Origin of the sequence: Corynebacterium sp. UMB10119B (assembly GCF_030228125.1) — a bacterium.
In the GTDB taxonomy this organism is placed as follows: domain Bacteria; phylum Actinomycetota; class Actinomycetes; order Mycobacteriales; family Mycobacteriaceae; genus Corynebacterium; species Corynebacterium pseudogenitalium.
On record NZ_JASPBG010000001.1, the window covers coordinates 56,947 to 114,617 of the forward strand.

Sequence of the window (57,671 nt, forward strand, 5' to 3'; positions counted from 1 at the left end):
CTTCTCAGTTCGGCGTATTTGCAGCAGAAAGGGGTGACGTTTTTGGGCTCCGCAAATGGTTCACGGTAACTATCGCGCTTGGCGTTGTCTTCCTCGGACTCGTGGCTTTCGAGTGGGGAGAAATGATCGTGCACGGCGTGACCATTCAGGCGAGTGTCTTCGGGTCAGTGTTCTTCATCATCACTGGCTTCCACATGGCGCACGTGACCGCCGGCATCATTGCCTTCGTGGTTGTGCTGCTCCGCGTATCTAAGTCGAAGTTCACTCCGGCACAAGCTACTGCAGCAATGGTGACCTCTTACTACTGGCACTTTGTTGACGTAATTTGGGTCGGCGTCTTCATTACTCTGTATATCGTTCAATAGGTATCTGATACGTAGAGTCGCCGTCGAAATGACGGAAGGCCATTTATCTGTATTAGACACTGACGCTCAAAGGGAACAAGATGGAAAAATCACCTAAGAAAAAGCGCAGTCGGCGCAAGGCGCAGCGCACCTTTGCTGGTGCAGCAGCCTTGACGCTCGGCCTCACGGGTGCGGGTTTCCTCGCATCGGCGCTTGCCCCGAACGCGCAGGTCGCTACTGCGCAAAAAGATGACCAGGCAATGATTCAAGAAGGCAAGGACATTTACGACGTCGCTTGCATCACTTGCCATGGCGCAAACCTCCAGGGTGTTGAAGGCCGCGGCCCGTCCCTGATCGGCACCGGCGAAGGTGCTGTGTACTTCCAGGTCAACTCCGGACGTATGCCGATGATGTCGAATGACGCTCAGGCTGAACGCAAGCGTCCTCGTTACACCGAGTCCCAAGCACTGGCACTGGCTGCCTATGTTGCTGCCAACGGTGGGGGACCGGAGCTGGTGTACAACCCAGACGGATCACTCGCGAAGGAAGAGCTTCGCGGTAAGAACTACGATGGCCAGATTCAGGCTGGCGACGTCGCACGTGGCGGCGAGCTCTTCCGCTTGAACTGCGCGTCTTGCCACAACTTCACCGGCCGCGGTGGCGCACTATCTTCTGGTAAGTATGCGCCGGAGTTGGACCCTGCGAATGAGCAGGAGATCTACCAGGCGATGCTGACTGGCCCGCAGAACATGCCAAAGTTCTCGGATCGCCAGCTCAGCGCCGACGAGAAGCGCGACATCATTGCGTTTATTAAGTCCTCGAAGGAAACCCCAAGCCCTGGCGGTTACGCCCTTGGTGGCCTTGGCCCAGTTTCTGAAGGTATGGCTATGTGGATGATCGGCGTAACGCTCGTTGCTGCCGCAGCTATCTGGATTGGATCGCGCTCATGAGTGAAGTAAACAAGAACTACACATCCCAAGATTTGGACCGCATGAATAATGCGGAGCTCGCTGCTCTGGGCACGGAACTCGACGACGTCACCGTTGCGTACCGCAAGGAGCGGTTCCCAGTTGATGGCGACCCACGCGAGAAGTCTTCCGAACTCGGAATCAACATTTGGTTGATTATTTCGGTGCTCTGCGGAATCGCGTTCCTCGGTGTCTACCTCTTCTGGCCATGGGAGCCACGCTTCCACGGCGATGAAGGACTTTGGGTTTACACGCTTTACACGCCACTGCTCGGCCTTACTTCTGGTGTCGGTTTTGCCGCCCTGGGTATCGCGATTGTCCAGTACGTGAAGAAGTTCATCCCTGAGGAGATCTCCGTACAGCGTCGTCACGACGGCCGTTCTTCCGAATTGGACCGTCGCACGACGACCGCTCTGCTGAATGATGCCTGGGAGACTTCCACCCTTGGTCGTCGCAAGGCAATGAAGGGTCTGCTTGGCACCGCTGGTGTTCTCGCCGGCCTCATGGTCGTTGCACCCCTCGGTGGTATGATCAAAAACCCATGGAAGAAGCGCCACGACCTTAACTACTTAGGTGATGGCACGCTTTGGACACACGGGTGGACCATGCAGGAGAAGGGCGTCAAGGTTTACCTCGGTCGCGACACTGGCGCGATCGCCGAGCTGCACGAAGGCGTAGCTGGCTCGCACTACTCCACGGCAGGTGTTTCCCGCCTGGTGCGTATGCGTCCAGAAGACCTCGCTGCTGCTTCCATGGAGACGGTATTCCCGCTCTACCCGGAGGATGTCAACGATGGTGACATTTACGACCCAGAGCGCGACGTATACGAACACCACATGCACTCGCTGCATGGCCCTCGTAACGCAGTTATGCTGATCCGCCTTCGCTCTGAGGACGCACGCCGCGTCGTTGAGCGTGAAGGTCAGGAAGATTTCCACTACGGGGATTACTACGCATACTCCAAGATTTGTACGCACATTGGTTGCCCGACCTCGCTTTACGAAGCGCAGACGAACCGCATCCTTTGTCCGTGCCACCAGTCGCAGTTCGACGCACTGCAGTACGGCAAACCGATCTTCGGACCGGCTGCCCGTGCTCTGCCTCAGCTTCCTGTGACTGTTGACGAAGACGGTTACCTCATCGCCAACGGAAACTTCATCGAGCCCGTCGGCCCGGCATTCTGGGAGCGTAAATCCTAATGAGTACTAAACTTGCACAAGCCGCGGACAACGTTGATTCGCGGTACACGGTAGCCGGTTTCCTCCGGCCACAGTTGAATAAGGTCTTCCCGAGCCACTGGTCTTTCATGCTCGGTGAGATGGCGCTGTACAGCTTCATTATCTTGCTGCTGACAGGTATTTACCTCGCGCTGTTCTTTGACCCTTCCATTACGAAGGTGATCTACGACGGCGGGTACCTACCGCTCAACGGCGTGGAAATGTCACGCGCGTACGCCACGGCTCTGAATATTTCATTCGAGGTCCGCGGTGGCCTGTTCGTTCGTCAGATGCACCACTGGGCTGCGCTGATGTTCATGATGGCGATGTTCGCCCACATGATGCGTATCTTCTTCACCGGTGCGTTCCGCCGCCCACGTGAGGCTAACTGGGTCATCGGCGTTACCCTGATTCTCATCGGCATGGCCGAAGGCTTCATGGGTTACTCCCTGCCAGACGACCTGCTCTCTGGTGTTGGCCTCCGTATTATGTCTGCCATTATTGTTGGTATCCCGATCATCGGTACCTGGATGCACTGGGCAATCTTCGGCGGCGACTTCCCGTCTGACCTGATGCTGGACCGCTTCTACATCCTGCACGTTCTGATCCTCCCGGGCGTGATCCTGGCTCTGATCGCAGCGCACCTGCTGCTCGTCTGGTTCCAGAAGCATACCCAGTTCCCAGGCCCCGGCCGTACCGAGAACAACGTTGTTGGCATCCGCATTATGCCGGTCTTCGCAGTCAAGGCGATCGGCTTCATGATGGTTGTCTTCGGTGTCCTCGCTGCTATGGCTGGTCTGACCACCATCAACGGCATTTGGAACATCGGCCCATACAACCCGTCGCAGGTCTCCGCCGGTTCGCAGCCTGACGTTTACATGCTGTGGACTGACGGCGCAGCTCGTGTCATGCCAGCGTGGGAGCTCTACCTCGGCCCATATACCATTCCGGGTGCTTTCTGGGTTGCCCTCATGTGTGGCGTCATGGTCGTCCTGCTGATCAGCTACCCGTTCATCGAAGCGAAGGTGACCGGTGACACGGCGCACCACAACCTGCTGCAGCGCCCACGTGACGTTCCAGTGCGTACCGGCCTCGGTGTGATGGCACTCGTGTTTTTCCTGTTGCTGACGATTTCCGGTGGCAACGACCACGTTGCTCACTTCTTCCAGATCTCGCTGAACGCGATGACCTGGTTCGGTCGCATCGGTCTCATTGTCTTGCCGCCGTTCGCATACTGGCTGACCTACCGTATCTGTGTTGGTCTGCAGCGTTCCGACCGTGAGGTTCTGGAGCACGGTATCGAAACGGGCATCATCAAGAAGCTGCCTAACGGTGCGTTTGTGGAGATCCACCAGCCGCTTGGCCCAGTCGACGAGCATGGACACCCAGTGCCGCTCGATTACGCTGGTGCTCCGGTTCCGAAGCGCCTCAACCAGCTCGGCTTCGCTGACTCCGAGACCATCGGTAAATTCAAGCCTGCTGAGCTTGGCGTTTCCGAGCGCGTCCGGGACGCGCAGCGCGAGAACCACCATGAGGAGATCGAGACGTTGCGCAAGCTCGAGGAAACCAAACACCTCGATGACCGCAATGCTTCTGAATAGGCTCTAACACACTAGCGGTCGCTCAAGGCGCCCTGGTTGGTTGTACGAGAGTACAGCTGGCCAGGGCGTTTTTGTATGTCTGGTCAGATCACTTTTGGAACTCAGCACCTTTATCTCGCCCGTGCTATGACACGAGCCCACTTCTGACTTCGTTCTGTTACGGCACTTGGTATAGATGCGGAGCAATGGCTCACCGCTTCACGTCTGAAGGCGGAGGAATTTGAAGCCATTTCGAAGCGTTATGGAAGCGTTACACAATGTTAGTGAGCAATGTCACATAAGAGTGATTTAGTGCATTCTTACCAAATCGGCACTCTGTGTACAGGTGAGGAAGGTTCGCAAAAGCGCAGGTAGAAGGTCGTTCGTCAGGTTCGGTACATTGAGGCGCTCTGCTTGTAGTTCTCAGGAAAATTCGCGCGGAATGAGGGGAGGGAAAAATAACGGAACGATAACGGCCGTGTCGTTGGACAAAGATGTTTCCGTTTCGTAACCTAATCGAGACATTGCAGCAACAGCCGTTGAAAGCAAACAGTAAGTACATATAGCGCCTAATTCCCTGAGCCTTAGTGGCTTCGGGAAGCCGGGGACCCAAGCAGGATTTTCTCTCTGGGGTGAATGCGAACGAGAGCGGAGTTTTCCGTGGAAGTCGTAAGGCTGGTTCTCTAGCCCAACCCGTCAGCTAACTCGGTCGGCAAAAGAGAAGATATGGAGTTTTACAATTATGGCTAAGCACCGTCGTCAGGCACACAGCACTGCACGTAACGTCGCGGTAGTGACCGCAGCAGCTGCAGGTGCCTCGCTGCTCTCGCCAATCTCTGCAGAGGCGGCTGAGGTTCGCGTCCCGAACTCGCCGGTAGCTGTTCAGGTTCCAGGTATTGAGAACGTGCCTGGCATCGCTGCGATTCCTGGCATCGAGGCTTGGATCCCATCCCTGGCAGGTCAGAAGTCCAATGCTGATGTCCCTACGGCAATTGCACAGGTTCGTGCGGTTCCTGGCGTCAACAACGTACCTTCGTTTGGCGCATGGCTGGCAAACGTCGAGGCTCAGTTCAAGGCGCCAGCCGCGAAGGCATACTCCGCAAACGTTGCTGCGCCGGCAGTTGCTCCAGCGCCGCAGGTCTCCGCAGGTCAGCGTCTGGTCGATATTGCACGTACAAAGATTGGTGCTGCATACGTATACGGCGCTGCAGGCCCGAACGTGTTCGACTGCTCCGGTTTCACCTCCTGGGTATATGCGCAGGCTGGTAAGTCCATCCCTCGTACCTCGCAGGCGCAGGCGGCTGCGGGTACTCCGGTTCCGCTTGATCAGCTTCAGCCTGGTGACATCGTGGCTTACTACGGTGGCGCTTCCCACGTTGGTATCTACACCGGTAACGGCACTATCATTGATGCACTGAACACCAGCGCTCCGGTCGCTGAGCGTCCACTGCACATGATGCCAGTGCACTCCGCTGTGCGCTTCTAAGCTCGGTATTTATCGGCCGATCCAAACGATTGTGGTGGGGGTCGGCAGAAGAATTACAAGATTGTAACTTTAAGCCCCTCTCGCTATATTGGTGATAGTTTTTCTTGCCAGCGAAGGGGCTTTAAGTGGCTAAACACTCTTTACATGCGCGTCATGTTGCAAATGGGCGTTCCTGGGGGAAGCGCGTGGCGCTGGGTGCATCGCTCTCTGTCGTTGTGAGCAGTAGCGTTGTTGCTCCGTCCGCAGTGGCGGATGACGTCGAAGAACTGATTCATCAGGTTGATGAGCTTTCGCATGAGGTCACCGCAAAGGTAGAAGAGCTCAAGGGCGTCGAGGATGATATTGCCGCGAAGTCGGAGGAACTTGAGCGCTTGCAGTCTGACGCGGCGGATGCGCGTACCCAAGTTCAAGCTGCGAAAATCGCTCGTGATGATCTCCAAAGGGAAGTAGACCGCCTCGCTGCTTCCCGGTACCGCAACGTCCAGGCCGATGTGATCCTTACAACGCTGGACTCTGGTAGTCCCCAGACTGCTATTGACCGTGCTGCGTACCTGGATTCGCTGTCCCGCAAACAGCAAAGCGTGCTCCGCGAGTACGAAGGCGCTGCCCAGGACGCGGCAACGAAGGCGAATGCTGCAAACGTAGCCCTTGCGGAAGCGCAGTATCTCCGAAATGACCTTGATTCAAAGCGTTCGAAGCTCGAGCGTGAGCGCGAGGCGCTGCAGGGACAGATTGAGGAGATTGAGGCGCGCGTCGATAATTTGTCGCCGGAGGCGCGTTCGTTGTGGGAGGGACGTCTGCACCCCGTTGATGCTGGCTCGTTGCCTCCGGTGGGGGATGGGGTTGTCGGTGCCGCGCTCGCGCAGGTTGGCAAGCCTTATGGCTGGGGCGCGACGGGGCCGTCGGCGTTCGACTGCTCTGGGCTCATGGTGTGGGCTTACGGGCAGAACGGTAAGGCGATCCCGCGTACCTCGCAGGCTCAGCTTGCTGGTGGCATGCCGGTGAGCATGGGGGACCTGCAGCCAGGTGACATTGTCGGTTATTACCCGGGAGTGACGCACGTTGGCATGTATATCGGCGACGGCATGGTTGTGCATGCCTCTGACTACGGTATTCCGGTCCAGGTTGTCCCGTTGAATTCGATGCCGGTCCAGGGCGCTGTCCGTTATTAGGCACCATGACTGTTTTATTGGTGACGAATGATTTCCCACCGACTGTCGGTGGGATTCAGTCGTACTTGCGGGATTATGTGCAGGAGGTCGTTCACCGTCGCGGGGCGCAGAGCATCATTGTGTTTGCCTCGATGCAGGATAAGGTGGCTGCTCTCGCATGGGATGCGGAACAGCCGTACACGATTATTCGTTGGCCCTTTCCGGTGATGTTGCCTACTCCTGCTGTCCGGAGGATGATGCGGCGAATTATCAGGGAACAGCACGTCGATACGGTGTGGTTTGGTGCTGCAGCTCCTCTTGGAGTGATGGGGGGTGCTGCGAAGCGTGCGGGTGCTTCGCGGGTTGTGGCAACGACGCATGGCCATGAGGTCGGGTGGTCAATGTTTCGCATTGGTCGTCGACTGCTGCGAACGATTGGCGGTAGTGCCGATGTAATCACGTACATTTCGGAGTACACACTGGGGCGATTCAAGGAAGCATTTGGTCCGAATCCTCAGTTCGTTGCGCTTCCCTCAGGCGTATCGACGTCCCGCTACGCGCCCGCAACGCAGCAGGAGAAGTTGGAGACCAGAGCTTCGTTCCGAATCGGCGCGGAGTCTCCGCTGATTGTGTGTGCGTCGCGTCTGGTGAAACGCAAAGGGCAAGACCGGTTGATCCGCGTCCTGCCGAGGGTGCGCGAGCAGGTGCCGGGTGCACAATTGGTGATTGTTGGGGAGGGTCCGTATGCCCGTCGGCTTCACGCGATGGCGGAGGGCGTCGACGGTGTCAGGTTCACCGGGCGGGTCAGCGACATTGACCTGTGTCGAATCGTTGCGGCTGCAGACGTGTTCGCGATGCCGGTTCGTACCCGCGGCGGAGGCCTCGACGTTGAAGGCCTCGGGATTGTGTTTCTCGAGGCCCAGGCGTGTGAGGTACCGGTGGTCGCTGGTGATTCGGGCGGTGCGCCGGAAACGGTGGCGGACCACAGCGGAGTGGTCGTCGATAAGAATGATGATGCACTTGTCGCGGCGTTGGTGCGTCTGCTGCGTGATCCCCTGCTGCGGGAATCGATGGGGAAGGCGGGGCGACGCCATGTGCAGCGGGAGTTTTCGTGGCAGGTGTTGGGGGAGCGGTGTGAGAAATTATTATTTTCTCAGGCTCTCGGCGACTAGCATGGTCATGTATGTCTACTGAATCCAAGCTGACTGTCGGTTTTGATATCGGCGGGACGAATACTCGCGCAGCAGTGGTCGATGACTCTGGGCGCATCGTTGCATCGATATCTACTGGTACTCCGCAGACTGGTGATGAGCTTATCGACGTCATCGTCGATATGGTGCGGCAGCTGCAGCGGGAGTACGTGGTTGATGCTGTCGGCTTGGCTATCGCCGGTTTTCTTGACCCGGACTGCGAGATCGTGCGGTTCGCCCCGCATTTGCCGTGGCGCAACGACCAACCGGTTCGGGCGCAGCTTGAGGAGGCTCTGGGCCTACCAGTCCGCCTTGAGCACGACGCGAACGCGGCAGCCTGGGGTGAATACCGATTTGGCGCAGCAAAGGATGCGGATATCTGGGTGTTCTTTGCCGTCGGTACCGGTATCGGCGCAACGCTGATGATTGATGGCAAGATTTACCGCGGATCGTTCGGCACTGCCCCCGAGTTCGGGCACTTGACTGTTGTGCCAGATGGGCGCGTGTGTTCCTGCGGTAAGCAGGGCTGCTTGGAGCGGTACGCCTCGGGCACGTCGTTGGTGGACTGTGCTTTGGAGGTCGCAGCGCACGGCGGTTTTAAGAAGTGCGGTTTGTACCGGAAAGTCGTCGATAAGCGGGCGACGGGCCATGACGTGATGGAGGCTGCACGCGAGGGCGATGAGCTTGGCGTGAAGGCGCTTGCGAGTTTTGCGGAGTGGCTGGGCCGTGGTTTGTCGATAGTGGCTGACGTTATGGATCCGGGCCTGGTGGTCCTTGGCGGTGGCGTGAGCGCCGACGCAGATCTCTTTATGGAAGATGCCAAGGATTCGTTGCGTCGTAACATGGTTGGCTCCGGGTACCGCCCTGTTCCGGAGATTCTATGCGCAGAGCTGGGCCCGCAGGCAGGTATGATCGGTGTCGCAGACTTGGCTCGTGAGGATCTAGCAGGGAGACACCGTGCATAACAAGTGGTATTCGGCGTTTAAAGCGTTGCTAGGTCCAGCGCTGCTCGTGTGGAATCGTCCCACGATTGAAGGCGCGGAGCATGTGCCGGACGAAGGCGGCGTCATTCTTGTCTCGAACCACCAAGCGGTGATGGATTCGTTCTATCTGCCGCTGATGCTGCGTCGGCAAATCACGTTTCCGGCGAAGAGCGAGTACTTTACGCAACCTGGCTTGAGGGGCAGGTTCAAGCGGTTTTTCTTTACCGCTGTTGGTCAGATCCCTGTGCATCGCGGTGATTCGAATGCGGGCGCGAACCTGCAGCAGGCTGCGCGCGAGGTGATTGTTGATCGCAACGACGTGTTCGGTATCTACCCGGAAGGCACGCGTTCACCGGATGGTCGCATCTACAAGGGGCGCACCGGTATGGCTCGTGTCGCGATGGACACGGGAGCGCCGGTGATCTTGGTGGCCATGATTGGCACCCGCGAGGCGAACCCGATCGGGTCGGTACTTCCGCGCCCGGCGAAGGTCCGCATCAAGCTCAGCGAACCTATTGACCCGCACGCTTGGGCGACGGAGCACGGATTTGATCCGCACTCGCGGGAGGTGATGCGTCCGTTTACGGACTTCGTGATGCATAAGATGTCTGCGTTGTCCGGATACCCGTACGTGGATGTGTATGCTTCGGACGTCAAAAAGCATCTGGAAGAGACGGGGCGCTATCCTGAGGGCGCCGAGCCCGAAGAGGATTAAGTAAGGACGTTTGATGGACCGGGACCTCGTTACTCGTATTGTGCTCGTGTGCTGCGCGGTGGGAGCGTATCTCGTCACGAGTGAACTTGAGATAGCCAGGAATGTGATTTCGCCGCTACTCGTACTGTTCGTTGCAGCGGTGATGTTTTGGCCACGCAAACCTGAGGGCCCGGAGGGTGAGGCGAACTAGTGCGTTACTTTTACGACACAGAGTTCATCGAAGACGGCTCGACCATTGAGCTAGTCTCCATCGGCATCGTCGCGGAGGACGGTCGTGAATACTACGCGGTGTCCAATGAGTTTGATGCCGCGCGTGCGAATCAGTGGGTGCGCGACAATGTCTTGGATAAACTGCCCGGTGCTGGTCACCCCGCATGGAAGTCGCGGGAGCAGATCCGTAGTGAGGTCTACGAGTTCTTGACGACGCCCCGCTCCGCCCCGGAGCTTTGGGCATGGGTGGGGGCGTACGATCACGTTGTGCTGGCGCAGCTGTGGGGTGACATGACCGGGTTGCCGAAGAACCTTCCGCGCTTTACTCGTGAGCTGAAGCAGTACTGGGAAATGGCGGGGCGACCGAGATTGCCACAGGTGCCGCGCGGGAACCACGATGCATTGGTAGATGCGCGCCATAACTTGAAGAAGTACCGCGTATGCGCGGAGTATTTGCCGCTTGACCGGCTTGGCCGCGCGTCTAGATCGTGAGACGCGCATTTCATACTTTGAGTCTGTGCAGGTATTCGCGCCGCAAAGTTGTGGTATTCGTCGCTGCTTCGTGCTAAACATTAAGTGTGAGTTGGACAGTAGATATCCCCAAAGAAGTTCTCCCCGATTTGCCACCGCTTCCAGGAGACCTCAATGCACAGTTCCAGGACGCGTTGTCGCGTGACGCAAAGCAGCAGCCGAGCTGGGACCGTCATGAGGCTGAGTATGTGCGGAAGATTCTCGAATCTGTACCGCCGGTAGTTCTTGCCCCAGAGGTTGAAGAGCTCAAGCAGAAAATGGCGAAGGTCGCTAACGGTGAAGCGTTTTTGCTTCAGGGGGGTGACTGCGCGGAGACATTTGAGTCCAACACAGAGCCTCATATCCGCGCTAACGTGCGTACACTCCTGCAGATGGCGGCAGTGTTGACGTACGGCGCGTCGATGCCCGTAGTGAAGCTCGGGCGTATCGCCGGGCAGTACGCAAAGCCACGTTCATCAGATCTCGACGGTAACGGCTTGCCGAATTACCGCGGTGACATCGTCAATGGCGTCGAACCGACTCCGGAGGCGCGTCGCCATGATCCCGCTCGCATGGTCCGCGCGTACGCAAATGCGTCTGCGGCTATGAACCTGGTTCGTGCACTTACTGCGTCCGGTACCGCGGACCTGCACAACATCAACACTTGGAACCGCGAGTTTGTGACCAACTCTCCGGCGGGTGCACGCTACGAGGCGCTCGGCCGTGAGATTTCGCGCTCGCTTGCCTTCATGGATGCTTGTGGCGTGAGCGACGAACACCTCCGGACCTCGGAGATTTACGCCTCCCACGAAGCTCTGCTTGTGGACTACGAGCGCGCTATGCTGCGCCTCGCCGAAGACGATCAGGGGGAGACGCGGCTGTATGACCTGTCCGCGCATCAGCTGTGGATCGGCGAGCGCACCCGAGATCTCGATGACTTCCATGTGAACTTCGCCGCGATGATCGATAACCCGATCGGCATCAAGTTGGGGCCGACGACCACTCCGGAAGAAGCCGTGGCGTACGCGGATAAGCTCGACCCGAATTTCGAGCCTGGCCGTTTGACGATGGTGATCCGGATGGGGCACGACAAGATTCGCGAAGTGTTGCCAGGCATCGTCAATGCCGTCGAGGCATCTCGTCATAAGGTGATTTGGCAAAGCGACCCGATGCACGGCAACACGTTTACGGCGTCAAATGGTTACAAGACCAGGCACTTTGACAAGATTCTGGATGAGGTCCAGGGCTTCTTCGAGGTGCACCGTCAGTTGGGCACGCACCCGGGTGGCATCCACATTGAGCTGACCGGCGAGGCGGTCACCGAGTGCCTCGGCGGTGCGCAGGACATCACTGACGTTGACCTGCCAGGCCGCTACGAATCTGCCTGCGACCCGCGCTTGAACACTGAGCAGGCACTCGAGTTGGCCTTCCTCGTAGCGGAGATGTTGCGCTACTAAGATTGCGCGCGGTGGTGGCGCCTTAGGGCATCGGTAGGAGGATCTGCGGAATCTCGCCGTACATGCCGGACCCGAGCCACCAGCCGCCCACCGCAACCAAGCCTGTGCAGATTGCGCTGAACACTAGGAAAACTGCCAGGCCGATTCCCGAGCGGTTGCTCACCGGCTTGCGAGGTCGCGCCGGGGAAAGCGGGGCTTGCGGTGGAGCCGGGGCTGGTACCTGTGGTGGTGGCGGTGCAGGCGCCGGGGGCTGGACTGTCGGCGCATCCACACGTGTTCTCGGGGAATCATCTGTTGAATTCGGCCGGAGGCGAAACTGCGTGGGGTGAGCTGCGGCACGATTCGCTGCGGAATGCCTTGGTACTGGTACCGCGTAGGGTGGTAGCTCAAGCGCGTCCGCTACGTCGTTGAGCGCAGCGAGGAACTCCGATGCGTCATGGAAGCGGTCGTGGGGGTCGGTCGCGGTGGCGGTGGCCACGAGTTCGTCGAAAAGCTTTGGTACGCCTCCGATCCGAGAGCTGGGCGCGGGCACCACATCATGTAGCCGTGCGAAGGCGTGCGCGATGGGGGTATCGCCGTTGAAGGGCTGCTGGCCGGTGAGTAGCTCAAAGAGCACGATGCCTGCGGAATAGACGTCGGAGGCCTGCGTGATCGGTGAACCGTCCACTTGCTCGGGGGAGAGGTAGGCGACCGTACCTACGATCTGGTCGGTGGAATGCGTGATGTCTGAGACTGCGCGCACAAGGCCGAAGTCCGCAAGCTTGACACTGTGATCGCTGTTAATCAGGATATTGTCCGGTTTGATATCGCGGTGCACCATTCCTTTTTGGTGCGCGACCGCGAGGCCAGTGAGCACAGCCCGCATTACCTCGGCGGCGGCGTGCGGTGGCATGGGACCGCGCTCGGCGAGCAGCTCACGCAGTGTTCCACCGGTGATGAGCTCCATGATTAAAAATACTTGGTTCGTGGGTTCGCCTTGGGCAGCGAAGTCGTACACGTTGACTAGGTTGGGGTGGGAAAGCTGGGCCATCGCCCGAGCTTCTCGACGAAACCTCTCACGAAACACGCTGTCATGCACGTAGGACTCGTGCATCACCTTGGCGGCAACTTCACGGCCTAAACGCGTATCGACGCAGCGGTATACCGTCGCCATGCCACCGCGTGCGATGGGGCGATCGATGATGTACCGGTTGTCCAGCGTGTCTCCAACTGCGAGCTGTGCCATGCGCTCCAGTATGGCCCAAACGTGCTCTCGACGCGTAAACTGTCGGTCGTGAGTGCTCAACAGACTATTGATTCTTTGCTCGAACACGATGAACTGCTGACCTTTCCCGAAGTTGCGGAAACACTCGGCGTTCCAGTCACAAAAATCCACGACTATGTTCACGCCGACAAGCTCCTCGTTTACCGCAAGGACGGCGTGAATTACATTCCTGCGCTCCTGCTGGCGGACGGCGAGATGTCAAAGTTCATCAGCGGGGCGATCACCGTGCTTGCGGACGGCGGCTTTTCCCCCGAAGAGTCGCTCCAGTACCTATTTACCCCCGATGAATCACTGAGCGGCCGTCCAATCGACGCGCTGCACGGCCATGGTGCCCGCGAAGTTATTCGCCGAGCACAGGCGATGGCGTTTTAGCCTGCTTGAACGGCCACACCGCAAGCACTGCTGCAAAGGCCACGAACGGTGCCGCGACGAGGAACCAGGCATCGTAAAAGCGGTGGTTACCGCCGCCTGTAAACGCCAGCACGATGATTACGCTCGCGCCCACGGCGGCCTGTTGCACCCACCGCGGTGCCCGGAAAGTTCCCACGAGTGCCAAAATCGATGCGTAGTACCAGGGGAGCGTGACCGCATTCGTGATGAACGCGGCGACGTACGCGGCGGTCGTGCCCTGGACAGCGCGCACGTCATTCGCTGCACCTGGTTTCGGGCGGAACCACCACCACACAACGGCTAACGCCACCAACATCAGGATGGAAGCGGCCGCGCGCACGACAACGAGCAGGCTGTTGTAGTAGAAGTGGTCGTCGAAAAGCTGGAACCCGGGAGTGAGTATCTCGGTGACCAGCGTGGGCCCTGCCAACGGGTTGATCACCTTCGAGTTGCCGGAGATCTCAGCCAGCCAGCCCCACGACGCGCCAGACGCCGCGGTGACAACATAAAGCACCCCGCCCGTCAGCACGATTGACCAAGCCGTGGCGAGGATGAACACGCCGCACTTCTTAAGCACAGATGCTGATGCACCCGCGAAATGGGCAACCATCAGCCACACGATGAAAGGCATCGCCACGGCAGCCGTGGCCTTGAGCGAGACCGCAACAGCCACCACAGCGATGGCGCCACTAAAAGTGGCGAAGGTTGCTGGGCGGCGTAGTGCCCACACGATGCCGACGCTGACGAGCCCCACCATCACGGCCTCGTTGTGCATGCCGCCAACCATATGCAGCAGCATCAAGGGGTTCGTCGCTCCAATCCAGAGCGCAAATGCACTGTCGCCGCCGAGCTGCTGCGCAATTTTCGGGACCGTGATGATAATCAGCGCGAAACCCGCCAGCGCTAGGAGCCGATATGCAACAATGCCGGCGCCTACACTATCGCCAGTTACCAGTGTGATCAGCTTGCCTAACCCCAGGTGCAGCGGACCGTACGGGGTGGTGGTGTTGCGCCAGTCGTGCGAGACTTCCCACAGCAGCGGGCCGGGGTTGACGGCCGCACCTTCTGAGTATGGGTCGAAGCCGTCGCGAAGCATGGCGCCTTGCATCAGATAGGAGTACACGTCGCGCGAGAGCATCGGTGCGCTCAGCGCGAGTGGTGCGGTCCACAGCCAGGTGGTGCGCCGTACCGTATCGAAGGTGGGACGCGTACGCCACAGCCACAGCCAGGCAAGCAACAACAAAACGATGCCGACGCTCATCGTGATGTCCATGAGCGCACGCCCGTGCCCGTACGTCAAATTGTCGACGCCCAACATACGCATCACGCCGCCACGGTTGCGGGTGGCGCCGGCCCCAAAGGAACCAAGGGCCACCAAGATACTTGCCAGCAGCCCTAGTCGTGTCGGCGAAAGAGACTTCATTGCTACATACGCCTAGCCGTGGCTTTGATAGCTAAGTCACGCATGAACTGCGCAACTGCATCATCAATCCCTGCGTCCGAAAGGTGCTGCAGGCCTGATTCAGTGAGGCGGTCGATGCGCGCCTCTACTGCCTCGACGGCGCCACTTTCTTGAATAAGCCCTGCGAGTTCGGAAAGCTCCTCTGGTGATGCTGCGACACCAATCCCGTCGCGAAGGCGTTGCGCTGCGGCAGGATCGGACGCATCCAAGTTTGCCAGCGCAGTGGCGAACAAGACGGTGCGCTTGCCCTCACGGATATCGTCGCCAGCCGGCTTGCCGGTCACCTCAGGTTCACCGAAGACCCCAAGGATGTCATCGCGGAGCTGGTACGCAATGCCAATATCACGTCCGTAACCACGGAACGCGGCGATCGTTGCATCCGGTGCGCCGGCAATCGCGGCGCCAAGGTGGAGCGGCCGTTCAATCGTGTACGCAGCGGTCTTGTACCGATTCACCTTGTCTGCGAGCTCAACAGATTCGCTGCCCTTAGCCTCTAACATGATGTCCAGCAGCTGGCCGCCGATCACCTCAGTGCGCATCCCCACCCACGGCTTCGCCGCGCGGTCGAGGGCATCATTCGTGAGCCCCGAGTATCGCCACATGTCTTCTGCCCACACCAGCGCAAGATCACCAATCAAAATGGCCGAGTGCTCGCCGAAGGACGCGGCGTCACCACGATAGCCTTCGTTGCGGTGCGTTGCCTCAACTGCGCGGTGCACTGTTGGGTTGCCGCGCCGGGTGTCGGAGGCGTCGATAATGTCGTCGTGGATGAGCGCACACGCCTGAATGAACTCGAGCGAGCTCACTGCGCGCAGCACTGCGTCGGGGTTCTCCTGGCTGTGGTCGAGCCCTCCTGCGCCGATGAAGCCAGCCCAGCCGTAGAGTGGCCGTATCCGCTTGCCTCCACCGAGGACAAACTTGCGCAGGTAAGACACTGCGTCTTCCACCGGGGCACCAATTTCCGCGACTACCGATTCCTGGCCGTCGAAGAACACGCGAAGTTGCTCCTCAACAAGCACGGGGATGGCCTCGAGCGTTGGCCCTTGTGAGGATACTTCAGACACGTTGTGCTCCATTCCAGAATCTGTCGTAGACGTATGCACCTAGAGACTACCGAGTTACCACGACAAACCTACAACATTGGTGAGGCGCTGAGTGGCAGCGATCGCCCGAGAATCGCAAATGGCCGCGGATCAGCAGGGTAGAGGTAGTTACGTGCGACGTCGGAGAACCCAAATTTGCGGTAGAGCTTGAACGCACCGTTGTCCTCGTGCTCGACCTCAGGGGTAGACAGTAGAGCAAATTTTGCCGGTGCAAGGCGCAGGAGCTCCCGGAGCAACCTCGCGCCGATACCTCTCCCTTGATAGGTAGGGAGCACATGGATTTCAGCGACCTCAAAGTAGCTTTGGAGTAACTCCTTTTCGCTTTTCGACGGCCCCCCTTGCATGGCAAGCGCCCGCCTGAGCTGCTGATCCCACCATCGTTCACGCTGTCCCAACATTCCGTATGCAATGCCGATGATCGTGTCGTCAGCAACTGCCGCGACTGCAGTGAAGCCTGGGGAGAGAGCCTCTTGGCGCCAGGAGGAGATGCGTTGTGCCCGAACATTGACCGGGTAGTCCATGGCCTCTATATAGAGGTCGACGAGTGCGGGCGTTGCAAGAAGGTACTCGGCCGATGTGAGTCGGCGGATTTCGGTCTTCATGCCTTTATCGAACCACGAGTCCGGGAAGTTTCGCCATATTCGAACAAATGAGCGAAGTTCTGGGGGATTTGTCGGACCCATTTTCTATATTCATCTCAAATGCGAAAGGGAAATGAAGGAGAAATCAACATGAACAGCGTTATCTCTGCGACAACGAACGAAGTTTACGGTGCTCGCGTCCGTCAATCGAAGCGTGACCAGTTTCTTGAAACCGCCGATGGCTGCCTCACGTATGCCTATGAGCGATTTGAGGAGGGGGCGTACGACGAGGCTATGGAATATGCCTACCGTGCAGCGCTGCGGACTGCGGGTGCGGTGTGTTCCGATAGTCCGGTAATTCAGAAGCGAAAGCGGCTGCCAAGGAGCGCGTGGAAGAAGCTTGCACTCACGGGGAAGGGTGGTGAGCGGTGGGCGAATGTGTTTGAGTCGTTCTCGCGGGAACGCGGCCGCGTTGCCTCAGGGATTGAGCATATGCCGCCAGCTGACAGGGTTGCGCAGTTACTTGAGCAGGCGGAACAGTTCTACCTCGAGGCACTTCCTGCCGGAAATGGTGTTGCGGCTTAGCCTGGGCAATCTTGCCCTCGTCTCCCGGGGAACAAAGGCGCTAGGATGGCCGTTGTATGGATAGCAACGTCCGCTTTGGAGCTTGGGAGTAGAGCAGTGTCACTTTCTGAACAGGAGCAGCAAGCACTCCGCGCAATTGAGCAGTCACTCATGGCAGATGACCCTTCATTTGTGCAAAGCGTCGGCCGAAACGCCGACTATGCGGCTCCTTCGTCCACAGGCCGGATTACGATGCGCAGCGTTGCGTTAATGGTGCTTGGAGTGGTGTTGTTGCTCGGCGGTGTTGCGCTTGCCTCGCTTTCCATTTGGACAGTAATCATTAGCGTTATCGGGTTCGGCGTCATGATGGCTGGTGGAATCATGGCGTTGCGCACCCCAGCGCATGGCCCATCTGTATCGCAGTTGCGGAATGTTTCCCGGAACCAGCAGAAGTCTCCTCGAGTGAGCTCGATGGAGCAGAACTTTAAGCGCCGGTTCGAGGATCGGCCTTAATGTAAAGAAGGACCACGCCCCCTTTACTGGGGGCGTTTTTTATTGCCTGGGCGAAACGCCCCACTTTCACCCACAGTCTCCACTTTTGCCCACACATGTATGCGGAGATGGACTTTTGTGGGTATTTCTTTGCGTATCTAGTCGACTAGTGGGGTGATTGTGGCTATTGTGAAGCGCGAAAGGGGGAGGGAGCCCCACCGTTTTCTTGCTCGTTGACCTGCGGTTATGTTGAAGTCGGTAATCTTTTTTGTGTGTGGTGTGGCATTTGTGGGGCACAGTGGGTTAAAGTGGGGCGTAGCGGAAGGCGCGGTGGTGTGCTGACTACACACCTTTGTCGCACGAAGCAGAGAAAACTACATACATCACGTGTCTGACGGCGTAGAGGAAGGTGGGTCGCCCGATGTTTCTGGGAACCTACACTCCCAAGCTTGATGACAAAGGACGCTTGACGCTGCCTGCGAAGTTCCGAGAGGACCTCGCGGACGGGCTGATGGTGACCAAGGGGCAAGATCACTCTTTGGCGGTCTACCCCCGTGCGGAGTTCGCAGCGCGAGCCAAAAAGGCAGCTGCAGCATCCCGCACGAACCCGAAGGCTCGTGCGTTCATTCGTAATCTGGCTGCCAGTGCGGATGAGCAAACGCTTGACGGTTCTGGTCGTATCACGTTGTCGGCGTCGCACCGGGAATACGCAAACCTTTCAAAGGAGTGCGTGGTTATCGGTTCTGTAGATTTTCTCGAGATCTGGGATGCACAATCCTGGGCTCAATATCAAGAAGAGACTGAAGCTGCCTTCTCGGCGGCGGATGACGACGACATACTCTCCGGTCTGCTGTAAGGCTGACTACCTGACAGTGGACATCGACTACTGACGGAGAGCGTGTACGGACTCTATCCCGGGCGTGAAGCGTTCTGGTGTACTTCCCCGACATCAGAGCAGCCGCCCGGGGTAGGGCTCTATACGCTCCCCAAACATGGGTGTAGGTAATTTTCAGAACAACGCAGTGAAGGGAGTGTGCCCGACAATGGTAGAAGCCGCGATGGACTTTGATCCGGTGGCAAACCGTGGCCACGTTCCCGTGATGCGTAACCGGATGGTGGAATTGCTCGCACCAGCAGTTGAGCAATTCGGCGATCGCGCAGTGATTGTCGACGGCACCCTCGGCGCAGGCGGCCACACTGAGTACTTTCTTTCTACATTTCCAAACGCGTACGTTATTGGAATCGACCGAGACCCAAACGCGTTAGCTGCGGCAACGCAGCGACTGGCTCCATTCGGCGACCGTTTTGTTCCGGTGCAAGCCCGTTTTGACGCAATTGGCGAAGTTGCGGCTTCTGACGAGCGGGTGCCTTTCGGCATCGTCCGCGAAAATGGAGTTGCCGGGGCGCTGTTTGACCTTGGCGTTTCTTCGATGCAGCTCGATCAGGAAGAACGCGGTTTCGCGTACAAGATTGATGCCCCGCTAGATATGCGGATGGATACGACGCAATCGCTCACTGCAGCTGACGTGCTGAATACCTACTCGCACGGTGACTTGGCACGCATTTTGAAGACGTACGGAGACGAGCGTTTTGCGGGAAAGATTGCTCGGGCGATTGTTCAGCAGCGTGAACAGGAGCCATTCACAACGAGTGCGCGTCTGGTGGAGCTGCTGTACGACACGATTCCGGCAGCCACACGTAGATCGGGCGGGCACCCGGCAAAGCGAACGTTCCAGGCGCTGCGAGTCGAAGTGAACCGCGAGCTCGAAGCGGTCGAGCAGGTCCTTCCCGTCATTACTGACCTCCTAGGAGTTGGTGGCCGTGTGGTTTTCATGAGCTATCAATCGTTGGAAGACAAAATCGTCAAGGCGGCGTTTCGGGAACTCACGGAGTCGAAAACCCCACCGGGGCTCCCGATGGACTTACCCGGTACGCAGCCGCTGTTTCGATCCATCACAAATGGGTCGGAGAAGGCGTCGAAAACTGAAATTGAACATAACCCTAGAGCGGCGTCCGTACGGGTACGTGGTGTCGAGAAACTAGCACAAGGCAACTAAGGAACTGATCAATCATGGCAGCACGAGAGTACAGCGGATCGAACATGACGCTGACGCGCGGTGATCAGGCACGCCCGCAGACGCGGCGCTCCGGCCAGCAGCGTAGCGCGAACACTCGACTGCTCAACCCGGGTATTCGACCACACGTCCCACACCCGCGTACTCACGGGCGGTTGGGGTCGAAGCAGATTGTGTCCTACCGTGGCAGGAGGATTGCGCAGCCGGCTGTCGCTAAGAAACAGTTGTCGCTGACGTTCACAGTGACGGTGGTACTGCTGGTATTCGGGGTTGTTGCTGCGATGGGGCTCAGCGCTTTGTCGACGACGCAAACGTTTACCATTCAGCGCCTTCAGGCGCAGGAACGAGAGCTGACCAACCGTGTCGAATCGCTGACCCGCGACCTTGAGGACCGCAAATCATCCGCAGAGATTGCACAACGTGCAGGTGACGCAGGCCTGTTGGTTCCATCGGCTCCAGGGATCGTTGCGGTGCATGAAGATGGCAGTGTGCATGAGCAGCGTCCGTTCGACCCGAACGCAACTGTCGGTGTGGTGGACGTGAATGAGTCTCACGCACGATCTGGGCGCGCGTCGAGTGACCAGCAAGCAACTCGCGAAATCGGTGATTCTTTGACGCAGCTTCCTGGCAATAACGTGCTTGGCAGCACTTCTCGTTTGGACAACGTGGCGCCGTATGCGCCGAATGTCCCACCTACGCTCTAAGCTCTAAGGGCACGAATCGTTTCTTACCCGTTGAATGCAATTGAGTGAGGTGAATATAGGGCAGTGGTCGAATCGCACCCGGACCGGAGAAAACGAACTGCTCGGCCACGTGCCCTGCAAGCACCTCAAGCGCCTAAGACACGGCGAAGTGTGTTGCACCAGCGGTCCCAATGGGCAGTAATTCTGTTTCTTGTAGTCAGCGTATTTTTGGTCGGCAGGCTGTTTCTTGTGCAGGTGGTGTGGGGCCCACAGCTGCGCGAGCAGGCGCAATCGCAGCGCGCCAGGATTTACACTGACCCCGCGCGGCGCGGTGAGATCGTGGACCGCGAAGGTAACCACCTGGCGTACACGATGCAGGCGCGGTCGTTGACTGTGTCGCCGGTGACGCTTCGTAAGGAATTGCGTGAGCAGGTCATGCTCAATGAAAACATTCCGAATCTCGACGATGACGCGACGCGAGCCATGGTTGGCGCGAGAGTCGAGGATATTCTGCGCACGATGGCCAACGAGATTCCCGTCATGATTGGCGAGGCAATGGGCGAAGAGGACGTCGATAGGCGACGAGACAATGACGATATGCGCAGTGTGGGCAAGGTTGACGCACGCGACATCCTCGAGAAGCTGCACGCGGATTCGAACTACGAGGTACTTGTCCGGAACGTGGACCCTGATGTGGCGTCGAACATTGCTGCTGAGTTCCACGGCGTGGCCTCGGACCACCAGGACATCCGGCAGTACCCGAACGGGGCGATTGCTGAAAACATCCTCGGCAAGGTGTCGATGGACGGGCAGGGACAGTTTGGGCTTGAAGCATCGAGTGATGCGGTGCTCACCGGGATCAACGGGCGCAAGACAGAGGACGTGTCGAACGACGGGCAGTCCATCCCCGGTACGCTGCGCGACGTTGTACCCGCGGTGGATGGCGCGAAGATCACCTTGACGATCGACCTGGACCTGCAGTCGTTTGTGCAGCAGACTCTGGAGAACGCGAAACGGAACTCGTTGGCAAAGGACGCCGAGGCAGTAGTGCTCGATGCCCGCAGTGGTGAAGTGCTAGCAATGGCGAATACCTCCACTATTGACCCGAACGGGGACATCGAACGGCAGCTGCGCGAAGGGAAGGACTTCAGCAACAACGCGATCTCGCACCCGTTTGAGCCGGGTTCCGTGGCGAAGATTATCGCAGCGACTGCGGCAATTGAGGAGAAGGTGACTACTCCGGAAGAAGTACACCAAGTGCCGGGCTCTATCGACATGGCTGGTATTACTGTGCGCGACGCGTGGGAGCATGGCGTGATGCCGTACACCACAGCGGGCATCTTCGGGAAGTCCTCGAATGTGGGCACCTTGCAGATTGCGCAGAAGCTGGGCGAGGAGCGCTATTGGGATTACCTGCAGCGCTTCGGAATCGGAAACACAACCGGCATTGAGCTGCCCAACGAGTCCGCCGGTCTGTTGCCAGTGCTAGAGCAGTGGTCCGGAGGAACGTTTGCGAACCTACCAATTGGGCAGGGAATGAGCTGGACAGCGCTTCAGATGGCCAGCGTCTACCAAACGCTTGCCAACGGTGGCGAGCGGATTACGCCTCGCATTATCCGCAGCATTGAAAGTGCAGAGGGCACACCGCTGGAACAGCCCGAACCTGAGCGGCATCGTGTGGTGTCGGAGGCGACGGCACGCACAGTCGTGGACATGTTCCGTTCCACGTTCCAAAACGACCCGGCAGGGATCAACAACGGTACCGCCCAGAACAGCCAACTTCCTGGCTATCAGCTTTCGGGCAAGACTGGTACCGCGCAAAAGGTGAATCCTGAGACTGGCGCCTACTCGCAAAACCAGTTCTGGATTACGTTTGCTGGCATCGCGCCTGCGAACGATCCGCGATTTGTCGTGGCCGTCATGCTTGATGAGCCGCAGCGAGGTACACGAGAAGGCGGAGCCGGTGGACAGTCGGCAGGTCCGGTGTTTACTGAAATCGCCAGCTGGTTGATCAATAGGGAGAACTTGCCACCTAGCCCAGAAGCGGACCAGTACGTTTTGCAAGCCCAGTAGGGAAGTTTCACAATGAATGACATGACGCAGACAACACCGAACGCGCCTACCCTGGAGGCGCTCGCAGCGCTGTCTGGTGGGACGCTCCACAACGCCCCAGATCAGCCGCTGCACATTGAAGAGATTGCACTCGATTCGTCGAAGATTGCCCCAGGCGGACTGTTCGCAGCTTTGCCCGGCACCCGCGTGCATGGTGCAACGTTTGCAAAGCAGTGCCCAGCGGGCGCCATCTTTACTGACAATGCAGGCGCGAAGATCCTCGAGGGCCAAGGGGAAACGCGGCCGGTGCTGGTCGTCGAAGACGTTCGCGAAGTTCTCGGCGATGTGTCAGCCGAGGTGTATGGTCACCCATCCGAGCACATGACGCTGCTCGGGGTTACCGGCACGTCTGGCAAGACTACCGTGACGTACATGCTGGAGAAGGGGCTTGAGGCAGCAGGAGCGAAGGTAGGTCTGATTGGCACCACCGGCACGAAGATTCTCGGCGAGTACGTTCCAACGTCCCTGACTACCCCGGAAGCCCCGACGCTGCAGGCTCTGTTCCGCCGCATGCTGCAGGCTGGAGTGACGCACGTAGTGATGGAGGTTTCTTCCCACGCGCTCATGCTTGGCAGGGTGAGTGGCACGTCTTTCGATGTCGCTGGGTTTACAAACCTGAGCCAGGATCACCTGGATTTCCATAAAACAATGGAGGAGTACTTTGAGGCGAAGGCGCTCTTCTTTGACCCGACGTCGCGCAGTGCCGCGAAACGCGCGGTAGTTTGCGTCGATGACGAGTGGGGCGAGCGCATGGCTGACCGGGCACAGCACCCGGTTCGCGTTGGCACCCACGGGCAGGCTGGGGTCGACGTGAGCGCGAAGCAGCTGTCCGCAGACAAGACTGGCGCGCAAGAGATTTCCTTATCGACGCCCACTTCGACCCACACGTTGACGCTGCAAATGCCGGGCGCGTTCAACGTGGCTAACGCTGCCTTGGCAACCGCTATGGCGTACACCGCCGACGTTGATGTAGATGCATTCATGAAGGGCCTATCAAAAGCGCAGGTCCCTGGACGTATGGAACGCATCGACTGCGGGCAACCGTTTGTTGCAGTCGTGGACTACGCGCATAAGCCTGCGGCCATCGCGGCCGTGCTGGATACGCTCCGAAAGCAAGTGGCTGGACGCGTCGGCATTGCTGTTGGCGCCGGCGGGGACAGGGATGCGTCGAAACGCGTCATTATGGGCCGCGAATCTGCGCAGCGTGCTGACTTCGTAGTGGTGACTGATGATAACCCGCGTACAGAGGACCCAGCATCGATCCGCGCGGAGGTGCTGCGTGGTGCATTGGAACTCGCGGATGCTCCCCACCACCCGGAGGTGCGTGAAATCGGCGACCGCGCTGCGGCGATTGACGCTTTGGTGCAGTGGGCACAGCCGGGAGATGCGGTCATTGTCGTTGGCAAGGGGCATGAAGTCGGCCAGATTGTTGGCACTACGACGCACCACTTCGATGATCGGGAAGAGATGCGTCGCGCCCTAGAAACTTTCGCGAGGTAACAGTAGATAATGATTGCATGTTCGTTGGGTGAGATCGCCGAGATCGTCGGGGGAACGCTGTCGAAGGAGGCGGACCCCGAGGCGAAAGTATCGGGTGGCGTCGAGTTTGATTCGCGAAAGGTGTCTGAGGGCGACCTTTTCCTTGCGCTGAAAGGCGCGAGGGTTGATGGACACGACTTCATCGGCACGGCATTGGAGCAGGGTGCGGTAGCCGCGCTCACCACGCGCGACGTGGGTGCTCCTGCGGTGATCGTTCCGTGCGCCGAGCTTCGGCCAGATGACAACTCTGACTTGGCTGCGAGTGACCCAACGGGCAGTGCACTCGGTGTTGTCGCGGGCTTTTCGAAGCTCGCAGCGCACGTGGCTCGCCGCCTAGTTCGCGAACACGGACTCACAATTGTCGGCGTGACAGGATCGGCGGGGAAGACCTCGACGAAAGACCTGATCGCTGCGGTGCTTCGCCACAAAGGCGAGACCGTGGCTCCTCCGGGATCCTTTAATAACGAGATCGGTCACCCGTACACGGTGCTGCGCTGCACACAGGAGACGGCGTTTTTGGTGGCGGAGATGTCCGCGAGGGGCATTGGGCACATCGCGCATCTTGCAAAGATTGCCCCGCCATCAATCGGCGTGGTGCTCAACGTTGGCTCCGCACACCTTGGGGAGTTTGGCTCGCGCGAGGCGATTGCTCAGGCGAAGGGCGAGTTAGTCGAATCACTCCCTGATGCGGATCACGGTGGAATCGCCATCTTGAACGCCGATGACCCATTTGTTGCAGGTATGCGCCCCCGCACAACTGCGAAGGTGTGGATGTTTTCGGCTGAGGGATCGCCCGAAGCAGACTTTTTTGCTACGGACATCTCATTGGACGAGGTTGCCCGAGCATCGTTTGTGATGCACACGCCAGACGGGCAACAGCACCGAGTTCGCTTGGGCGTGCACGGCGCCCACCAGGTTGGCAACGCGCTTGCTGCGGCGGCAGTCGGTTTCGGCGCGGGCATGCAGCCTGAAGCGATCGCGGCAGCGCTGAGCCAGGCACGGACCGTATCCGTGAACCGCATGGATGTGCGCACCCGCGAGGATGGCGTGACTGTCATTAACGACGCGTACAACGCAAACCCTGAATCGATGCGTGCCGGTATCGCAGCGCTTGCGTCGACGGCTGCCGCACACCCGGGGGCGCGATCGATTGCGGTGCTCGGTGAGATGGGCGAGCTCGGCGAGGAGTCCGCGTCAGCCCACGCCGAGCTGGCCGCAGAACTGGTAAAGCACAACATCACGGACCTTGTAGCAGTGGGGCAAAGTGACGCGATGGAATCGCTGGCGCAAGCGGCACAGCAGCAGGGCATCGCCACACAGTCTGTTGCCGATAGTGCCGAGGCAAGCAACGCTGTTGAAGCTACGATTGCCACTGCCACACCTCCGCCAGCAGTGGTGCTGGTCAAAGCGTCGAACGCCCAAAAGTTGTGGGTGGTGGCTGAACAACTCATGCGCACCCGTACGCTTGACAGTCAAAGTAAGTCAACCAATGAGAATGAAGCAAGGTAGCAGTCTCACATGATTCAAGTAATTGTCGCAGGAGTTATTAGCTTCCTCGTTTCCATTTTTGTCACACCTTTGTTGATTCGGTATTTCCACCGCCGCGAGATCGGCCAGGAAATTCGGGAGGACGGGCCGCAGTCGCACGCGCGGAAGCGCGGCACCCCAACGATGGGTGGCATCGCTATTTTGCTCGCGATCACACTGGGCTATTTGGCTAGCTCGATTGTCGCGCTGGCCACTAACCACGCGGCGTTTACCGCGAGCGGCGTCATCGTGTTGGGCTTGACATTGGCGCTTGGCTTGGTCGGGCTTGCCGACGACGGCATTAAACTCTTCATGAAGCGCAATCTCGGTTTGAACAAGACCGCGAAGCTTGTGTCCCAGTTTGCAATTGCGATTGTTTTCGGCCTGCTGATCACGCGATTTCCTGACGAGAACGGCTTGACGCCAGGCTCGACCCTGCTGAGTTTTGTGCGCGATATCGAAACGATTGACATCGCGGTCGGCGGTGGAATCCTTGGCGCAATTCTGTTCCTGATCTTTATCTACATTCTGCTGGCTGCTTGGTCGAACGCGGTGAACCTCACCGACGGGCTCGACGGACTGGCCGCTGGTACGACTGCTCTGGTGATGGGCGCGTACACCATGATCACGTTCTGGCAGTTCCGGAACTCTTGCGAGGCAGCGCTGGCAGCGGGCTGCTACAACGTCCGCGACCCGCTTGACTTGGCGGTGCTTGCGGCTGCAGGCTTCGGTGCCTGCGTTGGATTCCTGTGGTGGAACGCGTCCCCGGCCAAGATTTTCATGGGTGATACTGGTTCGCTGGCGCTCGGTGGCCTCGTAGCGGGCCTGTCAGTGGCATCCAAGACCGAGCTTCTGATGATCATCATTGGCGCACTCTTCGTGCTCGAGGCAGCCTCGGTGGTCATCCAGGTGGCATCGTTTAAGTCCACCGGCAAGCGCGTGTTCCGGATGGCGCCGTTCCACCACCACTTTGAGCAAGGCGGCTGGGCGGAGACAACCGTGGTTGTGCGGTTCTGGCTCATCGCTGCGATGGCGGTCGCGCTCGGCACCGCAATTTTCTACGGTGAATGGCTCACACAGAACGGAGTGACGCTGTCATGATCGATACGAGTGTGATCCCCGCAGAGATTTCCCGCGGCGTGCTGCTGGCTGGTGCGGGCGTTTCGGGCCGAGGGGTGCTCGGCATGCTCCAGCAGGTCGGCGTTCCATGCATCGTCGCGGACGACAGCGAGGAAAACCGCGAGTTCGCTGAGCGCACGTGGGGAGTGCGGGCCGTCGATACGCAGCTGGCACACGAGTACTTCGGTGAGGTCGGGGTAGTAGTGACGTCTCCAGGGTGGAGGCCCGACACGCCGCTGCTTGTCGACGCCGCCTCGGCCCAACTCGATGTCATCGGTGATGTCGAGCTGTGCTACCGGTTGGATCGCGCGGGCGTGTTCGGGCCACCGCGCGAGTGGCTCGTTGTGACAGGCACGAACGGTAAAACCACCACCACTGGCATGCTCGCAGCCATGATGCAGGAGGCATCTGCCCGCACTGGTAAGCGTGCGCTGGCGTGCGGCAACATCGGTACCGCCGTGGCTGACGCGGTGGTGGATCCCCAGCGTGTCGATGTGCTCGTGGCCGAGCTGTCCAGTTTCCAGTTGCATTGGTCGAGCCAGCTCGTTCCCAACGCGGCAGTTCTACTCAACCTTGCGGACGACCACATTGACTGGCACGGCTCATTCGAGGCGTATGCGGCTGCGAAGGCGAAGGTGCTCAAAGCCCCGAACGCCGTGGTCGGCACCGATGACGAGCACGTGCAAGCGATCGTGGCACAGAATGACCGCAAGCAATTCTTCGGTTTTACGCTCGGCCAGCCCGAAGAGGGCCAGGTCGGTGTTATCGACGGCAAGCTCGTTGCGCGCCGCGACGGCTCGGTCCTTCAACTGGCAGATACGAATGGCATTGAACCCGCGGGTGCTGCAGGCGTGCTGGACGCAGGCGCCGCCGCTGCCGTGGCGTTGCTGTGTGGTGCGACATCCTCTGAGATTCGTGAAGCACTCGCAGGCTTCCACGTTGCGGGGCATCGCGGAGCCGTGGTCCACGAGGCGAACGGCGTTCGGTGGATCGACAACTCGAAGGCGACGAACCCGCACGCGGCTGATTCGGCGTTGACCGGGGCGGGCACCGTCGTGTGGGTTGCAGGTGGTCAGCTGAAGGGCGCTGCGATTGATGAGGTCGTCGAAAAACATGTGGGGCACATGCGTGCCGTAGCGCTGCTTGGGGTCGACCGCATGGAAATTTACGACGCCGTCAAGCGGCTGGCACCTGACCTGCCTATCTTTGCGACTGACTCGACTGACCCCGAGGTGGCAATGGACGCCGTGGTTCGCTTTGCTGGAGAGCATGCGCAGCCTGGCGATAGCGTTGTGCTGGCACCGGCTGCCGCGAGCCTGGACATGTATCCGGGTATGTCTGCGCGCGGCGACGCGTTTCGTGCGGCCGCCAGGCGACACTTTTCACTACAGTAACTTGAGACACAGCAGTGTTCGAAGCGAAGGGTAATGAGGTGCCATGAAGCGAAATCGTCGACAGCAACCGCCGGCGCGTGCGCCAAAGACTGGCACCCGCGACGTGCCTCAAAGCGCACTGGGCCGGGCACATACGTCGTTCATTGCGGCGCTTGAGCAGCGGCCCCTCATTGACTACACCGTGATTCGGACCGTGGTGCTGGTGCTGGCTGCGTTGGGCGTCGTGATGGTGATGAGCTCGTCGATGGCGTCATCGTTCGCTGCTTCGAGCAGTGTGTGGTCGACTGCGCTTCGGCAATCCCTGATGGTGCTGGCGGGCCTTGTCTTGTTTTGGGTTTCGCTGATGATCCCGCCCGAGCGCATCCGGAAGCTGGCCACGCCACTATTCCTCTTCGCGGTGTTCCTGCTGGTACTGGTGCTGCTAATCGGCACCGGGCGTGAGGAAGTCGGTTCGCAATCGTGGCTGATGTTCGGCTCGTTGACGATGCAGCCTTCTGAGTTCGCCCGTGTGGCTATTGCAATTTGGGGTGCTGCGGTGCTGTCGAAGAAGCAGCCGCCAGCATCGGCGCCTGCGTGGCAGTCGCCGACCGCACAGTTCTTGCTTGGAGCGGGCGTGTGCATCCTCCTGATTGCGAAGCAGGGTGACGCCGGCATGACCATGTCGTTTGCCGCCATCGTGATCTTTGTGCTGTGGTTCGCAGGCTTCCCGCTCAAGGCCATCGGCATCCTCTGCGGGCTCATCGGTGCTGCAGCGGTCATGTTGTTCCTGCTTGGCGGCTTCCGCTCGCAACGCTTCCACGTCTACTTCGAGGCGCTGTTCGGAAACTTCAGCGATACTCGCGGTGCTGCGTTCCAGACGCACCAAGGATTCCTTTCTCTTGCCGACGGCTCCCTCTTCGGCGTCGGCCTCGGACAGTCCCGCGCGAAGTGGTTCTACCTCCCAGAGGCTCGAAACGACTTCATCTTCGCCGTCATCGGCGAAGAGCTCGGTATGTGGGGCGGCATTATGGTGATCGCCCTGTTTGCTGCCCTTGGCTACTTCGGTTTGCGCACTGCGCAACGCGCACAGACATCGTTCCAGGGACTCGCCGCTGCCTCGTTAACAGCAGGCGTAGTTTCGCAGGCGTTCATTAACATCGGGTACGTCGTCGGCCTTGTGCCGGTGACGGGTATTCAGCTGCCGATGTTGTCCGCCGGTGGTACCTCGGCAGTGATTACCTTGTGGTCGATGGGCATGCTGGCCTCCATTGCCCGCCACGAGCCCGACGCAGTCTCGGCCATGCAGAACTACGGGCGCCCACGCTTCGACAGAATGCTGTTCGTCCCGGAGCCGAAGGCGACGGCACAGCTGCGCGCGACTCGCGCGGAGCGAACTCGTACACATGAGCAGTCACGCCGAGAGCAACGGTACGGAGTGCCTGTTGCTCACCGAGTTGCCCCAGACGACCGTGCTCAGCGGCACTCGCCCCGGCCCACCAGGAATGTCGAGGTAACGCAACGGAGACCACGACCGAACCAATCAGAGCGACGCCGGTACCGTTAGGTGGCCGTCGAAAAGGAAAGGACGGGATCCATCATGGACAAGACCCAGCACACAGTGGTGCTCGCAGGGGGAGGCACCGCGGGCCATATTGAACCGGCACTCGCGGTAGGCGAGGTGCTTCGCGAACAGTACGGCGCAAATGTGGTTGCGCTCGGAACTGAGCGTGGCCTGGAAACCACTATCGTCCCCGCGCGCGGCTTTAACCTTCAACTCATTGACCCTGTGCCGATCCCGCGCAAGAAGCCATGGAAGCTTCTTGGCGTACCGTTCAAACTTGCGCGTTCCGTGCACCAAACACGGAAGGTGATGAAGGATTCAAAGGCTGAGGCAGTCTTTGGTACGGGTGGCTATGTGTCGGCGTCTGCGTACCTTGCCGCGGCATCGTTGCGCCTACCATTTTTCGTCTTGGAAACGAACGCGTTGGCGGGCATGGCCAATAAGCTTGGCGTCAAGCTAGGTGGTGTCGGGATTAACGCCGTGGCGAACTCGGGGATGCCGGGTGATGTCGTGGGGATCCCGGTGCGTCCGGGAGTGGGCGTCGATACGGATGGAGCGAAAGCGCTGCGTGGGTACAAGATGTGGGACCTTGATCCGGACAAGCCGGTGGTTCTGATTACCGGTGGGTCCCAGGGTGCGGTGAGCATCAACCGGGCTGTTGCCGGGGCCATCGAGGACATCACGGCGCGCGGGTACCAGGTGCTGCACGCCTACGGCAGAAAGAACGACGCCCCGAAGCCACACGAAGGCTACACGGCGGTGCCGTACATCGACGACATGGAAGCTGCGTATGCCGTGGCGGACATGGTTGTGTGTCGCTCCGGCGCCATGACCGTGGCGGAAAACTCAGCCGCTGGCCTGCCAGCCGTTTACATCCCACTGCCGCACGGCAACGGCGAACAGGGGCTTAACTCGGCGCACCTGGTAGCTACCGGGGCGGCAATGCGTATCGACGACGCCGAGCTCACCCCAGACGCGCTTGCCCGCAGCGTCAACGAGATTTTGGGTCGGCCAGAGCACATGCAGCGCATGCGAGAAGCGCTCGAGCACTCTGGCGCGGGTAGTGTGGCAGAAGATCTCGCTGCACGGATCATTGCGACTATCACAAAGGAGTAACACCGTCATGTCTTCCGAACACACCACCGCGCCTGGTTCTGTGGATCTTTCCCGCGTACATCTGGTTGGTATCGGTGGCGCTGGCATGAGCGGTGTCGCCCACATCCTGCTTGACCGCGGGGCAGTAGTGACCGGGTCCGATGTGAAAGACTCCCGTCCAGTGCGTGCGTTGCGCTCGCAAGGTGCACAGGTCGCAGTCGGACACGACGCCGCGAACCTCGAGCTGACGGGGCAACTTCCGACCGTCGTGGTCACCAGCTTTGCTGCGATTCCGAAAGATAATCCGGAGTTGGTGCGTGCGAAGGAGGAAGGGATTCCTGTGATTCGCCGCTCAGATCTGCTCGGCGAGTTGATGGACGGTTACACGCAGCTCCTGCTAGCAGGCACGCACGGCAAGACGTCCACGACGTCCATGACCGTGGTGGCGTTGCAGGCTGCGGGGGAGGACCCTTCCTTTGCGATTGGCGGCCAGCTCAACAAGGCCGGCACCAATGCTCACCACGGTGCGGGCGATATTTTCGTGGCGGAGGCGGACGAGTCCGATGCTTCGTTGCTTCGCTACAAGCCAAATATCGCCGTTATCACCAACATTGAGCCTGACCACCTGGACTACTTCGGCACGCACGAGGCATACTTCAAGGTGTTCGACGACTTCGCCGATCGCGTGCAGCCCGGCGGTTTCCTCGTCGTTTGTATGGATGACGAGCACGCTGCAAGCTGTGGTGAGCGCGCATTGCAGCGCGGCATCAACGTCGTCGGCTACGGCACTGAAGTAGCGGCTGCAGCGCACCCAGATATTCCCGCAGGTGCAGTAGTTATAGAAGAGCGTATCGACGGCTCCTACGTCGACGTGCGTGCTCGACTCAACACCGGTGGCACATCTGCTGAGTACTCCTACCGCCTGTCGATCCCTGGTCGGCACATGGTGCTCAACTCCCTGGCCGCGCTGTTGTCCTCGACGCTGGCGGGTGCGGAACCTGAACGGATCGCAGCGGGGCTGAGCGGGTTCTCCGGTGTCCGGCGCCGCTTCGAGTTTAAGGGCCTCGTAGAGGACGGGCCGTTCGCAGGTACCCGTGTCTACGACGACTACGCGCACCACCCCACCGAGGTCACCGCAGTGTTGACGGCGGCGCGGGAGAAAGTCGAGTCTGAGGGCAAGGGTGCGCGCGTCGTTGTGTGCTTCCAACCGCACCTGTACTCGCGCACACAGAACTTTGCCCAAGAGTTTGCTGACGCCCTCTCACTCGCGGATGTCGTCATGGTGCTGGACATCTTCGGCGCACGCGAAGCGCCCGTTGAAGATGTGACCAGCAGGCTCATTACTGACAAGATGGATAGCTCGGTGCCGGTAGTGCTTGAGCCCAATTTCCTCGCAGTACCGGTGACACTGGCATCAATGGTTCGTCCTGGGGACGTCATCCTAACGATGGGCGCTGGGTCGGTGACAATGCTCGCCGATGAGATCCTCGCGCAACTTAGGCAGGCGGAGGTTTAGCGTGACAGAGCAGACAGAGCATGAAGCCTTCGAGTCGGACCACCTCGACGAGTTTGGTGATGAGGACGCTCAAACGCGTAGCAAGAGCAAGCGCAAGCGTCGCTTCGCTATCGCGGGAGCTGTCATCGCTGGTCTCGCTGTGTGCGGAATTGCGTTGCCGTTTACACCGTTGATGCCGGTGAAGGGTGTGGTTGTTGATGGCAACGACGTGCTCACGCCCGAGGCAGTGCAAGCCCAGTCCGACATTGAGCTGGGCACGCCTATGGGGCTGGTCAAGGTGCGCCGTGCTGCTGAGAACATCGTGCAGGACCCGTGGGTGGACGTTGTCACGGTGCACCGCGACTGGCCAAGCACTGTGCGGGTCGATCTGAAAGAGCGTGTCGCAGTGGCGTATTTGCAGCAGCCGGACGGGGCGCATCTGATCGATACTGAGGGCAAGGATTTTCTGATCGCTGAACCGCCGGTTGGGGCGATGGAGCTCGTGGGGGTCGACGTCGAGAACAAGGAGCAGATGCGGGAAGCTGTGGCGATCGCGGCGTCGATAAGCAGTGGTGCGCGTGCGCAAGTTGCTGCTTTGGAGGCGAATGGCCGCTACTCATTCGTGCTGCGGTTACACGACAACCGCCGCGTGGTGTGGGGCGCCTCAGAAGACAATGCGAATAAGTCACTGGCCTTTGAAACCGTTTTGCAACGCGAGGGTGCCGAGTTCAATATTTCTAATCCGGAGCTGATTACCGCGCGGTAGCGGTGTAAAACCCCAGGTCAAAACCCTAAAGTAAAGGTTTAGGGTCGAGACACGCCGAGGGAAACAATAAATTTTTTCGTGTTTTCGCCCATGATGGGATGCGTTACCGCAATTGTTGAAGTTCTAAGAAGTTTTTGAAAGGCGAGACACTACCCATGACCTCTCCCGCAAACTACCTCGCCATGATCCGCGTCGTCGGTGTCGGTGGCGGTGGCGTTAACGCTGTCAACCGCATGATCGAAGAGGGCCTGAAAGGTGTGGAGTTCGTTGCGATCAACACGGACTCGCAGGCACTGCTCTTTACGGATGCAGACACCAAGCTCGACATCGGGCGTGAGGCGACGCGCGGACTTGGCGCCGGTGCAAACCCTGAGGTTGGCCGGACCTCTGCTGAGGACCACAAGCAGGAAATCGAAGAGTCGCTGAAGGGCTCGGACATGGTCTTCGTGACCGCTGGCGAGGGTGGCGGTACGGGTACTGGCGCTGCACCAGTTGTCGCGGGTATTGCGAAGAAGATGGGTGCGCTGACCATTGGCGTTGTCACCCGTCCGTTCACGTTCGAGGGCAAGCGTCGTACCCGCCAGGCGCTCGAGGGTATCGCGAACCTGAAGGAAGTGTGCGACACCGTCATTGTCATTCCGAACGACCGACTGCTGCAGCTGGGTGACTCGGACCTGTCCATGATGGATGCATTCCGCGCTGCGGATGAGGTGCTCTACAACGGTGTTCAGGGTATTACGAACCTGATCACCATTCCGGGCATGATCAACGTCGACTTCGCAGACGTGCGCTCGGTGATGGCCGACGCCGGCTCCGCCCTGATGGGCGTTGGCTCCTCCCGCGGTGAAAACCGCGTGATGAACGCGATGGAGCAGGCGATCAACTCGCCGCTGCTGGAAACCACGATGGAGGGCGCGAAGGGCGTGCTCATTTCCGTAGCTGGTGGTTCCGATCTCGGCCTGAACGAGACGAGTGCCGCAGCGTCCATCGTCGAAGAGAAGGCAGACGACGACGCGAACATCATCTTCGGCACGATCATCGACGACAACCTCGGTGATGAGGTGCGCGTCACGATTATCGCAACTGGCTTCGACGAGAAGGCCAACGCTCGCCCGGATGCCCAGCAGCCGGTCGATGCTGCAGCCGCATCGGCGGAAGAAGGCGCGGCGCCGTCTCCATCGCGTGGTTCGCTGTTTGAGGATCGCGCTCCGGAGACGGAACGTGACGACTCCTACCAGGCGCGTCACCGCTACGAGCCGCACCGCTCGGGCCTCTTCACCGGCGGGGAGTCCGAATCTTCCTATGAGCGTCGTGGACGCGAGGAGCGCGGCGGCGATGATTTTGACGTCGATGTCCCTGATTTCTTGCGTTAGTCTGGGAGCATGACTGACTCTCTTCTCGACGTAGAACAACGCCCCGTCCGCATGGTGTTTACAAGCCGTGCGGGCGGGGCGTCGTCGTCCCCATATGACTCTTTCAATCTTGCGCTGCACGTCGGGGATGACCCGGAGGCTGTACGCGCGAACCGCGCGCGGTTGGCGTCGCTGCTCGGGGTTGATGCGGGGCGCTTCGTGTGGATGGAGCAGCTCCACACGCCGAACGTGACGGTGGTGGACGGACCGCAGTCTGAGCCTGTCGAAGCTACTGACGCCATCGTAACCACGACCCCGAACCTCGCCTTGTGCGTGCTGGTCGCTGACTGTACACCGGTGCTGTTGGCGGACCCCGTCGCTGGAGTGATTGCCGCGGTGCACGCTGGGCGTCTTGGGGCGCGAAACCGCATCGTGAAGAAGACCGTTGAAACAATGCGTGACCTGGGTGCTCAGCCTTCACAGATGCAGGCGCTGCTCGGCCCTGCTGCTGCGGGAGCGTCATACGAAGTGCCTGCTGATATGGCAGCGGATGTTGAGCGCAAGCTGCCAGGCTCCCGGACCACTACGCATGCGGGGACCACTGGGCTTGACATCCGTGCCGGTATTCGGCGCCAGCTTACTGAGCTCGGTGTGCAGCGAATTGACGTAGATCCGCGCGATACCATCGCGGACGAGGACTTCTTCTCGTACCGGAGAGAATCCACAACTGGGCGCCAGGCAGGCGTTATTTGGCTAACTGGAGTGAAATAAATGAGCACAACTGATATTGCAAGCAACCTTGCCAAGGTGCAGGAACGTATCCGCTCCGCGGAGCATGCCGCGGGGCGCGAGCCGGGAAGCGTGGAATTGCTGCCAGTGACGAAGTTTCACCCGTGCTCGTCGATTGAGGTGCTTGCCGCGGAAGGTATTCGCTTGGTGGGGGAGAACCGAGAGCAGGAAGCGAGCGCCAAGGTTGCGACTCTGCGCGAGCACGGGGTCGACTGTGGTATCGCGATGATCGGGCAGATCCAGTCGAAGAAGGCGAACGCAGTGGCACGATGGGCGAGTGAGGTCCACTCGGTGGATTCCTTGAAGTTGGCGAAGGGACTCGAGCGTGGCATGGCGCTCGCCCTTGAGCGGGGTGATCGGACGTCCGAAATCCTGCCGTGTCTTGTTCAGGTTTCTGCCGACGGCGACGAAAGCCGTGGCGGTGTCGCGGTGGAGAAGATCGCCGAGTTGGTTGAAGCGCTCGAGGGGGCTGAGCACCTCCAGTTCGACGGGTTTATGGTTGTGCCACCGCTAGATGCAAACGCCAGCGAGGTATTCGACCAGGTCCGCGAGCTGCGAGACACCTACGCGGCCAAGCTTGGGCGGCCCCTGCGTTTCTCGGCGGGGATGTCCGCGGACTTTGAAGAAGCCATCGCGCATGGCTCGGATGTCGTGCGTGTCGGAACGGCGGTGATGGGGCCGAGGCCCGTAGTCTAAAAACCTAATCCGGAATTACATAGAGGTAATTTCTGCCCCGTCAGCACAGGCAACAAACGAGGAGCACCCAGATGTCTATTATCGGCAGCGCGAAAGAATTTTTCGGTCTTGGCCCGTTCAACGAAGATGACCCCTACTTCGATGAAGTGCAGTACGACGAGCGCGAGAACACTCGCGAGGAATCGACGAGGCCTTCGCGCACATCTGAGTACGGCAGCGAGGACCGCTACCGTTCCTCAGCTACCCGTGACTACGCGGATCGCGCACCGAAGTCCTACACCCCACAGGTCGTGTCCACTGCTCCGCGCAATTACAACGATGCGAAGGATATCGGCGAGCCGTTCCGTGATGGCGATGCCGTGATTATGGAGCTGACGGATCTCGACCCCCACGATGCAAAGCGCATCGTCGACTTTGCCGCTGGTCTGTGCTTCGCACTTCGTGGCAACATGTATAACCTGAGCAGGGGCGTTGAGACCCGCCGACGAGTCTTTGCGATCGTTCCGGAAAACGCTCGTTTGACCGAAGTTGAGCTGCAGCACACAGCGCGTCTTCGCTAATCGACGTCCAGCTCTGCGAAACATCAAGAAGAACAGGTAGTGTGTGACCCGTGTTTTTATTCGGAGCAATTCTTTACGCCGCGCTTGGGTTGTACTCCCTGATTGTGGTCATCCGCATCATTGTCGAGATGGTGCAATCCTTCTCGAAGCAGTTTGATCCACCAAGTTGGTTTATGGTCGTTGCGGAAGGCATGTTCGTGGTCACGGACCCGCCTGTGAAGTTCTTCCGCAAACTCATTCCGCCCATGCGTATGAGTGGCGGCATTGGGATAGACGTCAGTGTGATCGTACTGTTCGTGGCGATTATGCTGCTCCAGATGCTGGTACGGGTCACCATGTTGTAGTAGTGAGCTTGGATTGAGGCACCTACATTGGTAGGTGCCTTTTTTGCTTAATTTTCCCGTAATTTATGCCCGGATCGACATCAATTATTGGGCATCGGGGGCAGAAAAGGGGTATAACTGGCGGTGATGCCTGGTGCGTGTGAACCTATGCGTTACTATGGATCGATAAAAGAATGACGAACTATTAGATTTTAGGGTTCGCTTCCCGTAGCGTGGGAGGCAATCTGTGTTCGCGACATTGCGGACACAATATCGACATCGAAGGGAACGCCAATGCCGCTGACACCAGCAGACGTGCACAATGTCGCTTTCAGCAAACCACCAATTGGTAAGCGGGGCTACAACGAGGACGAGGTTGACCAGTTCCTGGACCTCGTGGAAGACACGCTTGCGCAACTGCAAGATGAGAACGATGACCTTCGGGCCCGTGTCGAAGAGCTCGGTGCTGGTGGGTCTGCTGCCCCGGTTGCTCCTGCGGCCGCGTCCAGCGATGTCGACGAAGCTGAGATTGAAAAGCGAGTTGAGAAGAAGGTTCGTGCTGAGTACGAGCAGAAGCTCCGTGCTGCGCAGGAGGCAAAGGTAGCGGCTGAGAAGGACGCTCAGGCTGCGAAGCAGGAAGCTGCAAAGGCTCGTCAGGACGCGGAGCAGGCTGCAAAGCAGGCTAAGCAGGCGCCAAAGGCTGCCGTTGCACCGCAGCAGGCTGCGGCTGTCGACCAGAATGCAGCATCCGCCGATACACACATGCAGGCGGCGAAGGTGCTTGGGCTCGCGCAGGAGATGGCAGATCGCCTCACCAACGACGCGCAGGCAGAGGCCCGCTCGATGCTCGACGAGGCCCGTGGTTCCGCAGAGCGTCAGCTGGCAGATGCAGAGGCACGCTCGAAGAAGCAGCTGTCTGAGGCAGAGACGCATTCCCGCGAGCAGATCCAGGCGGCTGAGCGTAAGGCTGCTGAGACGAAGCAGTCGGCTGAGGCTCGTGCACAGCAGCTCGTTGCAGACGCCGAGAAGAAGGCTGAGGAAACCACCAACGAAGCTAACTCGCGCGCTGAGGCGCAGATTCGCCAGGCTGAGGAGCAGGCAACGAAGCTGCGCACCGAGGCTGAGCGTAAGCACACCGAGATCATGAACACGGTGAAGCAGCAGCAGACCGCCCTCGAGAACCGCATCGCTGAGCTGCGTACCTTCGAGCGCGAGTACCGCACTCGCCTGCGCACACTGCTCGAGTCCCAGCTGGAGGAGCTTGAGACCCGTGGCACGTCCGCTCCGAGCGGCGACGCTGGCAATAAGTAGTTTCTTTCAAACATCAGCCACCATTCACTGCGGTGAGTGGTGGTTGTTGCCATTTCTGGGGGACAAAGGGCTAGAATGGGACAAGCTACGTGCTTCACCACCTGGTGGTGCGGTAGCGCGTGATGATCCGACCATCATCGGGGAGCGTTTCCGGAAGAACAGCTGTTGCGCTACAGTGCGCTATTGCTTAGTAGAACCGGACGTAATTAGGAAGCGTTATTTCTTTCACCGCAAATGAAGCGGAAGCTCGTCTCACGGCGGACTTCAAGCAGGGTGGTACCGCGTGGCGTTGTTCGCTGCGTCCCTGTGACAAGGTAAGCATTGTGCGTGAAGGAGAGACGGAGATGAGCAAGGTCGGAAGTGTCTACCCAAAGGTAGATCTGACCGGGGGAAGTGCCGCGTTTCCAAAAATGGAGGAGCAGGTACTGAAGTACTGGAACGAGGATGATACGTTCCAGGCATCGCTGAAGCAGCGCGAAGACTGCGAAGAATATGTGTTTAACGACGGCCCTCCGTTCGCCAACGGTTTGCCACACTACGGCCACCTGCTGACGGGCTACGTCAAGGACATCGTGCCACGCTACCGCACGATGGCTGGTTACTACGTTCCGCGCGTGTTTGGTTGGGACTGCCACGGCCTTCCCGCGGAGCTCGAGGCTGAGAAGCAGCTCGGCATCAAGGATAAGGCTGAGATCGAAAACATGGGTCTGGCACAGTTCAACGAGTACTGCGCCAAGTCCGTGATGCACTACGCCGATGAGTGGAAAGAGTATGTGACTCGCCAGGCTCGTTGGGTGGACTTCGATAACGGCTACAAGACGATGGAACTGCCGTACATGGAGTCCGTCATGTGGGCGTTTAAGACCCTGTATGACAAGGGGCTGATTTACCAGGGCTTCCGCGTGTTGCCGTACTCGTGGGCGGAGCATACGCCGCTGTCGAACCAAGAGACGCGTCTGGATGATTCTTACCGCAATCGGCAGGATCCGACCGTAACCGTAACGATGCCGTTTACGGGTGGGCGTGAAGGATTTGCTGCTGCGGAGACCTGGAAGCAGCACCCTGAGCTGCACGACGCAGCTGCGATCGCCTGGACCACTACGCCGTGGACGCTGCCGTCGAACTTGGCGCTTGCGGTCCACCCGGACGTTGAGTATTCGCTGGTCCGTGTTGGTGCGGACGGTGAAGAGGTGGTCGTCGGCAAGAAGCTGCTGCTGGCGACGGAGCTCATCGGCGCGTACGCGAAGGAGCTCGGTGAGGAGCGCGAGGTTGTCGCCACCTTCAAGGGCTCCGAGCTCGAGGGCTTGGAGTACGAGCCGGTCTTCGACTACTTCCGCGACCAGGAAAAGGCGTTCATGGTGTTGAACGCGGACTACGTCACCACCGAGGACGGCACGGGCGTTGTTCACCAGGCGCCTGCGTTCGGTGAAGACGATATGTACACCTGTCAGGAGTACGGCATCGATTTGGTGATTCCGGTTGATGCCGATGGTAAGTTCACCTCGCTGGTGCCGGAGTACGCAGGCAAGCTGGTTTTTGATGCGAACCGTGACATCATCCGTGACCTTCGTTCGAAGCAGCGCGTGGTCCGTGACCAAACGATTGAACACTCCTACCCGCACTCCTGGCGTTCGGGCGAGCCGCTGATCTACATGGCGCTTCCGGCGTGGTTTGTGAAGGTCACTGAGTTCCGCGACCGCATGGTGGAGCTGAACCAGGAGATCGACTGGATCCCATCGCACATTCGCGACGGCCAGTTCGGTAAGTGGTTGGAAGGCGCGCGTGACTGGAACATTTCGCGTACCCGCTACTGGGGCTCACCGGTGCCGGCGTGGGTGTCGGATAACCCGGAGTACCCGCGTGTGGACGTCTATGGGTCGCTCGAAGAGCTGGAGAAGGACTTCGGCGTTCGCCCGAAGTCGCTGCACCGCCCAGACATTGATGAGCTGGTCCGCCCGAACCCAGACGATCCGACCGGGAAGTCGATGATGCGTCGCGTGCCGGACGTGTTGGACTGCTGGTTTGATTCTGGTTCGATGCCGTTTGCGCAGTACCACTACCCGTTTGAGAATGTTGAGGAGCACGACGCTCGTCAGCCTGCGGACTTCATCGTGGAGTACTCGGGCCAGTCGCGTGGTTGGTTCTACGTGCAGCATGTCTTGGCGACGGCACTCTTCGACCGCCCGGCGTACAAGAAGGTCGTTGCGCACGGCATCGTGCTGGGCAATGACGGTCTGAAGATGTCGAAATCGAAGGGCAACTACCCGAACGTCAACGAGGTCTTCGACCGTGATGGTTCCGACGCGATGCGTTGGTTCCTCATGTCTTCGCCAATCCTTCGTGGCGGCAACCTCATCGTGACGGAGCAGGGCATCCGCGAGGGCGTGCGCCACGCGTTGCTGCCGATCTGGAACGCGTACACCTTCCTGCAGTTGTACTCCTCCGAGGAGGCGAAGTTCAGCGTCGATTCGCAGGATGTGCTGGACCGCTACATCTTGGCGAAGACGCATGACCTCGTGGCTGCGGTGAAGGAGGCGCTCGACGACACTCGCATCGCGGACGCATGTGACGAGGTCCGTCGCTTCGCTGACTCGCTGACGAACTGGTACGTGCGCCGGTCACGCGACCGTTTCTGGTCGGGTCAGGAGGAGCATCCTGAGGCGTTTGACACGCTGTACACGGTCCTGGAGATCCTGACCCGTGTGACGGCGCCACTGCTGCCGTACATCAGTGAGGTCATCTGGCGTGGCCTGACCGGGGGTCGCTCGGTGCACTTGGCGGACTTCCCGTCCGCGGATGCAATCCCGGCGGACCCTGCACTGGTCAGCGCGATGGATGCAACGCGCGCGGTGTGCTCCGCTGCTTCGTCGGTGCGTAAGTCGAAGAAGCTGCGCAACCGCTTGCCACTGCCGAAGCTCACGGTGGCGCTGGCGGGCTCGGACCAGCTGCAGGACTTCGCGTCCGTGATCAAGGATGAGGTCAACGTGAAGGAAGTCGTGCTGACTGACGACGTCGACTCCGTTGGTTCCTTCGAGGTTGTGGTGAACGCGAAGGTCGCGGGTCCAACGCTGGGCCGTGACGTACAGCGCGCTATCAAGAACGTCAAGGCAGGCAACTACGTCCGTGAAGGCGAAAACGTTGTTGTCGACGGCGACATCGTGCTCACCCCGGAGCTCTACACCGAGCGCCTGGTGGCTGAGGACCCGACGAGTACCGCTCGGGTTGACGCTACCGATGCCGTCGTTGGCCTGGTCGTGCTTGATACGGAGCTGACCGAGGAGCTCGAGGCCGAGGGCTGGGCAGCAGACGTGATTCGTGGTCTGCAGGATGCTCGTAAGCAGGAAGGATACGAAGTCTCTGACCGCATCTCGGTACAGCTGTGCGTACCTTCCGACAAGGTCGAGTGGGCGCAGCGCCACGCTGAGCACATCGCGCATGAGACGCTCGCGACGTCCTTCGAGATTGTCGAGACGCTCAACGGCGAGGCGCACACGATTCACGAAGGTGTGAGCGCAGCGATTGCTAAGCAGTAATTTGCGATGAAACGTTGGGTCCTGCACATCGACATGGATGCGTTCTACGCATCCTGTGAGCAGCTCACACGCCCAACGTTACGCGGACGCCCCGTCCTCGTGGCTGGTGTCAACGGGCGGGGCGTTGTCGCGGGCGCAAGCTATGAAGCCCGCAAGTATGGGGCGCGTTCCGCAATGCCGACCCACCAAGCTGCGAAGCTGGTGGGTCCGCGAGCGGTGCTCGTTGCCCCGCGGCGCCCGGTGTACAAGGTGGCGTCGCAACGCGTGTTTGAAATCATTGAGCGCAGGGTCAGCGTCGTGGAGCAGCTCTCTATCGACGAGGCGTTCATGGAGCCCGAGGAGCTCGCGGGAGCGAATCCGGAGACCGTGCTTGAGTGGGCCAACGAGCTACGTGGAGACATTAAGGATGAGACAGGCTTACCAAGCTCGATTGGTGCGGGCAGTGGTAAGCAATACGCGAAGATCGGCTCGGGCCTGGCAAAACCCGACGGGGTGTACATTTTGCCTCACGAACAGCAGGAAGCGCTGCTGCACCCTCTGAACGTCAACGAGCTGTGGGGGGTTGGGCCCGTCACGGAGGCGAAGCTTGCGCAGGCCGGGATTGAAACGATCGGGGACTTCGCGGCGCTGAGCGAGAAGGAAGTCGATATCGCGCTCGGAGGGGTCGTCGCGAAGCAGTTGTGGCAGCTGGCGCGGGGGCACGATGATCGTCCGGTTGCGCCGAGGGCGGTGGCGAAGCAGATTTCTTCCGAGCACACTTTTCCCCAGGACCTGACCACTGCGGCCGAGGTTGACGCCGCGGTCGAGCGCGCCGCCGAGGAGTCGCACAGGCGCTTGCTGAAAGATGGGCGCGGTGCGAGGACTGTGACGGTGAAGCTAAGGATGGCGGACTTCCGCATTGAGTCGCGTTCTGCGACGCTGCCTTACGCCACTGACGATGCGGAGACACTGCGCGCGACGGCGTTTCGCATCGTGCGCTACCCGGACGAGGTCGGCCCGATCCGGCTCGTAGGCGTGTCCTACTCAGGACTCGAAGATGCGCTGCAAGACGTGCTGTTTCCGGAGCTAGACCAGGAAATTATCCGGCCTGTACCCGCTGACAGTGATTACGAATCCGGGGTCAGCGACCACGTGGCCAGCAGCGATGTTGCAGTCGAGCTATACGACGGGCCTACCAACGGCGTGTGGCGCGCCACCCAGGACATTTACCACGAGGACTTCGGCCACGGCTGGGTCCAAGGCGCGGGCAAAGGCTGGGTGAGCGTGCGTTTTGAAACGAGGGCCACGGGACCTGGGAAGATGCGCACATTGCGTATCGACGACCCCAAGCTCCAGCCAGCGGACCCGGTGGATTCCCTCGCGTGGCAGGACTGGCTCGACTCAGAACACTGACGCCGGATCCACGCCGTTGGCCAGCGCAGTCGCGAGCGCGATGCGCGCCTGACCAGCGCGTAGGAACCCCGCGGCGATCGCCCCTTGGGAGCCGAGGGTAGCGCCACCACCGGTGCCGCCGTAGGCGAAGGTGACCTCGCCGTAGGGTACGGAACTGGTGATTACGACGGGGATACCCGAATCGAGTGCGCGGGTGATTGCCGCACCCATGCCGGGGCCAACATTGCCGGATCCGAGCGCCTCGATCACGATGCCATCCGGGTTCATACCGGTGACGGCATCCACGATCTCGCCGTCCGCGCCGGGCCATGCGCGCAGGATGGGGATGCGAATGGCAGCCAACGGCTTGCGGGCAAGTGCTGCAGGGCGGGGAAGTGGGCGCTCACTGCTCAAGGTGAAGGCTTCGAGGGCGTGTGTGTCGCGCTTCAACAGCCCGCGGGCGGGCAGGGTAGTGCCGCCGAAGTGGAGGAGTACGCCGTTGTTGCGCCGAAGCGGATCTGCGGCGGCGGCAATTGCGCCCGCGAGGTTCCCGGGGCCGTCGGGGTGTTCGTGGTCGGCCGCGTGCTGGGCACCGGTAAGCACAATAGGGCGGGGGTCGTCGTGCACGATGTCGAGTGCGAATGCGGTCTCCGCCATGGAGTCGGTGCCGTGGCTAATTACGATGCCACTGACCTGCGGGTCTTGCAGTGCTTGTGCAGTGAGGGAGCGAAGCTTGTCGATGTCAGCGAAGGTGATCGCGGACGAGTCGAGACGCAGCGCGTCATACACACGGACGGGCTCGGTGGTGCCACTGGAGTTGACGAGGTCTTCAGCGCTAAGGCTTGGAACGAGTGCACCTTCAGAGTTTGCGGTGCATGCAATGGTGCCACCGGTGGCGATGAGCAGTACGAAAGATTCCATAACTCACAGCGTGCCAGAGTGGCGTATTGGTGCCAAGGTAAAAACGCCGGTAACGTTGGCAAGGTTAGAGCGGTGTCGGAACGCTAACTGTGACCGTGAGCCGCTGAAGACAATGCTTCAAGGAGAAATCGTGAAAGCAGCACCGATCGTAGCTGTCGCCGCCGCGCTGGGCATCGGGCTCGGCGTGAGCGCATGCTCTGGCGACAACAGCCAGGATGATCCCGCGACCACAGCAACGCAGGCCACCAGCGAGTCTGTCGCGCCCGGCGCGCAGCAGCCAACCGCTGAAGAACTCAACGCAGTGCTCATGCGCGCAACCGATGCAAGCCTGCCGATTGAGGAGCGCGTGAACACGGTCCAGGGCGGCGAGAACGTCCCTGAACTGTTCGACGTGATGGCGCAGTCCCAGGAGGAGTCCGGCGCGAACTTCCAGGTCGTACCGCCTGTGCTCCCTGGCTACACCCCGGATACCGTTCTGGCAACGGTCAGCTTCACCCGTCCCGACTCCCAGCCGCAGCTCGCGGAGGACGTGGAATTCGTCTTCGAAGACGGCGTGTGGAAGCTTTCTCAGGTCTGGGCATGCACCCTGATCAACAACACCCTGCCGCCTGAGCAGGTGCCAGAGATGTGCAAGAGCTCCGCTCCGCAGCCGGCAGCCCCGGCTGAAGAGCAGCCAGGTGAGCAGCCTGCGGAAGGCTACCAGCAGGCACCGAACCTCTAAGCAGACACTACTGCTTATCCGCGCGCCAGAGCTCCTCCGTCCACAACGTGGCGAGAGTCAGAGTTCTGGCGCGTGCGTCTTTCTTGGCCTGGCGCTCGTGCCACTGGCGGCGCACCCAACGGTCATGGCTGGTGATGATGACGGTGCCCTCGAACGCGAGCAGGGCGTGTTCCAGCTCTTCGGCCAGTGCGAGCGAGAGGTGGTTTGTCGGCTCGTCGAGCAGCAGCAGGTCAGGCGGGCACGCCAGGATGATGCCCAGTGAGACGCGGCGACGCTGGCCGAGCGAGAGGTCGTCGAGCTTCTTCGCTGCCTGTTCCTCGGTCATCAGGCCCATTTCTACGAGGTCTGGCACACCCTCTGGGGTGAGCTCCGCGAACACTTCGGCTGCGGTTTTGTCGAGGTCAGTCCACGAGTCGTCCTGCTCGAGGCGTGCGACGGTCATCTCTTCCGGCATGATGATCTCGCCCTCGTAGTCGCGCAGCTGGCCGTCGATAATTTTCAGCAGCGTGGACTTGCCGGAGCCATTTGGGCCTTCGACGAGGAGCTGCTGGCCGGGCTGCACTTTGATACTCAGTGGGGCGAGGCGGTCAGGAACGGAGAGGTTCTGGGTGACCAGCGCCGGGAGCCCAAGCGAGGTCGCGGTATGCGGCGGAAGGCCGCGGAAGCGCAGGCGAGCCGGCGGCTCCGGAATCTCCGTTCGCTCAAGCGCTTCGAGGCGTTGCGACGCCGAGCGCCTGCGGTTGCCCACCGTCTTCGCCGCGCGGTCCGCCTGGTACTTTGCCGCCATTCGGATGTCAGAAGAGGCTTCTTGGGAGTGGAAGATGTCCTCGCCGGTTTGCTCAGCGGCCTTCTCAAGCCTGGCGCGCTCGTGCTCTTGCGCTGCGTAGTCGCTTTCCCAGCGGCGGCGTCGGTCCTCGCGGGCCTTGAGGTAGTCGCTGAACGCGCCACGGTAGCGGGTGCCCTGGCGGGTCTCCTCGCCGAAGCCGCCCTCGGCGCCCAAGCCAGGGTCGAGGTCGACGATGCCGTCGCAGGCGGTGTCGAGGAAGTAGCGGTCGTGCGACGCGGCGAGTACAGGCCCCTTGAATGCCTCGAGCTCGCCGATGAGGAAGTCGACGGCTTCGTCGTCGAGGTGGTTGGTCGGCTCGTCGAGCACCATGGCGTCCACCGGGTGCAGCAGCAGCGTGGCCAGTGCAAACCGTCGGCGTTGCCCGCCAGACATCTCGCCCAGTGGGGTGGCCAGGTCGACGTTCGCAAGGCCGAGGCCAGCCAACACGGTAGCGATGCGGGCATCTAACTCCCACACGCCTGAGTTTTCCGCGCGGGACAACGCCCGGTCGTATGCGTCGGCCGCCTCCTGGTCGTCTGGGTTGTCGACCATGCGCTGCGCAAAGGTTGAGATGTCTTCCTCGACAGCGCGAAGCTCTTTGACGGCTTCGTCGATAAGTGATTGGGCGGGCTCGCTGAACGGCAGCGAGGTTTCCTGCGGGATGAAGCCCGTGATCGGGGGCGTGATAAGCACCCCTGCGTCGGGTTTCAGCTCTCCGGAGATGATGCCGAGCAGCGTCGATTTGCCGGCGCCGTTCTCTCCGATGAGCCCGGTGACAGACCCGGATGGCACCGCGAAAGAAATGTCGGTGAGGACGCGGTGTCCGCCTGGGTACGAAAACGAAATGCCGTCAAGGCCAATATGCAGTGGGGCAGTCATGGGATGTTCCTCGTCATCAAATGTGGGCCGTCTCTTATACGTTATAGTCCACAACGCTCGTGGTGTCTTGGGCCACACGGGTATCGGCTTCGTCACTGCCGTAGACAAGCCGCGTAGCGGTAAGCACAGAACCGCCCACCGGAAGTGGCGAATGCAGGTCCACCGTCAGCGAGCCCTCCGAGTGCGAAGTGTTGCTCACCACGTGCAGCGTCGTGCCGTCCAAGGCGCCAGCGACCTCGTTATCAATCGTGATGGATCGCTTGAGCGGGCGTTCCTGGACATCTACTTTCAGCTCGAGTGTTGCGTCCTGTGCGGATTCCAGCGTGTACGTGGTGGTCCGTAGCATGTCCGAGGTGCCAAATCCTCGCTGCTCAACTTTCCAGGAGCCGCCTACGCCGACTGGCTCATCCGGGAAGACAACTTGCCACGACATCAACTCGAGCAAGTTCTGCTCGGCGATGGCCCGGCCTTCCTCATCGGAATCCGCCGTAGGCATCAGTTGTACCGCCGATACTGTGCCGTTAGGGTCGCTGTGCCAGCGCATCTGGAAGCCCTCGTTTGACGTCAAGCTGTTCTGCATCGCTAAATCCGAGTGCTCTAACCCTTCTGCGACAAGGTCTACCTGGCGCACAGCACCCTCGTTGTTGCTTTCTGAAGTGTGCGTCGAAACGGTCAGCGTGACTGTGTCGCGCTCGTGCTCGCGCGCGATGACCGGCTCCGAGCCCTCCTCGCCGGGGTACTGCGCAATCGCGTGCGACAGCGCGACCCGCTGCGGCGCCGTAGTTTCGCTGTCTGCTGACGCGCCGTCCTCGTACTTCCACACCTGGGGGTTTTGTCCTTGTGAAAGTACCTGCACGACTGGTGACTCAACGGCGAACTCGGGAATGTCAGCGAATGGATCCGGCTCCTCGGCGCTGCATGCAGTGAGCGAAAAAACCGCGGCGGTGATGGTCAGAGGGCCGAACAATGAACTTTTGGGATGAGCGGAGTACAACACAACTTCACAAGCTACAGCATTTGCATACTACAGTTATCTGCGATGGGTAATTCAAAGGAATCACGTGTGCGCGGTGGAGCGTCAGCGAAGCGTCGCTCGCTCGGTGTCGTCGTCGGCGTTATGCTCGCTGTTGCTGCTGTGGATCAAGTAGTCAAGCAGATTATGGTGACATCCTTGACACCCGGTGAGCCCATGCCAGTGATCGGTGATTGGGCTCGACTGTATTTATTGTTTAACCCTGGCGCGGCGTTTTCGATGGGGCAGAACTCGACGTGGCTGTTCACGACGATCCAGCTTGCGTTCGTTATCGGTGCGTTGATCTATGCCCCACGCCTTGCTGGCAGGTGGGAGACACTTGGGGTGGCGTTGATCGCGGGAGGGGCGCTTGGCAACCTCATCGATAGGCTCGTGCGCGAGCCGGGCTTTTGGTTCGGCCATGTCGTTGACTACATCTCCATCGGTTCGTTTGCAGTGTTCAACCTTGCCGACGCCGCCATCACCATCGGGGTGGCCGTCGTCGTCATCTCGATGTTCGCAAAGGAGGCGCGGTCGTGAGTACGGGGTTTCGCGCGCTTCCGGTGCCTGAGGGGCTGTCGGGGATGCGCGTTGACGCGGCAATTGCAAAGCTCTTTGGGGTCTCGCGCAGTGTTGCGGCAGAGATGATCGCCGACGGCAGCGTACTTATCGACGCCTCCCCAGTACAGAAATCCGATCGTGTTACTGCGGGCGCCCTGCTGGAGGCCACGCTGCCACCGCCGAAGCGCGCGCCGGAGCCTGTGGCCGAGCACGTCGACGGACTCGACGTGATCTACCACGACGCGGACGTCATCGCTGTGGACAAGCCGGTAGGCGTTGCCGCCCACCCAACACTGGGTTGGGAGGGGCCAACCGTGGTCGGTGGGTTGCAGGCGATGGGTTTTACACTGCCAGATGCTGGCCCCCCGGAGCGCAAGGGGATTGTGCAGCGATTGGACGTCGGCACGTCCGGAGTGATGGTTGTCGCAAATAGTGTGCGTGGCTATTCGGTGCTGAAGCGTGCGTTCAAGGACCGAACGGTGCACAAGACGTACCACGCGGTGGTGCAGGGGCTGCCTGACCCGATTGTCGGCACGATTGACGCGCCGATCGGGCGCCATCCGTCGGCGGGGTGGAAGTTTGCTGTCACGGCGGATGGGCGCCAGAGTATTACGCACTACGAGGTGCTCGAGGCGTTTCGCCAGGCAAGCCTGCTTGAGGTCCATCTGGAAACAGGGCGCACACACCAGATTCGTGTCCACATGTCTTCGGTAGGGCACCCGTGCGTCGGCGACCCAATGTACGGGTGTGACCCGAACCTTGCCGCCAAACTTGCGCTCAACCGACAGTGGCTGCACGCCACCAGCTTGACGTTCGACCACCCAAGTACCGGAAAGCCAATGACGGTGAAATCTTCCTACCCGGAAGACCTGCAGCACGCCTTGGACATGTTGCGATCGGCGAACCGTGGCTAACCAGGCAAAGAGGTGGCGCGGCGCAATTGCGGCGTTGCTCGCCGGTGTTGTGCTTTACGGATGCTGCTACCTTGTTGGCGTCAATAATCCACCAGAGCAACCTTTGCTGCAAGGGGACGCTCTGGGGGCAGAACAAGGCGAGACTGCGCCGGAGTACGCGGCGCGCGCGGAGCAGAGCCTCGAAGAGGCATTGCAGGAAGGTGAACAGGCTTATTTCGCGCTTGTATCGTTTAGCCATCCTTTAAGTCCAGAAGAAGCAGACGCAGTACTACGCTCGATTGGGCGTGTGAATGCCGTGATCACCAAGTTAGGCGCGAATCCAGTCGGAGAGCCTGCGCCCGGAGCGTCGCGCGCCGAGATATTCCGAGGAGTCTCTGCACACATTGAAGGCGCAGTCGTCTACGACGCTGTTGCGCATTTGGCTGATGTGAACGATGGGAACGATGTGTTTGCTGTGGAAGTTTTACCAGCTGACGCGGTATGGGGCGCGTTCGCAATCCGGCCCGTAAGTTTCGTAGACGCACAGTGAAGGCGTGTATAGTTTTCCGGGATTGCACCTATACGCGCATCCAAAAGGTGCGCGGAAAACAACACGAGGAGAGACATTGGTTTCCGACCCTGGAGTCAACGCCCGAAGCCCGCAGCGTCAGCGATTTTCGAAAACGCGAATTGTGGGTGTCACGCTGGCTACAACCGCAGCGTTATTTGCGGCCTCGTGTGGCGCCATTGGCGGTGGTGATGACGGCGGGCACGATGGTTTGCTCGCCGGAGATTACACGATCGCTGCAGAGGAAAACCTCACCAATAGCATCGTGGTCAATGGCAACATTGCGCCGATTCGCTCAGTGAGCATCACGACCGCGCTGCAGTCCGAGGTCGAACGGCTCGCAGTGCAGCCAGGCGACCGCGTCGCTAAAGATCAGTTCTTGGTGCAGATGAACACCGACGCGCTGCAGCGCCAACTTGCCAAGCAAGAAAAGCAGCAGGCGAGTGCCCAGGCAGAAGCGATGCAGGGCGTCGAGCAGGCCAAGAATCAGCTCAACGCGTACGACCAGGCGATGGCAAACGGCTCCAACCCGGCCGTGGCTCAGGCGCAGGCCCAGGTGGATCAGGCGCAGGCAGCGCTTGATGCTGCGCTTGCCGCGCAGGGTGGCGCACGGATGATCGCTTCGCCGAAGATCGCAGCCCACGTTCAAAAGATGGCCGGCGATTTGTCCTCCCGTCTGCCAGGCGGTTCCGGCCACGGCATCCGCACGGCACCTCCTGCAGCCCCGGCCGCGCCGGGTCAAGTTCCGGGTGGCGGCCAGGGTGCTGTCCCGATGCTGAGCGTGGAGCAGGCTCGAGCTGCACTTCAGGAGTCGCAAGCCGCGCTGGAGGCCGCCAAGGCGCAGGCCGGGCAGGAGCGGCAGCAGCTCCAGGCACAGGTTGACTCCGCGTGGCGCGCAGCAGAGAGTGCTTCTGCCGCTGACGACGACGGCACGCTGCAGCTCCAAGTGCAGGAAGCAACGATTAACGCTCCAATGGCTGGCGTAGTCACCAACGTTGACGTGCAGGTAGGCGATATCCCGCAGGGTCGCGTCCTTGGCATCGCAGATGACTCCCGACTGTTGATCCGCGCGAGTGTGCGCGAGGCGGACGTCCCGGCGATCAAGCAGGACAACCGCGTTGAGTTCACCTCGACTGCGACGGGTAAGAAGAAGTTCACTGGGCGCGTCACGCGAGTTTCCCCGGTCGGTTCCACAGGCGCGAGTGCTGGTAGTGGGGCAGAGGCTGCAGCCGCAATGTCCGCAGGTGGCAGCGGCGGAGGCTCCTCGGTGATGTTCCCCGTTGAGATCGAAGTCACCGGCGACAAAGAAGGGCTGTTGCTTGGCGGCAGCGTGCGCGCGGAGATCATCACGGAAGAAGCAAAGAACTCGATCAACATTCCACGCGATGCCGTCTACGACGAAAACAAGGTCTTGGTGCTGGCAACGGAAAACCCAGGAGATACCAGCGGCGTCGTAGAAGAGCGCACTGTCAAGACCGGTGCGAAGAATGACGTTGACGTCGCTGTCACGGGGGGCGAGCTCAAGCCAGGCGACATCGTGATCAACTGGCCTGAGAACTTCAAGGACAAGGTTGGCTCCACGGTGAAGGTCAACGATGAAAATTTTGATCCTGAGCAGGTAAAGGACGCAAAGGACAAGAAGCCGACAGGCAGTGCCGCTGCAACCACTCCGGCGACGTCTTCTGCAGCGCCGAAGTCTTCCGCGCCAGCGGAAAAGGAGGGGTAGGCGATGGCACGGAATCCCTTCCGAAAGCACTCCCGACAACGCGTACAGGACGATGCCACCGACGCAGAGTTCGACGAGTTGTTTGAGGCCGCCGAGCCTTCGACGGAGGAGCTCGAAGTACCAACGCCGACAGAGCCAGTTGCGCAACCTCAACCAGCACTGCACACACCTGCAGGGCAAGAGGCGATGTCGAAGAGTGGTCTGCTCATTGACATGCGCAGGATCGTCAAGACGTACAACGTCGGAGAGCCCAGCGAGCTGACCGTGCTGCATGGCATCGACTTCCATGCAGAGCAGGGCGAATTTGTCTCTATCGTCGGCCCGTCGGGTTGCGGCAAGTCGACGCTGATGAACTTGGTTGGCATGCTCGACCGGCCGACAGACGGCGCGTACGCGTTCAACGGCGAGCCGGTGTACGCCAAGTCGGACAACGAGCTGGCCGCGTACCGTAGCCAGAACATCGGCTTTATCTTCCAGAACTTCAATCTGATTGGTCGAATCGACGCGTTGCAAAATGTGGCGATGCCAATGATGTATGCGGGCGTCGATAAGAAAGAGCGCGAGGAGCGCGCCGCTGAACTTTTGAACATGATGGGCATGGGCGACCGCTTGCACCATAACCCGAACGAACTGTCGGGTGGGCAGAAGCAGCGCGTGGCAATTGCTCGCAGCCTTGCCAATGACCCTGACCTGTTACTCGCCGACGAGCCCACAGGCGCGCTTGACTCCAAGACGGGCCGCATGGTGATGGACCTCTTCCACGAGCTGCACGACGACCTTGGCAAAGCCATCGTCTTCATCACGCACAACCCTGAGTTGGCAGAAGAAACCGGCCGCATTGTAGAGATGATGGACGGGCGCATCGCGCAGGTTCGCGCCCCACTGGGGGCGAGGCCATGAACGTAGGAGAGTCAATCAAGCTTGCCTCCTCGTCGCTTCGGAAGAACAAGCTTCGCTCGTTGCTGACGCTGCTGGGCATCATTATCGGCATTATGGCAGTGGTCATTATTATGACGCTGGGTCGTGGTCTGGAGCGCCAGGTGATGTCGGGGCTTGAAGGCGTCGGCACTACGACGCACCCGGTGATGGTGCATGAGCGTCCCGATGACGCGGATGCATCCGAGGATCCCTTCGCGGCGTTTTCTTACGCGCCACCATCCGATGAGCGCAACGCAGTCACTCCCGAGCAGCTCGATGAGCTGCGTCAGGCATTTGGGGACCGTATCCAGGGCGTGGACATCGATGTTTCCACGAGTGGGGAAGTGGTCTCCGATGACACAACTGTGTCCACGAACGTCAAGCCGGTCCTTGCAGACTCGATGAAGGTGCGAAACATCGAAGTGCAGTTCGGCCGCGAGATTTCCCAGGATGACATCGATGGGCACCGGCCGCTCGCAGTCGTGAGCCCCTCGCTTATCGACGCCCTCTTCGACGGCAACGCCCAAGCCAGTTTGGGCAAGCGCATCGATGTGGTTGTAGACGACCAGCCGGCAGTGTTCACTATCGTGGGCGTGCTCGATGGCGAGGAAGATTCCCGAGGCGGCGGAATGTTTGGTGCCGCAGAACAGTTTGCGGACATCTATATCCCGCTCACCGCTGCAGATCGCGTTGGGCTTGACAGCGACTGGTTCACGTCATTTTCGGTGCAATCGGCGCCGGATGAAGACGCGAAGACCTTCCAGGCCGACCTGCAGCACTACATGGACCGTTGGTACGCCAATAACGAGGATTACACCATTGAGGTGGTGGATCTTTCCTCGAGCTTGGAAGAGCTGACGAGCGTATTCCGCATCATGTCGACAGTGCTTTCCGCGATCGGCGGTATCTCTTTGCTGGTCGGTGGTATCGGTGTGATGAACATCATGCTGATCACCGTCACTGAGCGCACGCGGGAGATCGGTGTGCGCAAGGCGTTGGGAGCCAAGCAAAGCGATATCCGTACACAGTTCATCGTCGAGGCGATGCTGGTGTGCCTGATTGGCGGCATCATCGGTGTAATTCTGGGCGGGGCGATTGGCATGATCGCGACGGCCGCATTCGATGCCTTTACTTGGCCGCCGCTCGGCGCAATTGTGCTGGCGCTCGGGTTTTCGCTGGCAACCGGTATTTTCTTCGGTGCCTATCCGGCCGCGAAGGCTGCAAAGATGCAGCCTATTGATGCTTTGCGTTACGAATAAGTTCGCTGGTTGCTGGCTCTTTTGGCCGTGTCCGAAGTCTGGATAAGATGAAGCGCATGGCCAAAAAATCTTCCTTCGTCCACCTGCATAACCACACCGAGTTTTCGATGCTCGATGGCATGGCGAAAGTTGACATGCTTGCGGAGGAGGTCGTGCGCCAGGGCATGCCCGCAGTGGGCATGACTGACCACGGTAATATGTTCGGCTCGAACGCGTTTTACCGCCAGATGGTGGACGCGGGGGTGAAGCCGATCATTGGCATCGAGGCCTACTTGGCGCCGGAGTCGCGCCTGAATAAGAAGCGCGTGCTGTGGGGCACCCCTGACCAGAAGCGCGACGATGTATCCGCCTCCGGTGCGTATCTGCACCAGACGATGCTGGCAGAAAACGCGACCGGCCTGCGCAATCTGTTCAAGCTCTCGTCGCTGGCTTCGTACGAGGGGCAGCTTGGTAAGTGGCCGCGCATGGATGCGGAGCTCGTCGCCGAACATGCCGACGGCATCATCGGCACCACGGGGTGCCCGTCGGGTGATGTGCAAACCCGTTTGCGGCTTGGCCAGTACCGTGAGGCTCTTGAGGCCGCGGCGATGTGGCAGGACATCTACGGGCGTGATAACTACTTCCTCGAGCTCATGGACCACGGTCTGGATATTGAGCAGCGCGTACGTAATGACTTGCTGCGCATCGGCAAGGAGCTCGATCTTCCGCCACTGGTGACGAACGACTGTCACTACGTCCTGGAGTCCCAGGCGCCGGCGCACGAGGCCATGTTGTGTGTGCAGACCGGCAAGACGCTGATGGACCCGGACCGCTTTAAGTTCGACGGCACCGGCTACTACATCAAGTCAGCTGAGCAGATGCGCGACCTGTGGGACTCCACGGTGCCTGACGCCTGCGATAACACCCTGTGGATTGCGGAGCGTGTCGGTGACTACAGCGAGCTGTGGGAGGAACATCCGCACGACCGGATGCCGGTGGCTGACGTGCCGGAAGGGGAGACCCCAACAACGTGGCTGCGCAAGGAAGTGATGCGTGGTTTGCAGGCGCGCTTCGAGGGCAGGGAGGTGCCGGAGGAATACATCGAGCGCGCGAACTACGAGATCGACGTCATCGATATGAAGGGCTACCCGTCCTACTTCCTCATCGTTGCCGAGCTGATCAAGCATGCGCGCGAGGTCGGCATTCGCGTCGGGCCGGGCCGTGGCTCCGCGGCGGGTGCGCTTGTGGCGTACGCGCTGACCATCACGAACATTGACCCGATGGAGCATGGCCTGCTCTTCGAGAGGTTCTTGAACCCGGAGAGGCCGTCGGCACCTGATATTGATATCGACTTCGACGACCGCCGCCGCGGGGAAATGATCACGTACGCTGCAGAGCGCTGGGGCGAGGACAAGATCGCACAGGTGATTACCTTCGGCACGATTAAGACGAAGCAGGCTATTAAGGACTCGGCCAAGGTGAACTTCGGCCAGCCCGGCTTCCAGATGGCGGACCGTATTAACGCGGCGCTGCCTCCTGCGATCATGGCGAAGGACATTCCGCTGGCAGGTATTACGGATCCGGAGCACCCGCGGTATAACGAGGCGACCGAGGTGCGCTCCATGATTGAGACTGACCCGGATGTAGCCCGCATCTACGAGACGGCGCGTGGCCTTGAAGGTACTGTGCGCCAGGCAGGCGTGCACGCTTGTGCCGTGATTATGGCGTCGGTGCCTTTGATGGACCACATCCCGATGTGGAAGCGGCCTGCCGACGGTGCGATCATTACTGGTTGGGATTACCCAGCGTGTGAGGCCATCGGCTTGCTGAAGATGGACTTCCTTGGCCTGCGAAACCTCACCGTGCTTGGCGACGCACTGGAAAACGTGAAGAAGAACCGCGGCGAGACCATCGACCTTGAGTCGTTGAGTACTGATGACCCGAAGGTATACGAGTTGCTCTCTCGCGGCGATACGCTTGGCGTGTTCCAGCTGGACTCGGGTGGCATGCAAGAGCTGCTCAAGCGCATGGGCCCGACTGGTTTTAAGGACATCGTCGCCTCGCTTGCACTGTATCGCCCAGGCCCGATGGGCATGAACGCCCACTGGGACTACGCGGACCGTAAGAACGGCCGCAAGCCGATTACGGCCATCCACCCGGAACTTGAGGAGCCACTGAAGGACATCCTGGACGAAACCTACGGTTTGATCGTGTACCAGGAGCAGATCATGGAGATCTCCCGAAAGGTTGCGAACTACACCGCTGGTGAGGCAGACGGCTTCCGTAAGGCCATGGGTAAGAAGAAGCCAGAGGTGCTGGCGCAGCAGTACGAGAAGTTCTGGTCGGGGATGCAGGACAACGGCTATTCCAAGAGCGCGATGGACGCACTGTGGCAGATTATTGAGCCGTTCGCCTCGTACGCGTTTAACAAATCGCACGCTGCAGGTTACGCGCTAGTGTCCTACTGGACGGCGTATATGAAGGCGAACTACACCGCTGAGTACATGGCGGCGTTGTTGACCTCGGTGGGCGATAAGAAGGACAAGTCGGCGATCTACCTTTCCGACTGCCGCCACCTTGGCATTTCCGTGCTCCAGCCAGATATTAATGCTTCCGAAGAGAACTTTATGGCTGTTGGCGAGGACGTTCGATACGGCCTCGCGGCGGTGCGTAACGTCGGCGTCGAAGTTGTTGAATCGATTAAGGAGACACGCCGGACGAAGGGCGAGTTCACGAGCTTCTCTGACTACCTCGACAAGATTGACCTACTGCCATGTAATAAGCGAATTACTGAATCTCTAATTAAGGCCGGTGCGTTTGACTCGCTTGGGCACCCGCGCAAGGGATTGATGCTCATCCAGGAGGATGCCGTCGATTCGGTGCTTACCACAAAGAAGGCTGCTGACAAGGGGCAGTTCGACCTGTTCGCCTCTTTCGGAGGTGACGACGCTGTTGCTGCTGACAACGCGTTTGCGCTGCAGATCCCGGATGAGGAGTGGGACAAGAAACACAAACTTGCTCTCGAGCGTGAGATGCTGGGCTTGTATGTTTCGGGCCACCCGCTTGACGGCTTCGAGGAAGCAATTGACGCACAGACCGATACTCAGTTAACGACGATCCTCTCCGGTGAATTGCGAAACGGCGCCGAGGTAACGATTGGCGGTCTGATCTCTTCGGTCGATCGGCGTTTCTCGAAGAAGGACGGTTCCCCTTGGGCGATCGTCACGATTGAGGATCACCACGGCGCCTCCGTTGACGTGTTGCTGTTTAACAAGGTGTATTCGCTGGTTGCGCCACAAATTGTGGAAGACAATATCATCCTTGTGAAGGCGCACGTCTCGATCCGTGACGAACGCATGAGCCTGTTCGGCGACGACGTCAAAACGCCGGAGCTCGGGCCTGGCAACGGTGCTGGGCTGCCACTGCGTCTCACGCTGCGCACCGAGCAGTGCACTGTGGATAATATCCAGCGTTTGAAGGGCGTGCTGCAGAACAACCCGGGCGACTCGGATGTGTACCTGAACCTTGTACATGGCGACGAGACGCAAATGATGGTGTTAGGCGACCATCTGCGGGTGGAGCGTTCGGCGAGCTTAATGGGCGATCTGAAGGCGACGATGGGGGTTGGGATCCTCGGCTAGTGGAGGGGAGTGAATATATTCCCCGGTGTGAAAATCAGCTTGGCTACACTCTGTCGTTGGAATCAATACCAGCTAAGAGGCGAATGAGTGGAGCATAATATATGTCCGAGCACAAGATTTTGACAACACACGTTGGGTCCCTGCCGCGCACCCCTGAGCTGCTCGAAGCGAACCAACTTCGTTCGGAGCAGCAAATCAACGACGAGGACTTCAAGGAGATCCTTGAGCGCGCGATCGACGAGGTTGTGCAGCGCCAGGTTGACCTGGGCATCGACATCATCAACGAGGGTGAGTACGGTCACATCACCTCTGGCGCGGTCGACTACGGTGCTTGGTGGAACTACTCTTTCTCTCGTCTTGGTGGACTGACCATGACCGACGAGGACCGCTGGGCCTCGCAGGAGATCAAGCGTTCCACGCCTGGAAACATTGAGTTGACCAGCTTCGCTGATCGCCGAGACCGCGCACTCTTTTCCGAGGCGTACTCCGACCCACACTCCGGCATTTTCACTGGCCGTGCGAAGGTTGGTAACCCGAAGTTCACGGGTCCGATTACCTACATTGGCCAGCAGGAAGTTGAGACGGACGTCGCACTGCTGAAGCGCTCCATGGATCGCGCCGGTGCCACGCAGGGGTTTGTCGCAGCGCTTTCGCCAGGCTCCGCCGCCCGTCTGAAGAATGAGTATTACAACACCGACGAAGAAGTCGTACAGGCGTGTGCTGCTGCGATGGCACACGAGTACAAGGCAATTACCGACGCCGGTTTGACCGTGCAGCTCGACGCACCTGACCTTGCGGAATCCTGGGATCAGATTAATCC

General features: G+C 59.8%; 49 protein-coding genes, 1 pseudogene and 1 riboswitch (2 of these 51 only partly in view). Of the genes and pseudogenes, 43 read left to right on the forward strand and 7 right to left on the reverse strand.

Annotated elements, in window-relative coordinates; genetic code table 11:
- The 11 genes from ctaE to QP802_RS00315 form a co-directional block, all read left to right on the forward strand.
- Positions 1-365: the 3' portion of an aa3-type cytochrome oxidase subunit III gene (gene ctaE / locus QP802_RS00265; protein ID WP_284817398.1), read on the forward strand. The gene continues 256 nt to the left of window position 1, outside the view; 365 of the gene's 621 nt are visible here — the last part of the coding sequence; the start codon falls outside the window, past its left edge; it ends in the stop codon at positions 363-365.
- A gap of 80 nt (positions 366-445) precedes the next feature.
- The gene (gene qcrC / locus QP802_RS00270; RefSeq protein ID WP_070362191.1) at positions 446-1,294 is read left to right on the forward strand and encodes a cytochrome bc1 complex diheme cytochrome c subunit; all 849 of its coding nucleotides are present in this window, start codon (positions 446-448) and stop codon (positions 1,292-1,294) included.
- Complete coding sequence (gene qcrA, locus QP802_RS00275; RefSeq protein ID WP_070362192.1) at positions 1,291-2,511, forward strand: cytochrome bc1 complex Rieske iron-sulfur subunit; 1,221 nt, start codon at positions 1,291-1,293, stop codon at positions 2,509-2,511. The genes qcrC and qcrA overlap by 4 nt, the downstream gene beginning before the upstream one ends.
- Positions 2,511-4,130, forward strand: a complete 1,620-nt coding sequence (gene qcrB / locus QP802_RS00280; RefSeq protein ID WP_070362193.1) for a cytochrome bc1 complex cytochrome b subunit — start codon at positions 2,511-2,513, stop codon at positions 4,128-4,130. Before qcrA ends, qcrB begins: the two co-directional genes overlap by 1 nt.
- A gap of 535 nt (positions 4,131-4,665) precedes the next feature.
- A riboswitch (cyclic di-AMP (ydaO/yuaA leader) is annotated at positions 4,666-4,839 on the forward strand.
- A 12-nt stretch (positions 4,840-4,851) separates the two neighbouring features.
- A complete protein-coding gene (locus tag QP802_RS00285) occupies positions 4,852-5,595 on the forward strand; it encodes a C40 family peptidase (protein ID WP_284817399.1) in 744 nt (247 codons plus the stop codon).
- Positions 5,596-5,720: 125 nt separating this feature from the next.
- Positions 5,721-6,767, forward strand: a complete 1,047-nt coding sequence (locus tag QP802_RS00290; RefSeq protein ID WP_284817400.1) for a C40 family peptidase — start codon at positions 5,721-5,723, stop codon at positions 6,765-6,767.
- 5 nt (positions 6,768-6,772) lie between these two features.
- Entirely contained in the window at positions 6,773-7,918 is a 1,146-nt protein-coding gene (locus QP802_RS00295; RefSeq protein WP_284817401.1) for a glycosyltransferase family 4 protein, read from the forward strand.
- Between the two features lie 11 nt (positions 7,919-7,929).
- Positions 7,930-8,901, forward strand: a complete 972-nt coding sequence (locus QP802_RS00300) for an ROK family protein (RefSeq protein WP_070362197.1) — start codon at positions 7,930-7,932, stop codon at positions 8,899-8,901.
- Positions 8,894-9,634: a lysophospholipid acyltransferase family protein gene (locus tag QP802_RS00305; protein ID WP_070362198.1), complete on the forward strand. Its 741-nt coding sequence runs from the start codon at positions 8,894-8,896 to the stop codon at positions 9,632-9,634. Before QP802_RS00300 ends, QP802_RS00305 begins: the two co-directional genes overlap by 8 nt.
- A 189-nt stretch (positions 9,635-9,823) precedes the next feature.
- Complete coding sequence (locus QP802_RS00310) at positions 9,824-10,336, forward strand: polyadenylate-specific 3'-exoribonuclease AS (RefSeq protein WP_070478769.1); 513 nt, start codon at positions 9,824-9,826, stop codon at positions 10,334-10,336.
- Positions 10,337-10,422: 86 nt separating this feature from the next.
- A complete protein-coding gene (locus QP802_RS00315) occupies positions 10,423-11,811 on the forward strand; it encodes a class II 3-deoxy-7-phosphoheptulonate synthase (protein ID WP_070362200.1) in 1,389 nt (462 codons plus the stop codon).
- A gap of 37 nt (positions 11,812-11,848) precedes the next feature.
- Here QP802_RS00315 and QP802_RS00320 read toward each other — a convergent pair.
- Positions 11,849-13,036: pseudogene (locus QP802_RS00320) on the reverse strand (protein kinase domain-containing protein); the annotation flags it as partial.
- A gap of 48 nt (positions 13,037-13,084) precedes the next feature.
- Between QP802_RS00320 and QP802_RS00325 the strand changes: the two are divergent.
- Complete coding sequence (locus QP802_RS00325) at positions 13,085-13,447, forward strand: Rv2175c family DNA-binding protein (RefSeq protein ID WP_240492798.1); 363 nt, start codon at positions 13,085-13,087, stop codon at positions 13,445-13,447.
- On the opposite strand, the gene QP802_RS00330 is transcribed toward QP802_RS00325, so the two are convergent.
- The 3 genes from QP802_RS00330 to QP802_RS00340 are packed head-to-tail and all read right to left on the reverse strand — an operon-like array spanning position 13,416 to position 16,632.
- Positions 13,416-14,888, reverse strand: coding sequence for an alpha-(1->6)-mannopyranosyltransferase A (locus tag QP802_RS00330; RefSeq protein ID WP_284817402.1), 1,473 nt, complete (start codon positions 14,886-14,888; stop codon positions 13,416-13,418). The genes QP802_RS00325 and QP802_RS00330 overlap by 32 nt on opposite strands.
- Before the next feature lie 2 nt (positions 14,889-14,890).
- A complete protein-coding gene (locus QP802_RS00335) occupies positions 14,891-16,003 on the reverse strand; it encodes a polyprenyl synthetase family protein (protein WP_407933398.1) in 1,113 nt (370 codons plus the stop codon).
- Positions 16,004-16,059: 56 nt separating this feature from the next.
- On the reverse strand, positions 16,060-16,632 hold the full coding sequence (locus QP802_RS00340; protein ID WP_284817403.1) for a GNAT family N-acetyltransferase: 573 nt from the start codon (positions 16,630-16,632) through the stop codon (positions 16,060-16,062).
- 129 nt (positions 16,633-16,761) lie between these two features.
- Between QP802_RS00340 and QP802_RS00345 the strand changes: the two genes are divergently transcribed.
- The 22 genes from QP802_RS00345 to QP802_RS00450 all read left to right on the forward strand — a co-directional run bounded on the left by QP802_RS00345 (position 16,762) and on the right by QP802_RS00450 (position 42,968).
- Complete coding sequence (locus tag QP802_RS00345) at positions 16,762-17,196, forward strand: SAV_6107 family HEPN domain-containing protein (RefSeq protein WP_284817404.1); 435 nt, start codon at positions 16,762-16,764, stop codon at positions 17,194-17,196.
- A gap of 96 nt (positions 17,197-17,292) precedes the next feature.
- On the forward strand, positions 17,293-17,688 hold the full coding sequence (locus tag QP802_RS00350; RefSeq protein WP_070478970.1) for a DUF3040 domain-containing protein: 396 nt from the start codon (positions 17,293-17,295) through the stop codon (positions 17,686-17,688).
- 400 nt (positions 17,689-18,088) lie between these two features.
- A complete protein-coding gene (mraZ, locus tag QP802_RS00355; protein ID WP_070362207.1) occupies positions 18,089-18,523 on the forward strand; it encodes a division/cell wall cluster transcriptional repressor MraZ in 435 nt (144 codons plus the stop codon).
- A gap of 202 nt (positions 18,524-18,725) precedes the next feature.
- On the forward strand, positions 18,726-19,724 hold the full coding sequence (rsmH, locus tag QP802_RS00360) for a 16S rRNA (cytosine(1402)-N(4))-methyltransferase RsmH (RefSeq protein ID WP_284817515.1): 999 nt from the start codon (positions 18,726-18,728) through the stop codon (positions 19,722-19,724).
- Between the two features lie 14 nt (positions 19,725-19,738).
- Positions 19,739-20,446, forward strand: a complete 708-nt coding sequence (ftsL, locus tag QP802_RS00365) for a cell division protein FtsL (protein WP_070976545.1) — start codon at positions 19,739-19,741, stop codon at positions 20,444-20,446.
- Positions 20,447-20,560: 114 nt separating this feature from the next.
- Positions 20,561-22,498, forward strand: coding sequence for a peptidoglycan D,D-transpeptidase FtsI family protein (locus QP802_RS00370; RefSeq protein WP_407933400.1), 1,938 nt, complete (start codon positions 20,561-20,563; stop codon positions 22,496-22,498).
- A gap of 21 nt (positions 22,499-22,519) precedes the next feature.
- Positions 22,520-24,037: a UDP-N-acetylmuramoyl-L-alanyl-D-glutamate--2,6-diaminopimelate ligase gene (locus QP802_RS00375; protein ID WP_070478971.1), complete on the forward strand. Its 1,518-nt coding sequence runs from the start codon at positions 22,520-22,522 to the stop codon at positions 24,035-24,037.
- A 9-nt stretch (positions 24,038-24,046) separates the two neighbouring features.
- Entirely contained in the window at positions 24,047-25,585 is a 1,539-nt protein-coding gene (locus QP802_RS00380) for a UDP-N-acetylmuramoyl-tripeptide--D-alanyl-D-alanine ligase (protein ID WP_284817406.1), read from the forward strand.
- Between the two features lie 9 nt (positions 25,586-25,594).
- Complete coding sequence (gene mraY / locus QP802_RS00385; protein ID WP_284817407.1) at positions 25,595-26,704, forward strand: phospho-N-acetylmuramoyl-pentapeptide-transferase; 1,110 nt, start codon at positions 25,595-25,597, stop codon at positions 26,702-26,704.
- Positions 26,701-28,116 (forward strand): UDP-N-acetylmuramoyl-L-alanine--D-glutamate ligase, encoded by a 1,416-nt coding sequence (murD, locus tag QP802_RS00390; protein WP_284817408.1) that lies wholly within the window; start codon positions 26,701-26,703, stop codon positions 28,114-28,116. The genes mraY and murD overlap by 4 nt, the downstream gene beginning before the upstream one ends.
- Before the next feature lie 43 nt (positions 28,117-28,159).
- On the forward strand, positions 28,160-29,659 hold the full coding sequence (locus tag QP802_RS00395) for an FtsW/RodA/SpoVE family cell cycle protein (RefSeq protein ID WP_256041657.1): 1,500 nt from the start codon (positions 28,160-28,162) through the stop codon (positions 29,657-29,659).
- A 33-nt stretch (positions 29,660-29,692) separates the two neighbouring features.
- Complete coding sequence (gene murG, locus QP802_RS00400) at positions 29,693-30,772, forward strand: undecaprenyldiphospho-muramoylpentapeptide beta-N-acetylglucosaminyltransferase (protein WP_256005184.1); 1,080 nt, start codon at positions 29,693-29,695, stop codon at positions 30,770-30,772.
- A 7-nt stretch (positions 30,773-30,779) separates the two neighbouring features.
- Positions 30,780-32,267 carry a UDP-N-acetylmuramate--L-alanine ligase gene (gene murC, locus QP802_RS00405; RefSeq protein WP_284817409.1) on the forward strand — a complete coding sequence of 496 codons (1,488 nt, stop codon included), beginning with the start codon at positions 30,780-30,782 and terminating at the stop codon, positions 32,265-32,267.
- Position 32,268: 1 nt separating this feature from the next.
- The gene (locus tag QP802_RS00410; protein ID WP_177224244.1) at positions 32,269-33,012 is read left to right on the forward strand and encodes a cell division protein FtsQ/DivIB; all 744 of its coding nucleotides are present in this window, start codon (positions 32,269-32,271) and stop codon (positions 33,010-33,012) included.
- A 155-nt stretch (positions 33,013-33,167) separates the two neighbouring features.
- On the forward strand, positions 33,168-34,385 hold the full coding sequence (ftsZ, locus tag QP802_RS00415) for a cell division protein FtsZ (protein WP_070362217.1): 1,218 nt from the start codon (positions 33,168-33,170) through the stop codon (positions 34,383-34,385).
- A gap of 9 nt (positions 34,386-34,394) precedes the next feature.
- Complete coding sequence (gene pgeF, locus QP802_RS00420) at positions 34,395-35,135, forward strand: peptidoglycan editing factor PgeF (protein ID WP_284817410.1); 741 nt, start codon at positions 34,395-34,397, stop codon at positions 35,133-35,135.
- Positions 35,136-35,849: a YggS family pyridoxal phosphate-dependent enzyme gene (locus QP802_RS00425; RefSeq protein WP_071572463.1), complete on the forward strand. Its 714-nt coding sequence runs from the start codon at positions 35,136-35,138 to the stop codon at positions 35,847-35,849.
- 71 nt (positions 35,850-35,920) lie between these two features.
- Complete coding sequence (locus tag QP802_RS00430; protein WP_070362220.1) at positions 35,921-36,409, forward strand: cell division protein SepF; 489 nt, start codon at positions 35,921-35,923, stop codon at positions 36,407-36,409.
- A gap of 50 nt (positions 36,410-36,459) precedes the next feature.
- Entirely contained in the window at positions 36,460-36,753 is a 294-nt protein-coding gene (locus QP802_RS00435; protein ID WP_284817411.1) for a YggT family protein, read from the forward strand.
- A 273-nt stretch (positions 36,754-37,026) separates the two neighbouring features.
- Positions 37,027-38,043, forward strand: a complete 1,017-nt coding sequence (locus tag QP802_RS00440; RefSeq protein ID WP_256008077.1) for a DivIVA domain-containing protein — start codon at positions 37,027-37,029, stop codon at positions 38,041-38,043.
- A gap of 344 nt (positions 38,044-38,387) precedes the next feature.
- On the forward strand, positions 38,388-41,576 hold the full coding sequence (ileS, locus tag QP802_RS00445; RefSeq protein WP_284817516.1) for an isoleucine--tRNA ligase: 3,189 nt from the start codon (positions 38,388-38,390) through the stop codon (positions 41,574-41,576).
- Between the two features lie 6 nt (positions 41,577-41,582).
- The gene (locus QP802_RS00450; RefSeq protein ID WP_284817412.1) at positions 41,583-42,968 is read left to right on the forward strand and encodes a DNA polymerase IV; all 1,386 of its coding nucleotides are present in this window, start codon (positions 41,583-41,585) and stop codon (positions 42,966-42,968) included.
- On the opposite strand, the gene QP802_RS00455 is transcribed toward QP802_RS00450, so the two are convergent.
- Entirely contained in the window at positions 42,957-43,868 is a 912-nt protein-coding gene (locus QP802_RS00455) for an asparaginase (RefSeq protein WP_284817413.1), read from the reverse strand. The two genes, QP802_RS00450 and QP802_RS00455, sit on opposite strands and share 12 nt — an antisense overlap.
- Before the next feature lie 130 nt (positions 43,869-43,998).
- Between QP802_RS00455 and QP802_RS00460 the strand changes: the two genes are divergently transcribed.
- Positions 43,999-44,589 (forward strand): WKL family lipoprotein, encoded by a 591-nt coding sequence (locus QP802_RS00460; protein WP_284817414.1) that lies wholly within the window; start codon positions 43,999-44,001, stop codon positions 44,587-44,589.
- A gap of 7 nt (positions 44,590-44,596) precedes the next feature.
- On the opposite strand, the gene QP802_RS00465 is transcribed toward QP802_RS00460, so the two are convergent.
- Together QP802_RS00465 and QP802_RS00470 are read right to left on the reverse strand one after the other, a co-directional pair.
- Entirely contained in the window at positions 44,597-46,294 is a 1,698-nt protein-coding gene (locus QP802_RS00465) for an ABC-F family ATP-binding cassette domain-containing protein (RefSeq protein WP_070976578.1), read from the reverse strand.
- A gap of 34 nt (positions 46,295-46,328) precedes the next feature.
- Complete coding sequence (locus QP802_RS00470; protein WP_284817415.1) at positions 46,329-47,261, reverse strand: DUF6263 family protein; 933 nt, start codon at positions 47,259-47,261, stop codon at positions 46,329-46,331.
- A 72-nt stretch (positions 47,262-47,333) separates the two neighbouring features.
- On the opposite strand from QP802_RS00470, the gene lspA reads away from it, so the two are divergent.
- The 8 genes from lspA to QP802_RS00510 form a co-directional block, all read left to right on the forward strand.
- Entirely contained in the window at positions 47,334-47,846 is a 513-nt protein-coding gene (gene lspA, locus QP802_RS00475; RefSeq protein ID WP_284817416.1) for a signal peptidase II, read from the forward strand.
- A gap of 44 nt (positions 47,847-47,890) precedes the next feature.
- Positions 47,891-48,781, forward strand: coding sequence for an RluA family pseudouridine synthase (locus tag QP802_RS00480; RefSeq protein ID WP_284817517.1), 891 nt, complete (start codon positions 47,891-47,893; stop codon positions 48,779-48,781).
- Entirely contained in the window at positions 48,774-49,310 is a 537-nt protein-coding gene (locus tag QP802_RS00485) for a hypothetical protein (RefSeq protein WP_284817417.1), read from the forward strand. The genes QP802_RS00480 and QP802_RS00485 overlap by 8 nt, the downstream gene beginning before the upstream one ends.
- 76 nt (positions 49,311-49,386) lie before the next feature.
- A complete protein-coding gene (locus QP802_RS00490; protein ID WP_284817418.1) occupies positions 49,387-51,054 on the forward strand; it encodes an efflux RND transporter periplasmic adaptor subunit in 1,668 nt (555 codons plus the stop codon).
- Positions 51,055-51,240: 186 nt separating this feature from the next.
- Positions 51,241-51,954 (forward strand): ABC transporter ATP-binding protein, encoded by a 714-nt coding sequence (locus QP802_RS00495; protein ID WP_070478973.1) that lies wholly within the window; start codon positions 51,241-51,243, stop codon positions 51,952-51,954.
- Entirely contained in the window at positions 51,951-53,231 is a 1,281-nt protein-coding gene (locus QP802_RS00500) for an ABC transporter permease (RefSeq protein ID WP_070362232.1), read from the forward strand. Before QP802_RS00495 ends, QP802_RS00500 begins: the two co-directional genes overlap by 4 nt.
- 56 nt (positions 53,232-53,287) lie before the next feature.
- Entirely contained in the window at positions 53,288-56,851 is a 3,564-nt protein-coding gene (gene dnaE / locus QP802_RS00505; RefSeq protein ID WP_070362233.1) for a DNA polymerase III subunit alpha, read from the forward strand.
- Positions 56,852-56,952: 101 nt separating this feature from the next.
- On the forward strand, positions 56,953-57,671 hold the 5' portion of the coding sequence (locus QP802_RS00510) for a cobalamin-independent methionine synthase II family protein (protein ID WP_256008080.1). The gene runs 490 nt beyond the window's last position; only the first 719 of its 1,209 coding nucleotides appear in the window; the start codon lies at positions 56,953-56,955; its stop codon lies off the right edge, out of view.

Bases quoted from the DNA above. Each gene is read 5' to 3' on its own strand.
- qcrC (WP_070362191.1), top strand. From the start codon at position 446: ATGGAAAAATCACCTAAGAAAAAGCGCAGTCGGCGCAAGGCGCAGCGC.
- qcrA (WP_070362192.1), top strand. From the start codon at position 1,291: ATGAGTGAAGTAAACAAGAACTACACATCCCAAGATTTGGACCGCATG.
- qcrB (WP_070362193.1), top strand. From the start codon at position 2,511: ATGAGTACTAAACTTGCACAAGCCGCGGACAACGTTGATTCGCGGTAC.
- QP802_RS00285 (WP_284817399.1), top strand. From the start codon at position 4,852: ATGGCTAAGCACCGTCGTCAGGCACACAGCACTGCACGTAACGTCGCG.
- QP802_RS00295 (WP_284817401.1), top strand. From the start codon at position 6,773: ATGACTGTTTTATTGGTGACGAATGATTTCCCACCGACTGTCGGTGGG.
- QP802_RS00300 (WP_070362197.1), top strand. From the start codon at position 7,930: ATGTCTACTGAATCCAAGCTGACTGTCGGTTTTGATATCGGCGGGACG.
- QP802_RS00330 (WP_284817402.1), bottom strand. From the start codon at position 14,888: ATGAAGTCTCTTTCGCCGACACGACTAGGGCTGCTGGCAAGTATCTTG.
- QP802_RS00335 (WP_407933398.1), bottom strand. From the start codon at position 16,003: ATGGAGCACAACGTGTCTGAAGTATCCTCACAAGGGCCAACGCTCGAG.
- QP802_RS00340 (WP_284817403.1), bottom strand. From the start codon at position 16,632: ATGAAGACCGAAATCCGCCGACTCACATCGGCCGAGTACCTTCTTGCA.
- QP802_RS00345 (WP_284817404.1), top strand. From the start codon at position 16,762: ATGAACAGCGTTATCTCTGCGACAACGAACGAAGTTTACGGTGCTCGC.
- mraZ (WP_070362207.1), top strand. From the start codon at position 18,089: ATGTTTCTGGGAACCTACACTCCCAAGCTTGATGACAAAGGACGCTTG.
- rsmH (WP_284817515.1), top strand. From the start codon at position 18,726: ATGGACTTTGATCCGGTGGCAAACCGTGGCCACGTTCCCGTGATGCGT.
- ftsL (WP_070976545.1), top strand. From the start codon at position 19,739: ATGGCAGCACGAGAGTACAGCGGATCGAACATGACGCTGACGCGCGGT.
- QP802_RS00375 (WP_070478971.1), top strand. From the start codon at position 22,520: ATGACGCAGACAACACCGAACGCGCCTACCCTGGAGGCGCTCGCAGCG.
- QP802_RS00380 (WP_284817406.1), top strand. From the start codon at position 24,047: ATGATTGCATGTTCGTTGGGTGAGATCGCCGAGATCGTCGGGGGAACG.
- mraY (WP_284817407.1), top strand. From the start codon at position 25,595: ATGATTCAAGTAATTGTCGCAGGAGTTATTAGCTTCCTCGTTTCCATT.
- murD (WP_284817408.1), top strand. From the start codon at position 26,701: ATGATCGATACGAGTGTGATCCCCGCAGAGATTTCCCGCGGCGTGCTG.
- QP802_RS00395 (WP_256041657.1), top strand. From the start codon at position 28,160: ATGAAGCGAAATCGTCGACAGCAACCGCCGGCGCGTGCGCCAAAGACT.
- murG (WP_256005184.1), top strand. From the start codon at position 29,693: ATGGACAAGACCCAGCACACAGTGGTGCTCGCAGGGGGAGGCACCGCG.
- murC (WP_284817409.1), top strand. From the start codon at position 30,780: ATGTCTTCCGAACACACCACCGCGCCTGGTTCTGTGGATCTTTCCCGC.
- ftsZ (WP_070362217.1), top strand. From the start codon at position 33,168: ATGACCTCTCCCGCAAACTACCTCGCCATGATCCGCGTCGTCGGTGTC.
- pgeF (WP_284817410.1), top strand. From the start codon at position 34,395: ATGACTGACTCTCTTCTCGACGTAGAACAACGCCCCGTCCGCATGGTG.
- QP802_RS00425 (WP_071572463.1), top strand. From the start codon at position 35,136: ATGAGCACAACTGATATTGCAAGCAACCTTGCCAAGGTGCAGGAACGT.
- QP802_RS00430 (WP_070362220.1), top strand. From the start codon at position 35,921: ATGTCTATTATCGGCAGCGCGAAAGAATTTTTCGGTCTTGGCCCGTTC.
- QP802_RS00440 (WP_256008077.1), top strand. From the start codon at position 37,027: ATGCCGCTGACACCAGCAGACGTGCACAATGTCGCTTTCAGCAAACCA.
- ileS (WP_284817516.1), top strand. From the start codon at position 38,388: ATGAGCAAGGTCGGAAGTGTCTACCCAAAGGTAGATCTGACCGGGGGA.
- QP802_RS00450 (WP_284817412.1), top strand. From the start codon at position 41,583: ATGAAACGTTGGGTCCTGCACATCGACATGGATGCGTTCTACGCATCC.
- QP802_RS00455 (WP_284817413.1), bottom strand. From the start codon at position 43,868: ATGGAATCTTTCGTACTGCTCATCGCCACCGGTGGCACCATTGCATGC.
- QP802_RS00465 (WP_070976578.1), bottom strand. From the start codon at position 46,294: ATGACTGCCCCACTGCATATTGGCCTTGACGGCATTTCGTTTTCGTAC.
- lspA (WP_284817416.1), top strand. From the start codon at position 47,334: ATGGGTAATTCAAAGGAATCACGTGTGCGCGGTGGAGCGTCAGCGAAG.
- QP802_RS00480 (WP_284817517.1), top strand. From the start codon at position 47,891: ATGCGCGTTGACGCGGCAATTGCAAAGCTCTTTGGGGTCTCGCGCAGT.
- QP802_RS00495 (WP_070478973.1), top strand. From the start codon at position 51,241: ATGTCGAAGAGTGGTCTGCTCATTGACATGCGCAGGATCGTCAAGACG.
- QP802_RS00500 (WP_070362232.1), top strand. From the start codon at position 51,951: ATGAACGTAGGAGAGTCAATCAAGCTTGCCTCCTCGTCGCTTCGGAAG.
- dnaE (WP_070362233.1), top strand. From the start codon at position 53,288: ATGGCCAAAAAATCTTCCTTCGTCCACCTGCATAACCACACCGAGTTT.